This window comes from Pedobacter arcticus A12 (assembly GCF_000302595.1).
In the GTDB taxonomy this organism is placed as follows: Bacteria; Bacteroidota; Bacteroidia; order Sphingobacteriales; family Sphingobacteriaceae; genus Pseudopedobacter; species Pseudopedobacter arcticus.
The window spans coordinates 979,669-1,036,731 of record NZ_JH947125.1; the positions used below are offsets into that span (position 1 = coordinate 979,669).

General features: G+C 35.3%; 59 protein-coding genes and 4 tRNA genes (2 of these 63 cut by a window edge). 29 read left to right on the forward strand and 34 right to left on the reverse strand.

The features are described 5' to 3' along the window. The 5 genes from B176_RS0105580 to B176_RS0105600 form a co-directional block, all read left to right on the forward strand. Positions 1–511, forward strand: partial view of a GH3 auxin-responsive promoter family protein gene (locus B176_RS0105580; RefSeq protein WP_017257802.1) — the end only. 1,001 nt of this gene lie to the left of the window's left edge; only the last 511 of its 1,512 coding nucleotides appear in the window; its start codon lies off the left edge, out of view; the stop codon is at positions 509–511. 253 nt (positions 512–764) lie between these two features. Then, positions 765–1,928, forward strand: a complete 1,164-nt coding sequence (locus B176_RS0105585; protein ID WP_017257803.1) for a 1-deoxy-D-xylulose-5-phosphate reductoisomerase — start codon at positions 765–767, stop codon at positions 1,926–1,928. 57 nt (positions 1,929–1,985) lie between these two features. Continuing rightward, positions 1,986–3,311, forward strand: coding sequence for an RIP metalloprotease RseP (rseP, locus tag B176_RS0105590; RefSeq protein ID WP_017257804.1), 1,326 nt, complete (start codon positions 1,986–1,988; stop codon positions 3,309–3,311). A 108-nt stretch (positions 3,312–3,419) separates the two neighbouring features. Next, a complete protein-coding gene (gene hscB / locus B176_RS0105595) occupies positions 3,420–3,953 on the forward strand; it encodes a Fe-S protein assembly co-chaperone HscB (RefSeq protein ID WP_017257805.1) in 534 nt (177 codons plus the stop codon). Between the two features lie 21 nt (positions 3,954–3,974). Next, positions 3,975–4,054 (forward strand) — tRNA-Leu (locus B176_RS0105600). Between the two features lie 69 nt (positions 4,055–4,123). Here B176_RS0105600 and B176_RS0105605 read toward each other — a convergent pair. Continuing rightward, a complete protein-coding gene (locus B176_RS0105605) occupies positions 4,124–4,510 on the reverse strand; it encodes a hypothetical protein (protein ID WP_017257806.1) in 387 nt (128 codons plus the stop codon). Between the two features lie 362 nt (positions 4,511–4,872). On the opposite strand from B176_RS0105605, the gene B176_RS0105610 reads away from it, so the two are divergent. Beyond that, complete coding sequence (locus tag B176_RS0105610) at positions 4,873–5,226, forward strand: hypothetical protein (protein ID WP_017257807.1); 354 nt, start codon at positions 4,873–4,875, stop codon at positions 5,224–5,226. Positions 5,227–5,408: 182 nt separating this feature from the next. Then, positions 5,409–7,244 (forward strand): ABC transporter ATP-binding protein, encoded by a 1,836-nt coding sequence (locus B176_RS0105615; RefSeq protein WP_017257808.1) that lies wholly within the window; start codon positions 5,409–5,411, stop codon positions 7,242–7,244. Positions 7,245–7,469: 225 nt separating this feature from the next. Here the strand turns inward: B176_RS0105615 and B176_RS0105620 are convergent, their stop codons facing one another. Then, complete coding sequence (locus B176_RS0105620; RefSeq protein ID WP_017257809.1) at positions 7,470–8,969, reverse strand: acyl-CoA dehydrogenase family protein; 1,500 nt, start codon at positions 8,967–8,969, stop codon at positions 7,470–7,472. Positions 8,970–9,598: 629 nt separating this feature from the next. Here B176_RS0105620 and B176_RS0105630 point away from each other — a divergent pair. The 7 genes from B176_RS0105630 (at position 9,599) to B176_RS0105660 (ending at position 18,693) form a co-directional block, all read left to right on the forward strand. Continuing rightward, positions 9,599–11,317, forward strand: coding sequence for an FAD/NAD(P)-binding protein (locus tag B176_RS0105630; RefSeq protein WP_017257811.1), 1,719 nt, complete (start codon positions 9,599–9,601; stop codon positions 11,315–11,317). Between the two features lie 114 nt (positions 11,318–11,431). After that, positions 11,432–12,949, forward strand: a complete 1,518-nt coding sequence (locus B176_RS0105635; RefSeq protein ID WP_017257812.1) for a hypothetical protein — start codon at positions 11,432–11,434, stop codon at positions 12,947–12,949. Positions 12,950–13,313: 364 nt separating this feature from the next. Continuing rightward, positions 13,314–14,132: a hypothetical protein gene (locus tag B176_RS0105640; protein ID WP_017257813.1), complete on the forward strand. Its 819-nt coding sequence runs from the start codon at positions 13,314–13,316 to the stop codon at positions 14,130–14,132. 11 nt (positions 14,133–14,143) lie between these two features. Then, the gene (locus B176_RS0105645; RefSeq protein ID WP_017257814.1) at positions 14,144–14,902 is read left to right on the forward strand and encodes a methyltransferase domain-containing protein; all 759 of its coding nucleotides are present in this window, start codon (positions 14,144–14,146) and stop codon (positions 14,900–14,902) included. 2 nt (positions 14,903–14,904) lie between these two features. Further along, positions 14,905–17,043 (forward strand): sensor histidine kinase, encoded by a 2,139-nt coding sequence (locus tag B176_RS0105650; RefSeq protein WP_040539839.1) that lies wholly within the window; start codon positions 14,905–14,907, stop codon positions 17,041–17,043. Positions 17,044–17,094: 51 nt separating this feature from the next. Next, the gene (locus B176_RS0105655) at positions 17,095–18,180 is read left to right on the forward strand and encodes a hybrid sensor histidine kinase/response regulator (protein ID WP_017257816.1); all 1,086 of its coding nucleotides are present in this window, start codon (positions 17,095–17,097) and stop codon (positions 18,178–18,180) included. A gap of 108 nt (positions 18,181–18,288) precedes the next feature. Continuing rightward, the gene (locus B176_RS0105660; RefSeq protein WP_017257817.1) at positions 18,289–18,693 is read left to right on the forward strand and encodes a response regulator; all 405 of its coding nucleotides are present in this window, start codon (positions 18,289–18,291) and stop codon (positions 18,691–18,693) included. Here the strand turns inward: B176_RS0105660 and B176_RS0105665 are convergent. From B176_RS0105665 to B176_RS21210, 3 genes are all read right to left on the reverse strand, one after another. Beyond that, positions 18,682–19,146, reverse strand: coding sequence for a response regulator (locus tag B176_RS0105665; protein WP_017257818.1), 465 nt, complete (start codon positions 19,144–19,146; stop codon positions 18,682–18,684). The two genes, B176_RS0105660 and B176_RS0105665, sit on opposite strands and share 12 nt — an antisense overlap. A 188-nt stretch (positions 19,147–19,334) precedes the next feature. Further along, the gene (locus B176_RS21205; RefSeq protein ID WP_051129995.1) at positions 19,335–19,562 is read right to left on the reverse strand and encodes a YetF domain-containing protein; all 228 of its coding nucleotides are present in this window, start codon (positions 19,560–19,562) and stop codon (positions 19,335–19,337) included. 23 nt (positions 19,563–19,585) lie between these two features. Beyond that, positions 19,586–19,774, reverse strand: coding sequence for a DUF421 domain-containing protein (locus tag B176_RS21210; RefSeq protein WP_051129996.1), 189 nt, complete (start codon positions 19,772–19,774; stop codon positions 19,586–19,588). A 190-nt stretch (positions 19,775–19,964) separates the two neighbouring features. On the opposite strand from B176_RS21210, the gene B176_RS0105675 reads away from it, so the two are divergent. Continuing rightward, positions 19,965–22,454 (forward strand): M1 family metallopeptidase, encoded by a 2,490-nt coding sequence (locus tag B176_RS0105675; protein WP_161603011.1) that lies wholly within the window; start codon positions 19,965–19,967, stop codon positions 22,452–22,454. A 112-nt stretch (positions 22,455–22,566) separates the two neighbouring features. Here B176_RS0105675 and B176_RS0105680 read toward each other — a convergent pair whose 3' ends face one another. Then, positions 22,567–23,118, reverse strand: a complete 552-nt coding sequence (locus B176_RS0105680; RefSeq protein WP_017257820.1) for a fasciclin domain-containing protein — start codon at positions 23,116–23,118, stop codon at positions 22,567–22,569. A gap of 314 nt (positions 23,119–23,432) precedes the next feature. On the opposite strand from B176_RS0105680, the gene B176_RS0105685 reads away from it, so the two are divergent. Further along, a complete protein-coding gene (locus B176_RS0105685) occupies positions 23,433–24,485 on the forward strand; it encodes an endonuclease/exonuclease/phosphatase family protein (protein ID WP_017257821.1) in 1,053 nt (350 codons plus the stop codon). 207 nt (positions 24,486–24,692) lie between these two features. Here B176_RS0105685 and B176_RS0105690 read toward each other — a convergent pair. From B176_RS0105690 to B176_RS0105755, 11 genes are all read right to left on the reverse strand, one after another. After that, positions 24,693–25,765 (reverse strand): IS3 family transposase gene (locus B176_RS0105690; protein WP_085997931.1). Its coding sequence is split into 2 segments (ribosomal slippage): positions 24,693–25,504 and positions 25,504–25,765, totalling 1,074 coding nucleotides; the frame shifts between segments, so codons are not numbered across the junction. Positions 25,766–25,826: 61 nt separating this feature from the next. Further along, positions 25,827–26,480 carry a GNAT family N-acetyltransferase gene (locus B176_RS0105700; RefSeq protein ID WP_017257824.1) on the reverse strand — a complete coding sequence of 218 codons (654 nt, stop codon included), beginning with the start codon at positions 26,478–26,480 and terminating at the stop codon, positions 25,827–25,829. A 4-nt stretch (positions 26,481–26,484) separates the two neighbouring features. Further along, positions 26,485–27,582, reverse strand: a complete 1,098-nt coding sequence (locus B176_RS0105705; RefSeq protein ID WP_237739803.1) for a HEPN-associated N-terminal domain-containing protein — start codon at positions 27,580–27,582, stop codon at positions 26,485–26,487. Between the two features lie 32 nt (positions 27,583–27,614). Next, positions 27,615–28,307 carry an HNH endonuclease signature motif containing protein gene (locus B176_RS0105710; RefSeq protein WP_017257826.1) on the reverse strand — a complete coding sequence of 231 codons (693 nt, stop codon included), beginning with the start codon at positions 28,305–28,307 and terminating at the stop codon, positions 27,615–27,617. 39 nt (positions 28,308–28,346) lie between these two features. Further along, positions 28,347–29,339 (reverse strand): hypothetical protein, encoded by a 993-nt coding sequence (locus B176_RS0105715; RefSeq protein WP_017257827.1) that lies wholly within the window; start codon positions 29,337–29,339, stop codon positions 28,347–28,349. Between the two features lie 106 nt (positions 29,340–29,445). Further along, positions 29,446–30,120 carry a hypothetical protein gene (locus tag B176_RS20165; protein WP_017257828.1) on the reverse strand — a complete coding sequence of 225 codons (675 nt, stop codon included), beginning with the start codon at positions 30,118–30,120 and terminating at the stop codon, positions 29,446–29,448. Between the two features lie 31 nt (positions 30,121–30,151). Beyond that, positions 30,152–30,856, reverse strand: a complete 705-nt coding sequence (locus B176_RS0105730) for a DUF4339 domain-containing protein (protein ID WP_017257829.1) — start codon at positions 30,854–30,856, stop codon at positions 30,152–30,154. 948 nt (positions 30,857–31,804) lie between these two features. After that, positions 31,805–32,536, reverse strand: coding sequence for a hypothetical protein (locus B176_RS0105735; protein WP_017257830.1), 732 nt, complete (start codon positions 32,534–32,536; stop codon positions 31,805–31,807). A gap of 325 nt (positions 32,537–32,861) precedes the next feature. After that, positions 32,862–33,245 (reverse strand): hypothetical protein, encoded by a 384-nt coding sequence (locus B176_RS0105740; RefSeq protein ID WP_017257831.1) that lies wholly within the window; start codon positions 33,243–33,245, stop codon positions 32,862–32,864. A 62-nt stretch (positions 33,246–33,307) separates the two neighbouring features. Next, complete coding sequence (locus tag B176_RS0105745; protein WP_017257832.1) at positions 33,308–33,634, reverse strand: hypothetical protein; 327 nt, start codon at positions 33,632–33,634, stop codon at positions 33,308–33,310. 516 nt (positions 33,635–34,150) lie between these two features. Beyond that, entirely contained in the window at positions 34,151–36,001 is a 1,851-nt protein-coding gene (locus tag B176_RS0105755; RefSeq protein ID WP_017257834.1) for a DEAD/DEAH box helicase family protein, read from the reverse strand. A gap of 469 nt (positions 36,002–36,470) precedes the next feature. Here B176_RS0105755 and B176_RS0105760 point away from each other — a divergent pair, with 469 nt between their 5' ends. Next, a complete protein-coding gene (locus tag B176_RS0105760) occupies positions 36,471–36,953 on the forward strand; it encodes a hypothetical protein (protein WP_017257835.1) in 483 nt (160 codons plus the stop codon). A 350-nt stretch (positions 36,954–37,303) separates the two neighbouring features. Here B176_RS0105760 and B176_RS0105765 read toward each other — a convergent pair. After that, positions 37,304–37,376: transfer RNA gene (locus tag B176_RS0105765), tRNA-Phe, on the reverse strand. Between the two features lie 262 nt (positions 37,377–37,638). Between B176_RS0105765 and B176_RS0105770 the strand changes: the two genes are divergently transcribed. Together B176_RS0105770 and B176_RS0105775 are read left to right on the forward strand one after the other, a co-directional pair. After that, positions 37,639–38,940 (forward strand): (Fe-S)-binding protein, encoded by a 1,302-nt coding sequence (locus B176_RS0105770; RefSeq protein ID WP_017257836.1) that lies wholly within the window; start codon positions 37,639–37,641, stop codon positions 38,938–38,940. 179 nt (positions 38,941–39,119) lie between these two features. After that, entirely contained in the window at positions 39,120–39,911 is a 792-nt protein-coding gene (locus B176_RS0105775) for a (Fe-S)-binding protein (RefSeq protein WP_017257837.1), read from the forward strand. Between the two features lie 70 nt (positions 39,912–39,981). Here the strand turns inward: B176_RS0105775 and B176_RS0105780 are convergent, their stop codons facing one another. Together B176_RS0105780 and B176_RS20170 are read right to left on the reverse strand one after the other, a co-directional pair. Then, positions 39,982–40,230: a hypothetical protein gene (locus B176_RS0105780; RefSeq protein WP_017257838.1), complete on the reverse strand. Its 249-nt coding sequence runs from the start codon at positions 40,228–40,230 to the stop codon at positions 39,982–39,984. A 182-nt stretch (positions 40,231–40,412) separates the two neighbouring features. Beyond that, positions 40,413–40,874, reverse strand: a complete 462-nt coding sequence (locus tag B176_RS20170) for a hypothetical protein (protein WP_017257839.1) — start codon at positions 40,872–40,874, stop codon at positions 40,413–40,415. Between the two features lie 120 nt (positions 40,875–40,994). Between B176_RS20170 and B176_RS0105790 the strand changes: the two genes are divergently transcribed. Next, positions 40,995–41,465, forward strand: a complete 471-nt coding sequence (locus B176_RS0105790) for a hypothetical protein (protein ID WP_040539842.1) — start codon at positions 40,995–40,997, stop codon at positions 41,463–41,465. Positions 41,466–41,504: 39 nt separating this feature from the next. Here the strand turns inward: B176_RS0105790 and mtgA are convergent, their stop codons facing one another. From mtgA to B176_RS0105830, 8 genes are all read right to left on the reverse strand, one after another. Beyond that, complete coding sequence (mtgA, locus tag B176_RS0105795) at positions 41,505–42,221, reverse strand: monofunctional biosynthetic peptidoglycan transglycosylase (protein WP_040540088.1); 717 nt, start codon at positions 42,219–42,221, stop codon at positions 41,505–41,507. Between the two features lie 68 nt (positions 42,222–42,289). Continuing rightward, positions 42,290–42,733, reverse strand: coding sequence for a 50S ribosomal protein L9 (rplI, locus tag B176_RS0105800; protein WP_017257842.1), 444 nt, complete (start codon positions 42,731–42,733; stop codon positions 42,290–42,292). 9 nt (positions 42,734–42,742) lie between these two features. After that, positions 42,743–43,006, reverse strand: coding sequence for a 30S ribosomal protein S18 (gene rpsR, locus B176_RS0105805; RefSeq protein ID WP_017257843.1), 264 nt, complete (start codon positions 43,004–43,006; stop codon positions 42,743–42,745). After that, a complete protein-coding gene (rpsF, locus tag B176_RS0105810; protein WP_017257844.1) occupies positions 43,006–43,368 on the reverse strand; it encodes a 30S ribosomal protein S6 in 363 nt (120 codons plus the stop codon). The genes rpsR and rpsF overlap by 1 nt, the downstream gene beginning before the upstream one ends. Positions 43,369–43,811: 443 nt before the next feature. Next, positions 43,812–44,369, reverse strand: coding sequence for a fasciclin domain-containing protein (locus B176_RS0105815; protein WP_026063175.1), 558 nt, complete (start codon positions 44,367–44,369; stop codon positions 43,812–43,814). 234 nt (positions 44,370–44,603) lie between these two features. After that, positions 44,604–45,320: an FkbM family methyltransferase gene (locus tag B176_RS19080; RefSeq protein WP_017257846.1), complete on the reverse strand. Its 717-nt coding sequence runs from the start codon at positions 45,318–45,320 to the stop codon at positions 44,604–44,606. Between the two features lie 63 nt (positions 45,321–45,383). After that, a tRNA-Lys gene (locus B176_RS0105825) sits at positions 45,384–45,456 on the reverse strand. 58 nt (positions 45,457–45,514) lie between these two features. Next, positions 45,515–45,590: transfer RNA gene (locus B176_RS0105830), tRNA-Lys, on the reverse strand. A 230-nt stretch (positions 45,591–45,820) separates the two neighbouring features. On the opposite strand from B176_RS0105830, the gene B176_RS0105835 reads away from it, so the two are divergent. Both B176_RS0105835 and B176_RS0105840 read left to right on the forward strand, forming a co-directional pair. Continuing rightward, on the forward strand, positions 45,821–46,366 hold the full coding sequence (locus B176_RS0105835; RefSeq protein WP_017257847.1) for a hypothetical protein: 546 nt from the start codon (positions 45,821–45,823) through the stop codon (positions 46,364–46,366). A gap of 22 nt (positions 46,367–46,388) precedes the next feature. Further along, on the forward strand, positions 46,389–46,856 hold the full coding sequence (locus B176_RS0105840) for a hypothetical protein (RefSeq protein ID WP_017257848.1): 468 nt from the start codon (positions 46,389–46,391) through the stop codon (positions 46,854–46,856). Positions 46,857–46,873: 17 nt separating this feature from the next. Here B176_RS0105840 and B176_RS0105845 read toward each other — a convergent pair whose 3' ends face one another. After that, on the reverse strand, positions 46,874–47,125 hold the full coding sequence (locus B176_RS0105845; RefSeq protein WP_017257849.1) for a hypothetical protein: 252 nt from the start codon (positions 47,123–47,125) through the stop codon (positions 46,874–46,876). Between the two features lie 151 nt (positions 47,126–47,276). After that, positions 47,277–47,591: an HPF/RaiA family ribosome-associated protein gene (locus tag B176_RS0105850; protein WP_017257850.1), complete on the reverse strand. Its 315-nt coding sequence runs from the start codon at positions 47,589–47,591 to the stop codon at positions 47,277–47,279. Positions 47,592–47,767: 176 nt separating this feature from the next. On the opposite strand from B176_RS0105850, the gene B176_RS0105855 reads away from it, so the two are divergent. Then, on the forward strand, positions 47,768–49,231 hold the full coding sequence (locus tag B176_RS0105855; protein WP_040539845.1) for a L,D-transpeptidase family protein: 1,464 nt from the start codon (positions 47,768–47,770) through the stop codon (positions 49,229–49,231). Positions 49,232–49,291: 60 nt separating this feature from the next. Here B176_RS0105855 and B176_RS20580 read toward each other — a convergent pair whose 3' ends face one another. Genes B176_RS20580 through B176_RS0105870 form a run of 3 tightly spaced genes read right to left on the reverse strand, consistent with a single transcriptional unit; the run spans position 49,292 to position 51,302 of the window. Further along, positions 49,292–49,549, reverse strand: coding sequence for a SemiSWEET transporter (locus B176_RS20580; RefSeq protein WP_083852686.1), 258 nt, complete (start codon positions 49,547–49,549; stop codon positions 49,292–49,294). Next, positions 49,549–50,628: a putative type IX sorting system protein PorV2 gene (locus B176_RS0105865; RefSeq protein WP_017257853.1), complete on the reverse strand. Its 1,080-nt coding sequence runs from the start codon at positions 50,626–50,628 to the stop codon at positions 49,549–49,551. The genes B176_RS20580 and B176_RS0105865 overlap by 1 nt, the downstream gene beginning before the upstream one ends. Then, the gene (locus B176_RS0105870; protein WP_017257854.1) at positions 50,628–51,302 is read right to left on the reverse strand and encodes a hypothetical protein; all 675 of its coding nucleotides are present in this window, start codon (positions 51,300–51,302) and stop codon (positions 50,628–50,630) included. Before B176_RS0105870 ends, B176_RS0105865 begins: the two co-directional genes overlap by 1 nt. A gap of 214 nt (positions 51,303–51,516) precedes the next feature. On the opposite strand from B176_RS0105870, the gene tyrS reads away from it, so the two are divergent. Genes tyrS through B176_RS0105885 form a run of 3 tightly spaced genes read left to right on the forward strand, consistent with a single transcriptional unit; the run spans position 51,517 to position 53,789 of the window. Then, positions 51,517–52,800 carry a tyrosine--tRNA ligase gene (gene tyrS, locus B176_RS0105875; RefSeq protein ID WP_017257855.1) on the forward strand — a complete coding sequence of 428 codons (1,284 nt, stop codon included), beginning with the start codon at positions 51,517–51,519 and terminating at the stop codon, positions 52,798–52,800. 38 nt (positions 52,801–52,838) lie between these two features. Beyond that, entirely contained in the window at positions 52,839–53,339 is a 501-nt protein-coding gene (parS, locus tag B176_RS0105880) for a type II RES/Xre toxin-antitoxin system antitoxin (protein WP_017257856.1), read from the forward strand. Continuing rightward, complete coding sequence (locus B176_RS0105885) at positions 53,340–53,789, forward strand: RES family NAD+ phosphorylase (RefSeq protein ID WP_017257857.1); 450 nt, start codon at positions 53,340–53,342, stop codon at positions 53,787–53,789. Between the two features lie 6 nt (positions 53,790–53,795). Here B176_RS0105885 and B176_RS0105890 read toward each other — a convergent pair whose 3' ends face one another. Then, a complete protein-coding gene (locus B176_RS0105890; protein WP_017257858.1) occupies positions 53,796–54,764 on the reverse strand; it encodes a LuxE/PaaK family acyltransferase in 969 nt (322 codons plus the stop codon). A 104-nt stretch (positions 54,765–54,868) separates the two neighbouring features. Between B176_RS0105890 and B176_RS0105895 the strand changes: the two genes are divergently transcribed. The 3 genes in view from B176_RS0105895 to gldG are tightly spaced (at most 24 nt apart) and all read left to right on the forward strand, a layout consistent with a single transcriptional unit that may run on beyond the window. Next, positions 54,869–55,585: an ATP-binding cassette domain-containing protein gene (locus B176_RS0105895; RefSeq protein ID WP_026063178.1), complete on the forward strand. Its 717-nt coding sequence runs from the start codon at positions 54,869–54,871 to the stop codon at positions 55,583–55,585. A 24-nt stretch (positions 55,586–55,609) separates the two neighbouring features. Further along, a complete protein-coding gene (gene gldF, locus B176_RS0105900; RefSeq protein WP_017257860.1) occupies positions 55,610–56,338 on the forward strand; it encodes a gliding motility-associated ABC transporter permease subunit GldF in 729 nt (242 codons plus the stop codon). Continuing rightward, positions 56,332–57,063: the 5' portion of a gliding motility-associated ABC transporter substrate-binding protein GldG gene (gldG, locus tag B176_RS0105905; protein WP_017257861.1), read on the forward strand. It continues 963 nt past the right edge of the window; only the first 732 of its 1,695 coding nucleotides appear in the window; the start codon lies at positions 56,332–56,334; its stop codon lies beyond the right edge, outside the window. The genes gldF and gldG overlap by 7 nt, the downstream gene beginning before the upstream one ends.

Below are 57,063 nucleotides of genomic sequence, written 5' to 3' on the forward strand. Positions count from 1 at the left end.
TGCTGGCCTTTGGGCGTATTCTTTGGGCGATACCGTGAAGTTTGTTTCCAAAAATCCATATAAAATTTTGGTGACTGGCAGAATAAAGCACTATATTTCCGCTTTTGGCGAACATGTGATAGGCGAGGAGGTGGAGCAGGCTTTGTTGCTTATAGCAAAGGATGAAAATATAGAGATTACAGAATTTACCGTTGCGCCACAGGTAAATCCCGGTAAAGGAGAAATGCCTTACCATGAATGGTTTGTAGAATTTGTTAATCCTCCAAAAAATTTAAAAGAATTTGCAATAAAAGTTGATCAAGCTTTACAGCAAAAAAATATATATTACAAGGATTTAATAAGCGGAAAGGTATTGCAACCGTTAGTTTTACGGTCGTTAAAAACCAGTTCGTTTATTAATTTAATGCGGGCTGAAGGAAAATTGGGCGGACAAAATAAAGTCCCTCGTTTAGCAAACGACCGTTCATTAGCCGATAAATTAGTTCAGTACATTATAGACGGTAGTAAGTAATAAGTATCAAGTAATAAGTATCAAGTAATAAGTATCAAGTAATAAGTATCAAGTAATAAGTATCAAGTAATAAGTATCAAGTAATAAGTATCAAGTAATAAGTGTCAAGTAATAAGTATCAAGTAATAAGTGTCAAGTAATAAGTGTCAAGTAATAAGTGTCAAGTAATAAGTAATAAGTATCAAGTAATAAAGTTTAGCCTAAAACCTAACCAACTAACAACCTAATCAGCGAACAACCTAACCAACTCCATTTGCATCAATCAGTAAAAAATATAGCCATTTTAGGTTCAACAGGTAGCATTGGCACACAAGCATTAGACGTTATTGAAGCTAATCCTACTTTATTTTGCGTCCAGGTTTTAACGGCGCAAACCAATGTTGATTTGCTGATTGCTCAATCGCTTAAATTTAACCCTAGAGCAGTTGTTATTTGCGATGAAAGTAAGTATCAACAATTAAAAGACGCCTTAAAGCATACAGAAATTGAAGTTAAAGCTGGAGAAGAAGCACTTTGCGAAGTAGTGGTTTTGCCTGGGGTGACGATGGTTTTAACTGCCTTAGTTGGCTTTGCGGGTTTAAAACCAACCATGGCGGCCATAAAAGCCGGTAAACATATCGCCTTAGCCAATAAAGAAACTTTAGTAGTTGCCGGTGAATTGATCAATGCATTGGCAAAACAATATCAAGTTGATATTTTACCGGTAGATTCGGAACATTCTGCAATTTTTCAATGCTTAGTAGGCGAGAAAAGCCCAATTGAAAAAATTTATTTAACAGCATCGGGCGGACCATTCAGAGGGGAAAGTATCGAATTTCTATCCACCGCAACCAAAGACCAAGCTTTAAAACACCCTAACTGGGTTATGGGTGCAAAAATCACGATTGATTCTGCAACCTTGATGAACAAAGGTTTGGAAGTTATCGAGGCAAAATGGTTGTTTGATTTAACGACAGAACAGATTGATGTTATTGTTCACCCACAATCTATCGTTCATTCCATCGTTCAGTTTCAAGATGGGTCAATGAAAGCGCAAATGGGTGTGCCTGATATGAAACTGCCTATACAATATGCCATGGCGTATCCAAATCGGGTGAAAAATGATTTTAAGCGTTTTAATTTTTTAGACCACCCAACTTTAACTTTTGAACCCGCCAACACCAAAATATTTAGAAATTTAGCTTTGGCTTTTGAAGCTTTGCAAAAGGCTGGTAACATGCCTTGTATTATCAATGCGGCAAATGAGGTAGTAGTTGCCGAATTTTTAAAAGATGAAATCGGCTTTTTGCAGATGAGCGAAGTGATTGAAACCTGCATGGCAAAGGTCGCTTACATTAAAGAACCTACTTTGGCAGATTATTTTGAAACCGATAAGCAAACTCGCATTTTTGCGAAACATTTGGTAAAAAGTATATAGTATCAAGAATTTAGTAACAAGTAGCTAATAAAAGAATCAAACAATAAAAAATAAGAAATGGATGTAGTAGTGATGATTGCCCAACTAATTTTGGGTTTATCTATTTTAATTGTGTTGCATGAATTGGGACACTTTTTAACCGCAAGGTATTTTGGAATTAAAGTAGAGAAATTTTACCTATTTTTTGATGCTTGGGGATTTAAGTTGTTCAGTATAAATTACAAAGGTTGCGAGTACGGAATAGGCTGGTTGCCTTTGGGTGGGTATGTTAAAATTGCCGGGATGATTGACGAGTCGATGGATACCGAAGCCATGGCTCAACCTGTGCAGGATTATGAGTTTAGATCTAAGCCAGCTTGGCAACGTTTAATTGTGATGTTGGGTGGCGTAACTGTAAATATTTTTTTAGGTATTTTCATTTTTTGGATGTTGACTTTCAAATATGGCGAAACCTATATCCCAAATAGCGAACTTAAATACGGAATTGCACCCGGAATTGTGGGTCAACAAATTGGTTTACAGGCAGGTGATAAAGTAACTGAGATTAACGGGAAAGAGTTAGTGCGGTTTGGTGATTTAAGAAGTTCTGATGTGCTTTTGGGTAATTCTACGTTAACTGTACTAAGAAACGGCGAAAAGAAAGAGATTGCTATTCCTGCAAATATCTTAAATACAGTTTCTGACTATGGTATTGATGAGTTTGTGTCACCACGTATTATTTCCAAAGTGGGCGAAGTAGTTTCTAATGGGAATGCCGAAAAAGCTGGTTTAAAAACCAATGATCAAATTTTAGAGGTGAACGGTCAGGAAGCAGTTTATAGCGATCAGTTACGTACGCTATTGGCTGATCAAAAAAACAAGGAAGTTGAACTCATTGTTTTGCGGGCTACCGAAAAAGTAACTTTACCAGTTAAAGTAACCAGTGAGGGAACCATTGGTTTTGCATTTAATTTGGAAGGTATAAAAACCGAAACTCAGAATTTCACACTTTTACAAGCGTTACCAGCAGGTGCGTCAAAAGCTTGGGGTTCTTTAACGGATAACGCAAAAGGTTTAGGAAAAGTGGTAAAAGGTGAGGTAAAAGCAACAAAGGCTTTCTCTGGTCCAGTAGAAATTGCCCGTAAACTTTACGGAGGCACTTGGGACTGGATTAAGTTCTGGAGCATTACCGGTTTGCTTTCTATGGCGCTTGCGCTGATGAACTTATTACCTATTCCAGCTTTAGATGGTGGTCATGCAGTGTTTTTATTGATAGAAATGATCAAAGGAAAGCCTCTAAGCGATAAATTTATGGAAAGAGCCCAAATGGTAGGCTTTGTGATTTTAGCTACGCTGATGGTCTTTGTATTGGGAAATGATATTTTTAAAGTGTTCACGAAATAAGTTCAAAGTAAAAAGTTTCAAGTAAAAAGTAGACTTGCAATGTAAAGAACAAATTTTGCTACTTGGAAAGCTTTAAACTTTCTACTTTAAACTTTCAACTCACAAAAAATGGATTACTTCAAATTTTACGATATACCAGTTTCTTTTTCGCCAGACCAAACTTTGGTGAAAAAGAGATTTTATGCTTTAAGTAAAGAATACCATCCAGATTTTTTTGTGAATGAATCTGAGGAAAAACAACAGGAAATTTTAGAACTTTCTACACTCAACAACAAAGCATTTCAAACACTTTCAAATCCGGATAAGTTATTGCCTTATGTACTAACGCTAAAAAATGTTTTGATAGAAGGCGAAAAATATCAGCTTCCACAAGATTTTTTAATGGAGATGATGGAGGTGAACGAGGGTATTATGGAACTCGAATTTGATGCAGATGAAGTGAAATTGGCAGAAGTTAAAAAAAATGTTGACGATTTTGAAGGTGAGCTGAACGCCGAATTGAAAAGCTTAACCACTGATTTTGAAGTGGATGAAAAAGCTGATGCAGCAACTCCGCTTTTGAAAATTAAAGATATTTGGTACAGAAAGAAATATTTGTTGCGAATACGAGAATCAATCGATAAATTTGCGACCCGCTTGTAAAACAAACGTCTACAACGAAATGCCCAGCTGGCGGAACTGGTAGACGCGTCGGTCTCAAACACCGATAGGAAACTGTGCCGGTTCGATTCCGGCGCTGGGTACTAAAAAGCCTCTTTAATTAATTTTAAAGAGGTTTTTTTGGTTTTGAAAATGAAATTAGAGGACGATGTTTATGAACCAATGCTCAGCTTGCTTTTAGTTAGGTATTCACCGCTTTTGGTTTTTACTGTTGAACATAAAGTTCCTTCGTATGGGCATTTGCCTAAGAATGCACACGGCAAATATTTGATTTTAAGAACTTCGACTTTAATATCTGGAGTAAAATATGCTATAGATGCATTGCACTTTAAAAACTGTTTGATTTGTCCAATATAGTCGAAAATCATTGAGTTGGTTAGTAGCCTTCGTTTTTTATAGTCAATTGCTAAATCAATAGTACCCAGAATATAAGTGGGAAGCGCTTCAATAGGTTTCCACTCGCGTCCATGCACTGCGATGATATCCGCTTCTACTGCAATAAACTCTGTTTCGACTCCTAGTAGGTTTGCGAAACTCATAAGTTAAATAATTGTGTATGCACTTGTACTATCATACCTTCAGAAAATTTTATAACATTCAATTCGCTGTCTCATTTAGTAACTTTCAATACTAAATTCCATCATTTTTATAGCATTTTAAGACATGCTTTTTGTTCTTTAATAGGTTTTTATTCTTGGCCAAAAATCAACGAGTAAATATGAGAAGATTTTCCAGTAATAACTTTTAGTGGGATTAAGTCATTTTTCAGACTTAAAATTACTTAATATGATAAATATACTTATCACAATTGCAAGTATATGAAAATAAATGATAAATAATGAAATGTATAGATAAGTATTTTGATAAGTACTTTAATCAATAATGATAAGACCTTTGTACGATGAAAATCGAGGTAGGAGATTTTGTTAGAAATGCCGTCTACAGGCAGAATGCTAAAACAATTACTCAGTTAGGTAAAGAAATAGGGGTTTCGAGAATCACGGTAAACTCTTTGCTGAAAAAAGACGAGATGGAGCTGAAATATATTTTAGCTTTCGAAAAATCTTTGGGCTTACCATTACTTTCAGAACTCAAAAAAAGCCGGAAATCATTAGTAAATATAGTAGCCGAACCAGTTGCGGTATATGAAACCTGTAAGGAAGTTAGAGACAAGTATGAGTTGTTATTGCGAGAACATGAAGATTTGAAAGATAGGTATATAGAGCTAATGGAGAATTACATTAAAAAGAAATAAAAAAGCATTTCTAAATTATTTCTATTTTTAAGAATATAGTGAGAAACGGGATAAGAAATTGTTCCGTTCCTATTTTAAACAGATTGGCCATAGCTACAGGTTAAGCTGTTCACATAATATTACAAAAACCAACTAAATCCTCATTACAATAATTCTAAATTTGCCTTCTCCTAAATTAGCAAATGGCAAAAAGCAGAAACCCCATCCCAATTGAAAATATATCGCTTAAAGATCGCCTTTCGGCATTAAAAAATTTACCCAATTTCTTTAAACTGGTTTGGCAAAGTAGTCCAAGCAAAACCCTCATCAGTTTTACATTAAGAATTTTGCGTTCGGCGATGCCTGTAGCGCTGTTGTACGTTGGTAAATTAATTATCGATCAGGTGGTGGCGTTAAACACCAATGCGCCATCGGGTAATTTGCAGGAACTTTGGGAATTGGTGGCGCTGGAGTTTGCTTTAGCTTTGCTTACTGATGGATTAAATAGGATGATCAACCTAACAGACAGTTTGTTGGGTGATTTATTTGCTAATCATACTTCCATGCGGATTATGAAGCATGCTGCAACGCTTGATTTAGATCAGTTTGAAGATTCTGTTTTTTACGATAAATTAGAGCGGGCTCGTCAGCAGACTGTTGGCCGTACGGTTCTGCTTTCGCAGGTGATGAGCCAAGTACAGGATTTTATTTCCATGGCTTTTCTGCTCACCGCATTAATTGCCTTTAATCCCTGGTTAATTTTACTTTTACTGTTGGCTATTATTCCTTCTTTTTTAGGCGAATCTTACTTCAATAGTAAGAACTATGCGCTTTCGCGAAGTCAGACGCCGGAACGTAGAGAATTGGATTATCTTCGGTATTTGGGCGCTAGTGATGAGACCGCAAAGGAAGTTAAGATATTCGGGCTGTCAGATTTTATAATCGCCAGATTTAAAACACTTTCTGATAAATTTTATAGCGATAACAGCAAACTTGCTACCCGACGTTCACTTTGGGGCACTTTCTTTTCTGTTTTGGGTACAATGGGCTATTATGCCGCTTACGGATTTATCATATATGAAACCGTAATTGGCAAATCAACGGTCGGTAGTTTGACGTTTTTGGCAGGCTCATTTAGGCAACTAAGTAGCTTAATGGAAACCATGCTTTCCCGCTTCACCAATGTTTCGCAGGGTGCTATTTACCTTAACGATTTTATCGATTTTTTTGAGATTAAACCAAAAATCACTCAAAAGCAGCATGCTTTGCCATTTCCAAATCCAATACAAACAGGATTCGTATTTGAGAATGTAGGCTTCCAGTATCATAATACAGATGCATGGGCAAACAGAAATTTAAGCTTTGAACTTAAACCGGGAGAAAAACTGGCCTTAGTGGGTGAGAATGGTGCAGGGAAAACAACATTGGTGAAACTTTTAGCTAGGTTATACGACCCAACCGAAGGGCGTATTTTGTTGGACGGTAAAGATTTAAAAGAATATGATTTGGATGATTTAAGGCATAACCTTGGTATTATTTTTCAGGATTATATCCGTTATCAAATGACTTTTTACCAAAACATAGCCGTAGGGAATATCAAAGAGATGGAAAATGAAGAACTGGTTAAAAGAGCTGCACAAGAAAGTTTGGCAGATCAATTGGCCTTAAAATTCCCTAGTGCTTACCAACAATGGCTTGGTAGAAAATTCAACGACGGTGTTGAGCTTTCGGGTGGAGAGTGGCAAAAAGTAGCTTTAGCAAGAGCATATATGAAAGATGCGCAGGTTTTAATATTGGATGAACCGACTGCAGCATTGGATGCTAGGGCAGAGTACGAGGTTTTTCAGCGTTTTGCTGAGCTCACCAAAGGAAAGTCTGCAGTGTTGATTTCGCATCGTTTTTCTACTGCCCGCTTGGCCGACCGTATTTTGGTGCTAGAACATGGAACGCTACTGGAATCAGGTACGCACCAGCAACTTTTACAGGCTGATGGTAGATATGCCGAGCTTTTCAACTTACAGGCAATGGGTTATCAGTAGTAAACATTATGATAATTATCTACGTTCGGAAATCTATTACAAACTGTTTGTAAACAAATACGGCGGATAAGTACTGAAACAGACTATCCACCATACTAAACGTTTCAACCGCTCTCGCTAAAATCCAAATGGTGTCTCACTTGACATAACTATAGCACCACTGTAACGATTTAACTTTGTTGATAAATTAAAAAGTAAATATCAACACAACCAAATTAGCGTAGCTTAAGCAAAATCCATCCACAAACTATTTGAGTTGTAATCCTCAATCACATTTACTGTGTTCTCAAAATGGAAAGCAGACATTAAGCCGGCAACTTCTTGCTGTACCATTACGATACAGTTATTTACTAAATCTTTGCGGAAACCGTTTTGTTCAAGTTCTATTACGTAACCAACACAAACAATTCGAGCAATAATTTTTCCTAAATCCACCAGTTTACGCTGAGATAAGCTGCCATTAATAGAAAAACTCAGGTCTTTTTTGAAATGTGTTGAGCTTTCAGCAGTAAGCCCGAAATCCTTAAGGAAGTCAAAAAATGAAGTCTGCTTTTGTTTTTTCATCATCCGCAAAACCATATCGGCAATTTGAGCGTAAAGCATCTCATTAGAGCCTTCAAATATTTGAAAAGGGCGACTATCCATAATTCCACGACCACCTATGTGCGTAGTTTTATAACCACTAGCGCCTGATAATTGCACTAGTAATTGCGCAGATTCTTGCATCAAATCGGTAACAACCGCTTTCATGGTATTTGCTTGTATCCCTTCGGTAGCTAAATCATAAGCAATACCACTAATTTTACTGCTTTTAGCACACATAGCAGAAGCAATAGTGAAGGCTGTCTGTATGCGGGCAAGTTGAAATTGCACTCCGTCTAATGCAAGTAGGTTACTGGTGCCAACAATTCTGTTTGTACACTGTTTAATAGCCTCGTCTAACATCCTTTTAATAAAGCCCATGCCCATTCCTGGGAATTGTAGGCGGCTTCTGTGGAGGATGTCCAGCATCATTTTAATTCCAGTACTTTCCGGTTGTAGCCTGTAGTTTTTTGGGACTTCAATATCAACAGTATTTAAACCATAGGGGATAAGGTAAAGACCAGGATTATCAAACAGTTCTTCAACAACAATTTTTTGTTTGTCTTTAGAAATATCGCAGATAAAAAAGTCAATATCTCTCGCTAATTCTCCATTTGCCAGTTCTTTTCGCGAAGCAATTAGCCAATAATCTGCCATGCCAGTTAGTCCTTGCCAATGTTTTTGCCCTTTAATCTGGTAGCCGTTTTCAGTCTCGCGGTTAGCCGTTTTCATGTTGAGCGCATCACTGCCGTAATTGGGCTCGGTAATCATTAAACCTCCCATGTTTGCCTCTTTCAAAAAGCGATCGAAGATTTCTTTTTTTACCGCTTCATCTGCATATTTAGAAACAGGTTCTAAAAAGAGCGCAATATTAATCCCGAAGGTTAGGGAAAGTGAAAGCGACTCGTAAGATGCTGCAGATAAAATTCCTAAACATTCTTTAACAATACTTCCTCGTCCGCCAAAATCAGATGGGATAGCCACCGACAGCGGATTCTTTGCCATTATTCCACTTAAAATATCGGCTGGTAAGCCACGCACCAAGCTTAACTTATTAATGTCAGCATGGTCATGGAACAAGTGCGCTAAAGTTTTTTCGAAGTCTTTTAAAAATTCTGGAAAAGGTTTTTGTGACAAGGTCATAAATTTGCGTTATATTTTTTGGTATGCCGTTTTTAACAGCATGTTATATTATTTTAAAATATTGAATTTGCAGATACTATCCTTCTTTATTCTTAATCTGATGTGTTCCCCACCTACGCTACGTTTAAACTGCTAATCTAAAAAAAACCATGTAGGATAAATAAAAGATTTTAACGCTATTTCTGCAAGCTATTGAATTCTTTAGTATTAATTTTGGTTTCACACCGATATCATCTGGCGCTATCGACGTAAAATATGTAAATTTATTGACCGAATTCTATTTTCCAACCAGAATCTAAAATAATGCAAGCATCAAGGAAATCTAAAACCTTAAATTAGTGAAGCTCGCGGCCTTTAACCAGTAAGGTTTTACACTGTGATAAAAGCATTAAAAGTTAGTTTTCCTTTCTGGCCAATAAAAAAATAAATCTAATGATGTAAGATGTTTTGCATCAACGCTCCTTTTGTTTAACATAAGACTAAGCACTTTGTGTTTGTTTTTTTTGTAAAAACCGAAAAAATCACAGTACTGTGGCATTGGTTTTGTCTTCGGGAAATTAATTCCAGATACAAAATAATGCTAACCATATTGTTTAAAACAAATACCGTTTATATAAGTAGAAACGAATATGCCTGAGACAAAAAAACTTCGTATTGCGATTATTGGTGGCGGACCAAGTGCATTGTTTATATACAAGCGATTGGTAGAAAGCGAAAAGAAAAATTTTGATATTCATGTTTTCGAAAGAAAGAATAGGCTAGGAGCCGGAATGCCCTACAGCGAAGATGGGGCTTGTGCCGAACACATAACCAACGTGTCGGATAATGAGATCCCCACGATTGTTAATACGATAGAAGATTGGGTAAAAAGTGAACCTGCCATTGCTTTAAATTTTAAGGTTACTCCAGCTAATTTTAACGAGTTTAAAGTGCTTCCAAGGTTGCTGTTTGGCGATTACCTGAGCGCACAGTTTCAGTTGTTGTTGGAGAGAGCAAAACAACAGCTGATTGATACCACGCTACATTTATCTGTTAAAGTGAAGGATTTAATCCATGAAAAAGAGCGTAATAAAGTTTGGGTTATTACCGAGAACAGAAAGTTGGAGTTTGACCTAGTGGTGATTTCTATCGGGCATTCTTGGCCAATAAAACTGGAAGGGAAAGTTCCTGGAATCTACGATTCGCCTTACCCACCGTGTAAACTCAATCTGAAACTTAATCATGTTGTGGCTATTAAAGGTTCGTCGTTAACTGCGATTGATGCGATAAGAACTTTGTCCAGAAATAATGGATATTTTGAGAAAAAGGCGAACGGAAAATACACTTACAAACTCGACGTAGGGAGTGAGCAGTTTAAATTAACCATGCATTCCAGAAGCGGACTTTTACCTGCCGTGAGGTTCCATTTGGAAGATTCGCATTTAAGAAACGATGCATTGTTGACCAAACAGGAAATAGATGAGCACAGGAAAAAAAACGATGGTTTTGTATCATTGGATTTTATTTTCGAGCAAGATTTCAAAAATCTCTTTATAGAAAAACAACCTGAATTTTATCAGGCTATAAAAGACCTGTCCATGGAAGAATTTGTGGATTATGTAATGGATTTGAGAGAAAAAGTGGATGCTTTTACTTTGCTTAAAGCGGAGTTTGTAGAAGCAGAAAAATCGATAGAAAGCAAAGAATCTATTTATTGGAAAGAACTTTTGGGTGTTCTCAGTTTTGCGATGAACCAACCTGCCAAGCATTTTTCGGCAGAAGATATGTTGCGTTTGAAAAAGACTTTGATGCCTTTAATTTCTTTGGTGATTGCCTATGTTCCGCAAAGTTCTTGCGAAGATTTAATGGCCTTACATGATGCTGGAGTTTTGAATATTGTTTCCGTGGGCGATGATAGTGAAGTTATTCCGCAAGAGGATGGAGGTGTAATTTACCAATACAAAGATGAGAACGGTAAAACACTAGATGTTAAATATGAAACATTTATTGATTGTGTTGGTCAGGTTGCACTTTCTTATGAAGATTTTCCGTTTAAAAGCTTTTCAGAAAATAAAACAGTTAGTCAGGCAACGATAGAATTCCAATCACCTGCTGAGGGTTTAAAGTATTTTGATAAAAATCCTGATAAAGTAATCCGTATCAATAATGATTATTATTTAAAGGTTTCTGGAATCAAAATCAATGATAACTTTCAAATTATAGACGAAGAAGGAAAGAGCAATAATGAAGTTTACATGATGGCCGTTCCATATATCAGTGGTTATAATCCGGATTATTCGGGACTTGATTTTTGCGAATCAGCTAGTCAGAAAATTGTTGACTGTATTTTGAAGAGGATAGCGCAATAGCCGTTTAAAGAGGAGAACATGCGAGATAATATTAAAGGCAACGAATCAAACTACAGCTCGGAGTAAATTGGAGTTTAGAGATTTTTGTTTAATTTCCTTTTTTAATTTGTTAAGATGACCAAGTATTTAAGTAGGATTTTTCTGTTTTTAACAGCAGCAGTATTTACATTGTCGTTCATAAACGCTGATTGGCAATCCAAGTTGCTAAAACTAAATAAGGATGGTACTTTAATTTATTTTCCGGATGAAAATGGAAATATAATCCCAGATTTTAGTAGCGTTGGCTATCAACAGGGAGACCAACCCTTACCAAATGTTAAAGTTGTTAAAACAGTTGAAGCTTTACCTAACGCCGATAGTGGAGAACTTATACAGCAAGCGATAAATGAGGTGTCTGGTTTAAAGGCAGATGAAAACGGACATAGAGGAGCCATCCTGTTAAAAAAGGGAACTTATAAAATTGCAGGTGTTATTAAAATCAAAAAAAGCGGTGTTGTTTTGCGTGGAGAAACAGGAACGCTTTTAATTGCGACAGGGACTACAAAAAGAAATTTAATAGAGATTTCTGGTGAAGGGAATGCCAAAGAAGTGAAAGGGAGTAGAGTTAAAATGGAGGAGAGCTACGTACCTGTTGGTGCTAAATCTTTTAAAGTGGAATCGGTAAAAGGATACCAGATTGGCGATGAAATTATTGTTTATAGACCCGCAAGCCAGCAATGGATTGAAGATCTAAAAATGGATAAAATTGTTGAAGGTGTGGATACAAAGCAATGGGACCCTAAATATTATACTTTCCCCTTTGAGCGAAGAATCACAAAAATTAATGGAAATACAATTTCTATAGATAACCCTATTGTAATGGCTATGGAAACCAAGTATGGCGGTGGCGAAGTTTACAAATACAAATTTGAAGGTAGGATAAGTGAGGTTGGCATCGAAAACTTAAAGATAGAATCTGAATATGTAAGCCCTACAGACGAACAGCATGGATGGATAGCCGTACGATTTGATAAAGCGGAAAACTGTTGGGTCAAAAACATTGAAACAAAATACTTTGGCTATGCGGCTGTAAGTCTTGAAGACGGAACGAAAAAAATAACAGTTTTAGATTCTAAATGTTTAGATGCAAAGTCTCAAATTACAGGCGGAAGACGGTACTCGTTCAATAATAATGGACAGCAGAATTTATTCATGAATTTAGAAGCAACGGAAGGAAGACATGATTATGTGACCGGAGCAAAAACCTTGGGACCGAATGTGTTCTATAACTGCAAAGCTTCAAATGCGCATTCAGATATTGGTCCGCACCACCGTTGGAGTATGGGTACACTTTATGATAACATCACAACCGACGGAGAAATTAATGTGAGAGACAGGGGCAATTTTGGTACTGGACATGGATGGGCAGGAGTGAACCAGGTTTTATGGAATTGCAAAGCCAGATCCATTATTCTTCAGAATCCTTACGTAAGCGGTAAAAACTATGCTATCGGTGGTAATGCAAGAAAAAAAATTGACACCAGATTTGGTAACCGACCAGATGGCGTATGGGAAGGTTTAAGTAAAGAAGAGCTTAATCCACCGTCTTTATATTTGGCACAGCTTAGAGCCAAAAATTTAGGAAGAAAATAGTGGTGGATTTAATTTGAAGGTGGAAACAGTGATACGAAAAGCTGCTTAAAGTTTTTTATCAAGCCGTTTTTAACATTTTTAAGCCGAAAGGTAGTTCTAATGCCAGTGGTGGGCAAAAAAAGAAGACTGTGGAAATTTGTTTTTGTTGATGTGCTAGTATTAGCTATAAACTAACATTAACTTTGCTAGCGTTTGAGGAACTACAATGATATTTGCCTAAAGTTATGGGTAGGTGTTTTTACTTTCTTTGATCTAAAATATGTACAGTATTATTGCGATAAAAAACTAATAGTTCGCTATCAGTATAAAATTGTTTATTTTATCACTTATATTGTGTGCTTAAAAATACACACACGAGATTTTAATGGATTCTAGTTTAAATAAAGACAAACCTGTAGTAAGGCTAAGGGCTTTTAGGGCAATAGACGACCCTGAAACCTGTAATCTTTTTATTGAGGGCCATACACAGGTACTAACAAATATTGGGGTAACAAAAGTTACATCTTCAAGAAACGAATGGATGTATAACCCAGCTGCTTTTGTGCTTATTGTCGAATCTTTAGACAGAAAAAAAGTATATGGTGGGGTAAGGATTCATGTTGCGGGTGGTAGTCAACCTCTTCCGATTGAAGAGGCAACAGGTTCTTTAGATCCGGCTATTTATGGTCTTGTATACAATTATGCGCAGCAGGGAACAGGTGAGTTTTGTGGTCTTTGGAATTCCAGAGAAATTGCTGGGTATGGTGTGGGCAGTATTTTCTTATCAAGAGCATGCGTTGCTATTTCTACCCAAATAGGTTTAAAGTCGATTTTCGCTCTTTGTGCTCCATATACAGTAAAAATGGGTTTAAACTCTGGATATGAAATAGAAACCAGCATAGGGAATAATGGGACGTTTTATTACCCGAAATTGGATTTAATTGCTACTACGATGCTCCTAAAAGACCCTAATACGTTGGTGAAAGCGGTTGATGAGGAGCGAGATGCTATATTTAGACTAAGAGAATATTTAAATATTGTTCGCGTTGAGGAGTTAAGAAGGAAACAAATTGAAATTCATTACGAAATTGAAATTGAAGGGCTTGAAAATTGGGATATGGAAGCTACTATTGCTAATACTTATCTTAGTGAAAAAAACGTTCGCAATTCAAGTATAGAAGAGAATGATTTAAATATACTCTAATCAAAAAAAATATGTCCGAAAAACATTACAATATCAACTATTTAGAAAATACTGGATTATTTTTGAAAAATCTTAAACAACATTCATATCATCCATTTGAAAAAAAAAGAGGGCCTATTCTGGATTTGGGATGCGGAACAGGGTTAGATGTGATTAAGATGTCTGAACTTTTTCATTCATCTAAGATTATTGGGATAGACCATGACCCAGTCATGCTTGAGAAAGGTATAGCTGAGAGCAAAGGCAATCAGAATATTGAATTTATTCAATCAGAATCTGATAATATACCATACAATGATGGTTTTTTTGCAGGAATTAGGGCAGAAAGACTAATGCAGCACCTCAAAAATCCTGAAAAAACGATTAGAGAAGTTTATAGGGCGCTTATGCCAGAACATCCTTTTGCTATTATTGAAACAGATTGGGCAGGGCTAGTGATTTATAATGAAAATAACGGCATCTCTAATAAAATAAATAAATTTCTTACTGAAGAAAAAATAAATAATGGATATGCATCTAGAAAGTTAAGATTCTATCTTAAAGGAGCGGACTTTAAAGATATTAATATTGAAGTTTTTCCTTTTGTATTGAAAAGTTTAAAAGAAGCGAATGAATATTTATGGTTAGAAATCATCATAAATGAGGCTTCAGAAAAAGGATATCTAACGAAATTGGAAAAAGACTTATTTATTGAATCTTTAAGAGATGCAGATTCTGAAAATTATTTCGCATGTAGCATTAATATGGTCATAGTTACTAGTGTAAAATAGAGATGATATTTAAACGGATATTGGTCTTATTGTTTTTCATAACCTTTTTTGTTTCAGCAAAATCCGAAATAATTATTTATCCACAAACAACAAGAGTTTTAATCGGAAAAAACTTAAAGATATCAAATTCTAAAGAAGAAGATCCTCTTAGAGTAATTTTTAATAAAGAAACATCGAGTCAGGATGTTCCCAATTTGGGTCTTGTTAGAGAAAATGTATGGATTAAGTTCACTGTTTTTAATAAGAGTGATGAGTCTAAACTTTTATTGGAGCTTGCTTATCCTTTATTGGATGTTGTAACCTTATATGAAATAACCGAAAAATTTATCATTAGAAATTCTTTAAGTGAGAGAAATAATTTTGGAGAAAGAAAATATAACTACCCCACTTACATCTTTGATTTAAATATTCCTAAAGGAACAGAAAAGACATATTACCTCCAAATTAAAAGCTCTGAGCAAATTATTATTCCAATATATATAAATAAGCCCGATAGCTTATGGTCTCATTTAAGTTCAGAAAGTGCGCTAAATGGAATTTACTTAGGGATTGTGCTTATCATGTTCCTATATAATCTATTCGTTTATTTTTCTGTAAAGGATAGGAGCTATCTCTACTATGTTATTTATCTCATCTTTGTTGGTTTAACACAACTATCTATCAAAGGTTATACTTTTCAATACTTATGGCCTAATCAGCCAGCATTTACCTCTATAAGCTCTATCGTTTTTGCATCTTTAAGTGGCATAGGTGCTATTCTTGTAACTAAGAGCTTTCTTCAAACAAAAATTAATACACCTAAATTTGATGTTTTTTTAAAGTTACAGATTTTGGTTTTTGTTATTTCTCTTATTAGCTGTCTAATTGACACTCGTACAGGATTTCAAATCATGCAGGTAGGTACCAGTATTACAACTCTTTCAATCCTTGTGATTTCTTGCATGTTGATGATTCAAGGATATACACCTGCAATTTTCTTTTTCTCCGCATGGTCAATATTAGTTGCTGGAGCTGTAGTTTTTTTGTTGAAAGACTATAATTTAGTGCAGTATAACATTTTTACAAGTTATTCGATGCAGGCCGCATCTGCGATAGAGATGGCTTTACTATCGTTCGGTTTAGCAGATAGAATCAACATCCTTAAAAAAGAAAAAGAAGCCTCTCAGGCAGAAGCGCTTGCATCAGCACAAGAAAACGAACGCATCATCAAAGAGCAAAACGTTATCCTCGAGCAAAAAGTAACAGAGCGGACACACGAGTTAATTGAAACAAATGAAGAATTGAGCGACACGCTGGAGAATCTTAAACAAACCCAAACCCAACTAGTGGCCGCGGAAAAAATGGCGTCTTTGGGGCAGTTAACAGCAGGGATTGCACATGAGATTAATAACCCTATCAATTTTGTAACCTCTAATGTTTCTCCACTCACCAGAGACGTTAATTTATTGCTAGAAGCTATAGACAATATTGAAAGCATTGGTTTGTCCGAGAAGTCTAAATCTGATAAGCAACAGGAGATTGAAGATTACAAAGAAGATTTGGATTTTGATTATTTGAAGATAGAGATCAATCACCTGCTTAAAGGTATACATGACGGAGCCTCCAGAACGGCAGAAATTGTTAAAGGTCTAAGAGTTTTTTCTCGCTTAGATGAAGATGATTTAAAAAAGGCGGATATCAATGAGGGCTTAGATTCTACTTTAATTATCATGAATAACGCATTGAGTAGCGGTAAAATCAAGGTTATTAAAGAATATGGCAACATTCCTACTGCCGAGTGTTATCCGGGAAAACTTAATCAGGTATTTCTAAATATAATTTCCAACGCTATCCATGCCGTTACTAAAGTGCATGGTGAAAGTGGGGAAGGTGAGCTTAAAATCTCTACAGAAAGTAGAGAAGAAAATATCTACGTTACCATTAAAGACAATGGTTCGGGAATGGATGACGTAACTAAAGGTAAAATATTTGATCCGTTTTTTACTACTAAAGATGTTGGAGAAGGTACAGGATTGGGGATGTCTATTGCCTATAACACCATTAAAAACCATCATGGTGAAATTTTGATCAACAGCGAAATTGGGAAAGGCACCGAAATGATCATTCAAATTCCAATAATCTATAAAATAATTTTAGTATAAAATAAATTGTTGCACATTTATTGTAACATTTTTTAAAATAGCCCATTCGGCATGTCAGAAAAGATCAAGATATTATATTTAGATGATGAACTCAATAACTTAATTGGGTTTAAAGCCTCTTTAAGGTTGGATTATATCATTTATACCGCACAAAATTCTACCGAAGCCTTAGCCTACCTTGATAAAAACCCCGATATAAGGGTTATCTTTTGCGATCAACGGATGCCCGAAAAAACTGGAGTAGAATTTTTTGAAGAAGTGAGAAGTATTCACCCGCATCCGATAAGAATTCTTTTAACAGCTTACGCCGATATAGAATCTGTTATAGATGCCATCAACAGAGGTAACGTTTTTAGGTATGTAAAAAAACCTTGGTTAGACACAGATATTATTTCTGCCATAGAAGAGTCCAATAAGTTCTATTTGGCAAATTCTATGTTGAGCATGAAAAACGAAGAACTACGAAAGGCTTATTTAGAGCTGGATAAATTTGCCTACAGCGTGAGCCATGATATTAGAGGACCCCTTGTAGGAATTTCGGGAGGAGTTGACCTTGCACTGCAAAGCAATAACATTGATGAAATAAAGGAGATTTTATTGTTGATGGAAAAGTCTGTGACCAAATTAGATACCTTTATTTTAAGTATGCATGATTATTACAGTTTGGAAAGGGGCGAATTAAAGATAACAGCAATTGATTTTAATGAAGTTGTAAAAGAAACCGAGGCCATATTTGCCATTTATGCCAAAACAGCGCAGATAGATTTTAAAATTAATGTTAGGCAAAATGAACCGTTCTGGAGTGATGTAATATCTATTAATCTAATTATTAATAACCTGCTAACAAATGCTTTTAAATATCAAAGAAAGGGTGCAGATAACAAAAAAGTAACCTTAGATATTGAAGTGTTTAGAGGGTCTGTTACCATAGCTGTTGGTGATAACGGGACCGGAATAGAGGGAAAATACATAGATGAGATTTTTAACCTATTCTTTAGGGCCAGTATTCAGGAGTCGGGTTCTGGCTTAGGATTGTTTAACGTTAAGAGTTCGGTGTTAAAATTGAATGGTACAATAGATGTAAATTCTGTTTTAGATGAAGGAACTACATTTACAGTTGTTATACCCCATAAATAAACCATATGAAACCGACATGATTAAAATAATCGTTAAGCACACAGGGCAATGATTATTTTAATCATCAAAGGTTCCATCTGACAAATAAAAATCAATAAAAATAAACAGATGAAATTGTCATTTATAATTATAGACGATAGGGAGCTAGACTGTTATATAGCAGAAAAAATTATCCAGAAAACAGGATTAAGTACAGACAATAAGATATTTTATGATGCTTTTTCTGGTCTAAATTTTATTAAAAACACTCCTGTAACAGACAGTATTATAATTGTTCTTTTAGATATTATGATGCCCGTTATGAATGGCTTCCAATTTATGGAAGCGTTTGAGAAACTACCTGAAGAAATTAAAAATAATTATAGAATTGTAGCAATAACAACTTCTTTAAATAAAAATGATATCAGCGAAATTTCCAGCTACAAATCGGTTATTGGTGTTCTAAAAAAGCCTTACCCCTCCGAAGCATTGGTTAAGGTTTTGCAAATAATAACCGGAGACTTAGGACAGTAACTTTTGGCGTAATAAAAACTCTAACTGGTCATTAGAAGTAGCAAGTTTTCCGTTCATACTTTCTAGCTCTCTTTTTTCTAGAAGAACCTCATACGCTCTATTGATACTGATATCCAATTCTTCTTCATTCCAAGGCTTGGTTAGGTAATGAAATATTTTACCTTTGTTTACAGCATCAACTACGGCGCCCATATCTGCATATCCTGTCAATAAAATACGCATAGGATCAGGATGCGTTTCTAAAACTTTTTCCAAAAATTGCACTCCGGTCATCTGAGGCATTCTTTGGTCTGTAATAATAATATCTACAGCGCTTTTCTCTAATATTTTCAAAGCCTCATCACCACTTATTGCAATAAAAACCTTGTATTTTAGTCTAAAATTAGCTTTGAATGATATAAGATTGTTCTCTTCATCATCAACGTAAAGTATAGCGATTTTTTTGTCTACCATGTTTAAAAATATTAAGCCGTTCTGATACCAAGTACTAAGTAAGTATACAAAAACCAGAAATGCAAAGATAAATTAAAACGAAAGCAATAACCTAAAAAAATAATTTCATTTATAGGATAATTCTTATGCTAACGAATGATTTGGAAGAAGTTTAATCTTTGGCGCAAGCTTTTTCTTCACAGGCTTGTTCAGTACATCATTTTCCGAAATGATGCTGATACATCTAATTTCACTTCTTTAAATTTTTCTACACCATAATCTCGCATCGCTTCTCTTAACTCATCATCAGAAATATCCAGATCGCTCGCTTTTTTGAAATCTAGTTTTCCGTTATGAACAAGTATTTCGAGCTTTTTGTTGATTAAGGCTTTAAATCTTGGACTTTTAAAAAGTAATTTGTTGAATATAAAATTCATTAAAAACAGCACACTCGCAGCAATTATCCCGCCCAATAACTTGTATCAGCGCCAACCATAGCATTTTGGACAGAATTACTGATCAATAAAATAAGTACAATATCAAAAGTGTTTAGTTGCGAAAGTTGCTTTTTACCTGTAATTCTTATCGCAACCAATATAAAAACGTAAACAGATACGCTTCTTACAATGGTCTCAAAATCTCCTGACATATAAATGTAATAACAGCATCTAAATTAAAGTTTTAAAAGGAGATTGATTGATATTTTTTCGCATCAAAGCAATTAGCTAATAGGTTTTTAGCTTAAAAATGCAACTATATATTTATCTTGTGCGCTTAATATCAAAACCATCTTTCAACAAGAAAAACAACAGAAATCAATGCTTAAAACAAAATTATCATTGCTCGTAACAATCCTATTATTTGCGACAGCGTTTACCCAAGCTCAACAACAAAATCCAGACAGCGTACAAACAGCTTTATCTATTTATCGGGCAACACCAGAAAAAATCAACGATTTGGTAAACACAAAGCTGGATGTAAAGTTTGATTATAAAAAAGCTTACCTCTTGGGAAAAGCCTGGATAACTTTAAAGCCACATTTTTATCCAACAGATTCTTTGAACCTCGATGCTAAAGGCATGGAGATTAAAAATGTGTCTATCGTAAATGGGAATATCAGTAGTCCGCTCAAATACAAATATGATGGCTTGGAGCTGAAAATTGATTTAGGTAAAACCTACAAATCATCAGAAAATTATACGGTTTATATTGCTTACACTGCAAAACCTAACGAGTTTAAGGTAAAGGGAAGCGCTGCGATAACGGATGCTAAAGGCTTATATTTTATTAACCCCGATAGTAGTGTAAAAGGTAAGCCGGTGCAAATCTGGACACAGGGAGAAACAGAAGGTTCCTCAGTTTGGTTTCCAACTATTGATAAAACCAATCAGAAAACTACGCAGGAAATCAGCATGACGGTGCTTGATAAATATGTGACACTTTCAAACGGTGCTTTAGTTGCACAAAAGAAAAATGCAGACGGTACCCGTACCGACACTTGGAAAATGGATCAGCCACACGCCCCATATCTTTTTATGATGGCGGTTGGCGATTTTAAGGTTTATCACGATAAGTATAAAAACATTCCTGTTGATTATTATCTGGAGCCAGCTTATGCACCTTACGCAAAAGATATTTTTGGCAAAACGCCTGCAATGATGGATTTTTTCGCAAAAAAGTTGGGCGTAGAATATCCTTGGAATAAATACGCACAGATTGTGGTGCGTGATTATGTAAGTGGAGCTATGGAAAATACCACTGCAACTTTACATGGGGCTTATGTACAACAAACTAAAAGAGAATTATTAGATGGAAGTAACGGCGAAGAAACCATTGCTCACGAGCTTTTTCACCAATGGTTTGGCGATTATGTAACTGCAGAAAGCTGGAGCAATCTGTCTGTTAATGAATCCTTTGCCGATTTTAGCGAAACACTTTGGGCAGAACACTCCAAAAGTCAGGATGCTGGAGATGCACATAATTACGAGTCTATGCAGGCTTATTTATTGTCTCCAGAGGCTAAAAACAAACATTTGGTTCGTTTTCATTATGTAGATAAAGAAGATATGTTTGATGTGGTTACCTATCAAAAAGGTGGTCGCATTTTGAATATGTTGCGTAATTATTTAGGCGAAGAAGCTTTCTTCAAAGGCTTAAATCTTTATCTAAAAACAAATGCACTGGGTAACGGAGAAGCGCACCAGTTACGTTTAGCCTTGGAACAGGTGAGCGGTCGAGATTTGAACTGGTTTTTTAATCAGTGGTATTTTGGATCCGGTCATCCGGAGTTAAATATCAGTTATAAATGGGATGCAGTTACCAAAACACAGACTGTTTATTTAGCACAAACGCAAAAAGAAAATGTTTTTACCCTTCCAATGAAAATTGATGTTTATGAAGGAGGAAAAAAAGTTCGTCATAATTACTGGATGACCACCCGTACCGATTCCATCAGCTTTAAGCTAAACAGTAAACCAAATTTGGTGAATGTGGACGCTGATAAAATTCTTTTGGTCGCTAAAAAGGACGAAAAAAGTTTGGAAGAGTTTGCTTTCCAATACAAAAATGCGCCTTTATACGTAGATCGGTTAGAAGCAATAGCAGCGGCAACAGAAAGAATAAATGAAAAAACAGCTCAAGAGGTATTGGTTGCGGCTTTGAACGATCCATATTTTGGATTAAGAACAGAAGCAATCAATAATTTGAAGTTACAAAACGAAGAAATCAAAAAAGCGGTTTTATCAAAAATCGTTGCCATGGCAAGCACAGACAATAGCACTTTGGTGAGGGCAGCTGCAATTGAGTCGTTGGCAAACTTGCAGGACAAAATTTATAAGCCTTTGTTTATAGAATCGTTGAAAAACCCATCGTATGCGGTTGAAGCTGCTGCTTTAAATGCAGTTGCTGCAATTGACATTTCGCAAGCAAAAGTTTTGGCAAATGGTTTGCAAAAGGATAGTAAAGGTCCATTGGTAGCTTCCATTGTTAATATTTACGGTGTGGAAGGCGGAGATGCCGAGTTCCCTTACGTTTATAATTCTTTTATGGAGGCAGGTACCCAAAGTCAATTTGATATGATCCCAGGTTTGGCAAGTATTTTAATGAATGTGAAGAATATTACTAATTTACAGCAAGGTTTAGATGAACTGCAGATCATGTCGGAGAAGTTTAGCAAATACGGAATACATAAATATGTGAATGTAATGCTGAATAATATTTTAATGGCGAAAAAAGACGATAGAGATAAAGCGCCATTAGCAGATAAAGCCGGTTTTGAAGCACAGATAGCTGCTGTTCAAAAAGCGATTACGGAGCTTGAAAAGCTGTAAAGTATTTTAAGCAACAAAGCCGATTTTCTTTTGAAAATCGGCTTTGTTATAAGAAGTAGTTTTTTAATAGCTTTTACAAGCCTAATGAGCTTCTACACTATTAACTTAAAAACTATTTTGGCATTAAAACCGTGTCTATTACGTGGATAATGCCATTTTTTTGGTTAACATCAGCAATAGTTACATAAGAAGCACCACCTTTTGCATCCCATAATTTTACTTTTTTACCATCCATAGAAGCGTAAAGTTTTTCGCCTTGTACAGTAGTAAAAGTTGCTTTACCTTTTCCTTTTTTAATAGCAGCCATAATATCAGCAGCACTGTATTTACCTGCTAAAACGTGGTAAGTTAAAATTTTGGTTAACGTTGCTTTGTTTTCTGGTTTTACCAAAGTAGCAACCGTACCTGCTGGCAATTTATCAAACGCCTCGTTAGTTGGTGCAAACACCGTGAACGGACCAGCACTTTTTAAAGTTTCAACCAAACCTGCTGCTTTTACTGCGGCAACTAAGGTGGTGTGATCTTTTGAATTTACTGCATTGTCAACAATATCTTTTGTGTTGTACATTGCTGCACCGCCAACCATTGGGTTTTTTTGTGCGAAAGCTTGAGGTGCAAATGCGATAGCTACTAAGGCAAATGCTACTAGAAATAATTTTTTCATATCTGTTTATCTTTATTTGGGATGATTAACGGAGAAAAATCAAAGACGGATTTCAGGAGATGGAAAATAATTATAAACGAAAGAAACTTGGGCATCCGGGCGGGCTTTTCGCTATATCTTTTGCCAAAAAAAGGCAAAAGGATGTCGCTTCAATCCCTGATGCGAACTGCTTAATAGTCAGCACTTTTAGTCGGTAATCTTCAGAAAGCAGCTGAACGAAAGTATTGTTTTGATAAAATTATTTGATTTCGTTTTTTTATTTGTGATACATTGCAACCTTACTGTCGGAAAAATCAAAAGAAGAAGATAAAAATATGGATTTAGCTTTAAGCGTAGTCTCTTACCTGTGTGTTGCTTTTGTAGTGTTGCCAATGGTAAAAAGCGATTTTTGGATATTTAGATCCTTAGAGTATTCAAGGTTTCAAAACTTTTTGCTTTGTGTGGTTTTAGTAGTTCTTTGGCTTATTGATGGGTTGATATTTAGCGGAGAAATAAACTGGTTACCTGCTGTTTTAAACTTTGTATGTATGGTTTATTTGGCTGTAAAGATTTCGCCATATACCACCATCCGAAAAAAAGAGGTATTGGATATTAAAAATAGAAATACGGACAGAGAGTTGAAATTAGTCAATGCTAATGTATTGCAAACTAACAAAGCCTATTCTAATTTGATTGGTCAAATCCAAGAGACCAATCCCGATTTGGTACTTCTTTTAGAAACTGATCGTGATTGGCAACAAGCCACTCAAGTTTTAAAACAAGATTATCCTCATACAGTAGAAGTTCCGCAAAGCAATACTTACGGAATGTTGCTCTACAGTAAACTTGAATTAGAAGAAGCCAAGATTGAATTTTTAGTAAAGAATGATATCCCTTCAATTACTGCTAAAATTGTTTTACCATCAGGCGAAAAAGTGAAGCTTTGGTGTTTACACCCAGAACCACCCGTACCCGGTGAAAGCTTAACATCCACTGCTAAAGATAAGGAACTCTCCATCGTAGCTTTAAAAGTTAAGGAGAGTGAATTACCGGTTATTGTAATGGGAGATTTAAATGATGTTGCTTGGAGCGATACCACATCTCTTTTTACAAAAACCAGCAAACTGCTTGATGTAAGGAAGGGGCGAGGGTTTTACAGTACGTTTTCTGCGCATCATTGGTTTATCCGGTTTCCGCTCGATTATATTTTCTGCTCGTCCAATTTTGGTTTTGTAGCGATGAAACGATTGAAAAAAAACGGTTCGGATCATTTTCCTATTTTCACACATCTAATGCTGGATGAATCGCTTAAACCAGTCCAGCAGAAAGCGCATCCGGATGCAGACGTTATTGACGAAGCAAAAGAAAAAGCATCACAGGCAGTATAAGCTTCCAACCCTAAAAACAAGAATTGAGTGAAATTGCCCGACTGTATAAAATCGTTTGTTCATGGGTAGTCAGTTGATATAGCTGAGTTAATGACAGATAAGTCTTTATAAATGTCTTTTAGAAATTGGCATTGCTTGTGCTTTAAAGTTGTAAATCCAGGTGTAAGCTTCCCCGTTTTTCAGACCACTCAAAAGTAGAATTTCCAATCAACATTCCTGCAACAAATCCGCAGGTGATCTAAAGTTGAGTGCCTGATGTGGGCGGTGATAATTATAGTCTGTCATCCATTCTTCTGTTTTTTCTCTTACCTCACTTAGTGAGTTAAAAATGTAAGCATTCAACAATTCTCTGCGGATGCTCCCATTACATCTTTCGATATAAGCATTCTGTGTAGGCTCTCCGGGTTGAATAAAAAGCAGTTCTACGCCATGTTCCTTTGCCCATTCATCCAGTTTATGCGAGATAAACTCGGGTCCGTTGTCCATCCTTATTTTCAGAGGCAGTCCTCTACACTCTCTGAGCATATCAAGTGTTCTGGTTACTCTTGACGCTGGAAGAGAGGTGTCAGCCTCCATGGCAAGCATCTCACGGTTATAATCGTCAACAACATTCAATAACCTGAACTTCCTTCCGTCCCAAAGGCTGTCGCTCATAAAATCTATAGACCATACCTGATTGATTCCATCGGGTACCGTTAAGGGTTTTTTCACTCTTGCAGGTAGTCTTTTCTTAGCTCTACGACGAATATTGAGTTTCATTGCTGTATATATCCTGTAAACTTTCTTATGGTTCCATTTAAATCCCCTTCGCCGTAATCGATGGTAACATTGCCAAAATCCGATGGAAACATGCTTCTGGGTAAGCAGAATAAGCTCGTGGATTATCTCTCCGTCATCCTCTCTCTTTAACTCGTAGAAACAGCTACTTCTATTCAGTCCAACACATTTACACGCCTGACGATGGCTCACTTTCTTTACCATCTCTTCCACCAACATCTCTTTATCGGCAGGCGTTAAAGCTTTTTTTCTACCGCCTCCTTAAACACTTCGTGTACCAGACTGAGGTTGGCGTACATCTTTTTCAGTCTTGAATTCTCTTCTTCCAGCGCCTTCAATCTGGAAAGCTCTTTCACCTCCATTCCTCCGTAACGCTGTCGCCACTTGTAAAACGATGCGGTGCTGATACCAAGTTCCCGACAGAGATCATGTGCATTTCTGCCACTCTCATGTTCTTTGATTGCCTTGACAATCTGTGTCTCCGTAAATTTGATCCTTTTCATATCCCAATTAAATTTAAAGTTATTAAAATAGCCTCGCTAAGCTCGGGCTAGAATTCTACTTTTAATTGGTCTGAATTTCGGGAAGCTTACAATCTTTAATTATTTTCCCTTTAATTACCCAACGAAGTCTCCAATCATAATGTGCGGGATGAATAATTGGCTTTGTTAACTTCTTAGTTCCTTCGATAAATTCAATATTCCAAAGGTAAGTCGCCTGTGTATTTTCATCTATTGTATGTGGCTCTTCATTCCAAAGTTCAATTGTTTCATCAGCTAGCGTAATATCACTTATTTGACAATGATCCCTCAGAATTGTATAAAGCTTTTTGCTTTGAAGTGAGTCAAAATTGTAATTCTTTGGTGGATCTGGAAATTCTATAAATCCTAAACTCTTCCAGATAGGCTCTGAGGTTTTTGGTGAACATCGTAATTCAACAACATTAATACCTTTGCTTTTTAAGAACTTCAACAACGCAGTTAACAGGTTTTTTCCGAAACCTTTCTTTCTATAAGTTGGTTTTACTTCTGCAATTTCAATTCTAGCAGTCTTATCAGTCAATAAACTCCAGGTTATAAATCCAATGGTTTTATTTTTATAAGTAATTATCACTAATTCATTTTTGTTATATGAGGACTTTATAACATTCCAGTTGCAATAAAAACCCTCTCCTGTTTTATCCCTTTCCTCAATCAACCAATCCTCTATTTCATCCATTTGCTCATTTGAGGGTGTAAGCTTCCCGAAATTCGGTCACAACTTGAGTTGGAACATATTCAGTATGTTCCTTTCCATCTTTTTTTATTTCATTTGTAATATCTCTAACAAAAGAATAAAGGAATAATTTGAGATAATAATTTTTTTTATTTTTTACCCTAAAAATACTAGGGCGTTTAGGGATAAGACTAAAATCAACGATATTTTGGTCTTCTAAAGTTTCAAACTCTGCAATTGTTATATGTTTTATAACCTTATTCTCTCTACTTATTGTTTCCAAAATTGCTGTCTCTGTTTCAAAAGCTGAATAAAACATAGAAATTCCTGAAGGACTAAATCTATTTGGATAGATTGCATTTTTATTTGATGGGGAACATATTTCATTAAAGCTACTTATTTTTGTTTTAGCATCATGCTGTCTACAACGGAACAACTTAGTGCCTTTTGGAATGACCTTTATAATATTTGAGTTTGAAACGATTTTCCCAGCTTCTTTAAGTATGCCATATGCTTTGGACTGGTCGCCATAACCTGAGGAGAATAAATAGCGTGACTTATGTTTTATTATTTCCTTAAAATATTCCCATTGATAGGTTAGTTCATCATTTATATTATCATAGTGTAGATCGGGTTGAGCCCACGCGATATCATCAATTGAATTAACGATATCTTCAATGATTTCAAAAGGTTCCACATTTAGTCCTATCTCATCTTGTATGAGTTCATCGGGAGTATAAATTTCCCCAAGATAACCTCCTTCTTTTGAATCATATCCCATGAAATTGCCTGCATCTTCATAAAAATTTGAAATTTTACCCATTAAGAATTCCATTAAATTTTCGAGAGCTACGACTTTCATGCGTTTTTCACAATAATCACAATATCCAGACTCATAATTTCTTATTATATGGTTGGTTATACTTTTATCTTTAAAATGCTTCGCAAAAATATGCTTATCTGGAATTGAAGATAAATTTCGGGCTTCTAACTCCATCCACTTTTTTTTTGCTCCTCCCATAATGTTGTTTAATTTCGATCTTCGATTACTAGCAAAATTCCTTTCTAATATTTTTGCAAGAAGTTTGAAAATTGGTTCAAACAATTTTAATCTGAATTCTGGAAAGCATTTAATTGCTATCCGTACTCTTTGGAATATTCGTCGAACGTAGAATAATTTTTATGCCCATGACCTTTGATTTTCGCAAGCTTTGTTGAATTAATTCTCAAATGTATGTAATCCACTAGCTCTCCAAATCTTTCAATGGGTAAATTATATAATGTTCTTGTAGGAGCTAATTTAAATTGTTTTTTTAAATGAGCCGAAAATACAGCATATTTTACATTTCCTTTTCCAACTTCATATTCTTTATATTCATTGAAACGCTTTACTAAATGTCCAATGTAATTAGCTTTTGTAGTTTCAAATCCGACACAACCTTGTGGATATTTTGGTTTTGCAGGTTTAGCCTGATTAATGGAAACATTATTATAATCCCCAACAATTGCATTTTTGATTTTGGAGTTAAAATTCACAACTTTTTGTCCTGCAGATTTTGAAACTATAGGACTTTTCATAAGTTCAATCTTTTTTTTGAGCGTTTCAAGTTGACTAATATCTCCTTTTGTAATTTTGGAATGGCAAGTAGAGCAAAGTAGCAACAGGTTTCCAGTGTCATTATTTGACGGATTTTCGTCAATATGATGAATCTCAAAATGCCCAACTTCTTCATTGTCGCAAAAGGGACAAACAGAACCAATTTCCTTTTGAAGTTCAGCCCTTACTTTGTTCTCTTTTGGGACTTTTATCCTTATTTTCTTTTCTGTCATTTTACTTGAAATTTTCTATTGGTACCGGGCTTTTACTTGTCATCGTTTAAGCCTCTTATCTGCAAGTGAAAGATATTTCAAACCACTTTGGTCGAATATATTTTCTGCTCGCTCAATTTGCAATGCAGAATACACTGCATTAGCGAAACCTGGAAGTGCTCCAATAACTGCAACTGTAGTTGAAGCGGATGAAAGACCTTGATATGCTCCAATTAAACCACAAACTGTTCCGAAGAGAATACTTTTAAAATTACCTTCATTCATCTTAACAGTTAATTCTTTTTTTCTTTGAAGCAACTCTGTCAGGTGTGTATCAAACAGATGGGTTCCTTCAATTATATTTGGATTAAGTGCAATTAATTCGACTCTTGTTCGAAAAGCTTCTAGTAATCCCGAATGTTTTTCTTTAAAGCGTCGAAGTTTGGTTAAATCAATATCTTCCGGAAATGGAATTAAACCTGTTAGTACTGTTTCTCTTTTCCTTTGTTGATTTGCAAATGGTTGTCTATAATAAAAAGGTCTTAAAAAATCAGTAGTTGGAAGTCTGTCTGTTTTGGCACTAATAATCGTTGCTAAATAATTCATTAAACTATTAGCTGTTCTTTTTTCGACTGAATACCAATGTCTATCCCCTCTTTCTGCAAGCCCTAGTTTTTGTAACTCTTGAAACACGTTTTCATGAAACTTGTCTGAGTGAATTTGAGTAGTCATAAATTTGGCTTCGTGAATCAGCCCTCGGTTGCCACTCCTAAAGTTATTTTGAGCATTCTGTAATTTGGTTTGATTTTTTTCAATTAAATGAAGAAAAGGTTGCATTACTTCCCAGGGCCTTTCTAATACTTCAATTGTATTTATCGGTGTCACTAATTCACTTCTTACTAATTCAAGCATAAATTCATCATAGTTTCTTTCCGGAGCATGAAAGTATTCTTGAGGAACGATTGATCCGATATTGTCATAGTATAGCAAAGTTCTTAATGTCCAGTCCGTCCTTGGAAGATTAATATATGGATAGTATAATATTTTGCTCATTTTATTATTCTGTAAAACTTGACAACAACGATTCGCTAATTTCTATTGGATTAAAGCATTTTTTTGCTCACGCACTAGGTAGAGGGAGTTTTTTATTTGAAAAAAATTATATCAATTTAACTTGATAAGCTTGTTTTGATTCATATGTTGTTAAACCATAAAACTTGTCAAATTCAGATTTATCATTCATTAATATTCCTCTTGGTTCATTGTTTAACCATTTATTCAAGTTAGCCTCGGTTTTTCCGCTTTCCCTTAAATTAAGGTCTTTACAAATTATTTCAGTATTCTCTTGGAATATCTTTAACATTTTATAGTTTTTATAATGTGTATAATAACTTATATTATGTTCCCAATCTCTAACTGACCTAATTCCTGTAGCAAATCCATTGGTGGCAAGCTCTATATTAAGTCCTGTGTTATTACGAAAATTTATAAGTTTTGGGAAGGTCTCAATTATATGCCTACCAAGGATCAAACTTTTAGGTATTCCGCAAAATTCGAAATATTCTTTCTGGCACCAAGCATTGTACAAAAAGTCTTTCATATCGGGTATTTCGCTAATAGAGTGAATTTCCGCATAAAAACAGTTACTAAAATGGTCTCTAATAAGAAAATTTACTAAATGGCTTTTTCCAGTTTTTTCATAATTTTTCCAGTTAACATCAAATTTTTTCGCTTGATATTTAATTTCCCCACTTTTTAACAAATAATAGTTTTGTGAAATAGAAAAATTTAGTTGATGGACTTGATTTGGATGATCCGTTTTATAACTATGCATATTTTTAATTATGGTTTGTCTTGCAATTCAGTTATTGCACATTTGCTTTTAATACTTCCCATCCAATTGTAGCTACATCTTTAAAGTTATCTATTTTTAATTCAAACTTAACCTCAGAATGAGGAGGGAAAGTTTCATAAATTCTATATTCTTTGCTACCCAATTCAGATTTTGTTTTAGTGTAATATGTGATTTTCACTAATGCATCCTTATATGTTGCTACTGTTGCATTGTTCTTAATAACGCCATGTACCTTTATCTTATCGCCCCAGAAATTTTTATTATAATTTCCATCAGCAGTTAAGAAGTTTAAAGGTTGAGAACGCTCAATCTCTTCTACAGTCATTACTTTCTCTTGGTATGTCTGAGGTGTTTCATAAGTTGAACCTGAACTTTTACTTCCAAAATAATTTATAGAAAATAAGATGATAATTAAACAGACAGCAACACCTCCAATAGATTGAAGAACGATACCAAAATTATTTTTCTTTTCAGGTAATTGTTCAGTGTAATCCATTGGTTGCACAGGAGGTGGATATGATTTATTGTTTTCAAATGGAGGAGGAATAGGACTATTAAATAAGTCTCTTAGTTCGTCAACTTCGCTTATTTTTATCCAATTTTCTAACCCTTCGTACCATATTGGAGTACTTTTATTAATATCTTTTGTTCTTAATTCTTCGATATTGAATGGCCCTTGTGTGTCTTTGCCATCGTTTAAATAAAATTTTTTCATTTGCTATGTTTAGGTTTTCGAATATATTCAAAATATGAATTATGTTTAGGCTATTAGAAAATTAATTTCCAAAAAAAATTCTAGTTCTTAATAACAAGTAGACTTTCCGCGAGTCTTCTTGCGAGTTGAAAAAAAGTTCTTGTTGTAGGAGTTCGCAGAACGAGCAACAAGATATGTATTTCACACAAGGATTTTGGCGGGTGTTATTGCTCCAATAACCCTGACAAAGTCCGAAGCTTTTTTGATGGCGCAAGGCTCGCTGAACTAAATATGCGTTTAGATTTGTTGGTTATAAGCTGAAATGAGTATTTCACGAATGAAAGCTGATGTTCAACAAATATAAAGGAAGCATATATGAGCAAACCGGAGAACTTGGCATATAGAATGACAAATTGCGTAACGTAGTGGAGTAGTGAAGTTGATGTGTCTGAAAGACTAATCAACGCAACGAATTTGGCGTTGTATGTGCGTTCGTAGCCTTTGCGAATGCCTTATTACCTAATGTACTGGCACTGTCTCAACCTATGGAACACAGAACCAAAAACTTTAAGCACTAACCTTTATAAAAACAGAAGAACCTTTCTTCAACCACTTAAGAACGAACAAATCTTACCTTTTCCGTCGGTATGCACCAATGAGGGAGAGGTAAGATTTGCGAGAGTTTTTATATCAATTGCTTGAATTAGCTCTGATACTTTTATTGTTCCGGATCTTCTACAGAAATTATTTCCATATAGCCTTTTGCTCCACAGTTTATGCAATTATCAGAATCGTGAAATCTTTGGGCGGTATTTTTTACAGTAGCTGGATTTTCGTCAGTTAAGCTATTGCATGACCAAGAAGTATTACACCTTTTGCATAAAACATCATAAATTATTTCTCTTATCATAGTTATTGATATTAGAGGCAGACTTTTAAGCCTGCCTTTTAAAATTGATTTTTTATAAATTAATCGCAAGAATAATTTATTGAAGAATAATAAGTCGATTGTCCTTGGTTAATTTTAATTACTTGGGAAACTCTACCCTTATCATTTTTTGTATATTGAAAAGCAGTTTCGTAACCTCCTCCACCTCCGGTCGTTCCTTTTAAAAGATTTCTTGATGGTTTACCGAAAAAAGTATATAGTTCGCTGTTGTTGAAAGTGTAGCCACCAGCTAAAAGATAAGTTTGCGGTGCAACATCATCAAAGTATAGATATGAAATCTTTCTTTGTGAGACATCATTGATGAACTGCTCCTTCTCTACCATATTTCCATTTTGCCACTTGAATGTTGTCTTTTCAACTCCTTCGTTCATTTCCGTTAAATATCCTTGGGTATCATAAGTATAAGTGACATCGTCATTTGTTCCTTCAACTTTCTTTACGATCTGATTTTTATCGTTGATGGTGTAAGTGGTCACATCCACAGAGCCACTTTCATTATATTCTTCTTTTATAGATGTCGCGGTGTATGTATAATTTGTAGAAGGACCATCGGATTCAGCTATTTTAGATATTCTGTCTTGACTATCGTAAGTTACGTTCCAAGTAACGGATTCTGTGTTCTGTGGATCTTCATAAAGGTCTGTGTAAGATGAAACTTTGGTGCAAGTTTCGTCTTTGGAAGTTTCATCACTTTTTTTGCATGCGCCTAGCATAACTGAGGCAGTAAATGCCAACAATAGGATTTTTTTCATAAAATATTAATTTGTTTTTTTACTGGTGCAGACCTAACACCAATGTTTATAAAGCACAATAAGCGCAGGACTTAGCTCATTTGCGTCTAAGAGGTTCGGCAAAAACCTGACAACAACAAACAAGCCAGCCCCGCACTTATTGCGCAGGGTTGAACTTATCCGTTCTTGTTGTCTATTTAATTTTGCCGATTTCTTAGACAAGAACAAATTAAAGCTAACGCTTATATTTTATTTAGATACTCTATCTCTTCTTTAATCTCATTTTTTGATTAAAGCGAAGTTAAAACAAATCTTCATTGTGAAGATAAATTATTTCACTCTTGACTCAATTGCTCATTTCGTTAAGCTCTTGCTCTGAAATTGTAAAAGATACTTTACCCTTTATTCTTACTTCAACAGTTTTTATCTGTGCTATCCTGACTAGCAGAGAAGTATGGAGCATTTGTAAATGACCGTATTTAACCCTCTCTATATAACCTTCAAGCATCATTTGATGGGTGGCGATTGTAGAGCTATCAAATTTATTAGGGCTGTTGATAACCTTTTCGTATTCCTCCAGAGGTGGGATAAACAAAGCATCTTTATGGTCTATTATAAAGATATCCTGAGAGTAAGATATTTCAACCGTACTCAGCTTTGATGCAAAGAAATCTTCTATAAATTCTTTTAAATACTCAGACGCTAGGCTTTCATCTGTTAGATTTTCCATAATGATATAATTAATAAGTAAAGCCTTATCAATGGGAGAACATCAATAAAGCATAATTTGGGTTAAACACTGTCCTGTAATTCGTTATAAGAACATATTCCAATATGGTAGTTGAGCCATTTTACTTTCCACCACATTCCTAAACTGGTGCAGACTGTAAAATCATCACTCATAAAATCCATTCTGTGGAAATGCAGACCTTTCTTGGCAACCAAATCAACAAAGTTGTTGACTTCTTCAAGGCTTAAGAACCTGACAGATGCAAGCTGTCCATCATCTGTATAAGTGTTGTTTGGAACATCCTTAATAAAGTATCTGAGCTTACCAGGATACTTTTCATCCAACGTTTTAATTGGAACAATGAAATTGTAAAATTCAAAATGAATCATAGTTTAAAAATTTAAATTGTTTATAAATGAAAAAGCCCTGGTTGATGAACCAAGGCTTTGAAATGTTTTAGAAAATTGATAATTACACGTGGGTCAATGAATTTATGGTTCGATTCACACGTTATTCGTGTTAAAAATTCATTATTTTTTGAGATTTGCCGGTTTGGATTTTTAAAAATTCAAATTGTAGGCATTAGGTGTGTAATAATGAGTGTGCGGAAGCAATTTCCCCACAATGAGACGACAGGGGTTTCAGGTAATAGAGTCTATGTGCGGAGAGCACAGAGGGGTATGTTTATTTTTTGACTTTTTAAAAAAAAATAAAAATTTTGAAATTGAAAAACCTCGATGTTTTAAGTCGAGGTTTCCTATTTATTTTAAGTTTTCACACTTTCACTATAAGTAAGGGTTTTGTAGGTTTTTTGGTAATTTTCAGGTATAGGATCAAATTCTGCAAAAACGGCACTTTAGCAGAAAAAAGTGTAAAACCTCCGTTTTGAAAATTATAAACTAAGCCTAAGCCACCATTTTTAAGTCAAATTGCGCTCTTAAAATTATAAAGCAATTGATTAGGTTTCCTTTAGAATCTTTCATTTTGCTCTCTTTTATTTCGAATCTGCCAGGTTCTCCCAACTGTTCCGCTGTTGCTGTTCTTTTAATTCCGACTTTATCATAAATGTTCTGAAGTTTTGTCTTGCAGTCTTTTTTAGAATATTTAGCATAGGTCTGGAATTCGTTTGGTAAATATTTCAAAACTTTAACTTCTGCATGGAGTGACTGTTTTTCAATCATTGCTCCCTTCATTGAACGCACATTAAATTTTAATTTTTCACATTCTTCAAATCCCAAAGTGCTGTAAAAATTAAAGGCTTCTTCATTTTCATTTTTTAAAGTTTGGATTGTTGAATCCGTCAAACTGAATAAAAACTCATCTTTGATGTCATCAAGGGATTTGAGTTTCCTTATCAGTCCTTCCAGTTTTTTTGCTTTAGAAATCGTTTTTTCTCCAGTTTTAGAAATTTCTCTTTTGTCTGGATTATCACGTTTTAGACTTAGCGTGAATAATTCATCCTCCCATGCTTTTTTTATAAAATCAATATGATTAAATTGTTCATCGCAGAACTGTTTGTTTACCATTTGATCAATTTTATAAGTAGCAATTTTGGCGACTTTAGTTTCTGTATCAAGATCAGCATATTGTTTTATAAAATCCAGTTCGTCCTGATTCGGCTGTATCGAAATTTCACGATAAAGGGCTAATCTTTTATTATAGTGTTCTAGGTTTAATTCTGCTCTTAGATAATATTCTTTTTCTAAATCTTTTTGGGTCTTCATTTGGTTAATGTTTCTGTGGTTGGTTAAATGTATCAGCTTTGAATTTTTAGTTCTTTCCCTCCCAAATGCCTGAACTCCCTTGTTTGAAAGTCCTACTTTGGTATGAGGTAAATAAACATCCGTAACCAGAATGAGCATTCCATTTATATCTTTTAAATCCCATCCCTCTGTATATTTTGCTGTATAAAAATTAATTTTGGCAAACTCATTATTGGGTTTAGGTTTAAAATAAATTGATTCCTCTCCCATGGTCTCAAAGTTTTTTTCATTCTCACTACAAAAAATATTGCAGTCAGTGATTTTAGAATTCTTTATAGCCTCAGTTATCTGAGTTACGGAATTAAAAAAAACATGTAAGTTTTCTTTTCTATTTTCCTGACTCTGTAGAAACAACTGAAGTGTCTGTTGTGGCTGTTTTGTTTCAATAAGTAGCATATTCCCCAACTTCGCTTCTTTAGGGAAATTAATTTTATGATAGCTAAGCCTGCTCATATTCGGGTCACTAAAAATATATGGAGTGGCGGATATGAAGGATTTTTTATCAAATTCCCATAAATATTTTAACGGCGATAAAATTTTCTTCCTAAAGTCTTCTGTTACTAATGAGTGCGATTCATCAATCAAAAGGAAATAATTTTTATATAATTTATCCAATATTCCAAGTTTTTCCGAAGCCTTGATTATTTTTTCAAAACTATCTGGAGTGACGATTATTTTTCTCGCCTTTTTAGGCGTTTTAAGGTAATCTTTTACGTGTTCAGTAGTTACTCCGGATTTAATCGGGAAGATGCTTTGTTTCAGTTCTATGGTCTCTTGGTCGTCTTCATTTTCGATGACTGTTTTATCGTCTATAATTCCTGTAGTAGGCACAACTATTATAGAATGCCTGGTTTTATCTTTTAGTTCAAGTGTTGTCCCGCCAATTCCGCATCTTCCTTTGTCTATAAATGCGTTTGCTGGGATCTGTTTAAATGCTGTATCGATATAGTCATCGATATTTAAGGTATAAGATACCTCATTGTTAAATTTCATTATTGATTTTTGGATATTAAATATTAAAAATCTCGAAGTTGAATTATCTGAACTTTTAGGAACTGGCTAATATTTTAGGAATTATTAGCTATTAAAAAACAAACTCACTCGCGAAGTAAAGTTTGTCTGTATTTAATATCCTTTTGAAAAATCTTGTGTTTTCTTTAATAGAATTAACATAAAGATACGAAATTTCGAGGAATTTTTAAAAAATAATGAGCTTTAAATCAGGCAAATATCAATTATAACGGGAGGATTAGGATAGATTCATTGCAAGACTATTTGAATTTTCATAAATTTGTATTATTATCTAGAAACATAGATAATGTAAGTTATTTGACGTATTGTAAGTAAAAACCAGCCATATAGGGCTGACGATTGTCCTCTTAAGCATAGGAATAAATGCTTTGTCTCAGTCCACTTAGAATTCAGCTATAGTTAGTGGACTTTTAAAAAAAAAATAATTATAATGAAACATAATAACACGGCTATAGCTGATAGCCAAAAATTAGAAATGAATATTGACGTATTAAATTACGCTCAAAAACAAAGGTATTATTACCTTTTTCCAATATATAACGACCATTCGGTTGTTGTTAACTTGGTACTAAATATTCAAGGTCGAGGAAGAAATTCTTGGACAAATATTAACAAAAAAATCTCTCTTTTGAATGATTCAGAACGTGATATTCAACAATACCACGATGCAATTTATGATAATTTCGAAATAGATGAAGTCTATTCTCCTGCGGAAACAATAGGAATAGTAGCAGATGTTAGGAGAGACTTAGGTCTTCCTCCTTATATTAACAGACTAAAAAAGTTTTGCGAAGAAGATTTTTTCAATTTGTTTATTGTTGACGATGTTTTTGAAGACATCATCGTTGGCCAAGAGGTTCAAAAAAAGTTTATTGGTTATAAACCAGTAGTTAGATTGAAACCAGAAGATTAGTCTTCAATTATTAAAAAAACTTACTTACGATATTTAAATAACAAGAGAAGCCCACTTATTTTTAGGTGGGCTTTTTTAGTTTTAAAAAGCGGGATGCTCTAAATTCTTAATATTGAGTCAATCTTAAACTTACTACGGTTTCTAAGTATTTTATGATTTCTGCGCCATCATGCGCCAAGATATGCGCCAAATAAATCCATTTGTTTTAGTTATTTTCTATCTTTGATTAATTAACTTATTATTTAACAGTTGACTTGCCAATAAGATAGAATTGGTTAAATATCGCTTTAAACCCCATTTAAACGCATAAAAAAAGCCTCACATTTCTGTGAAGCTTTCTGTTTTGGGTGTGGTGCCTGCTGGGATCGAACCAGCGACACAAGGATTTTCAGTCCTTTGCTCTACCGACTGAGCTAAGGCACCCGCCGTTCCCGTTTGAAATATTTCGTTCGTTTCGGGATTGCAAATGTAGGTTCTTTTTACTTAAAACCAAATGTTTTGTAAAAAAAAACATGGAAGACTCTTCGGTTTTTCCATAATTATCTCAACTTCAATTGATTATTTTTTAAAATTTTAGACATATATAAGTTCCTTAATTTAAATCACTCTAAATAATAAATAATATGCAAGCATAGTAATTTTTTCAAAGGCTATTCATTAACTTAGCTTTATAAACGCTAAATAAATGATTGCACAACTAATTTTTATGCTTGCTTTTGGGTTAGCGGTGGTTTTCTTTACCATTCAGGTTAAAAAAATCATCAGAAACATCAATCTAGGCAAAGACCTCCATCGCAAAGATCAACCTGCTAAACGGTGGGCAGTTATGGCTAAAGTAGCGCTAGGTCAAAGTAAAATGGTGGTCCGTCCTGTGGCGGGCATCATGCACATTTTCGTTTATGTCGGTTTTGTTATTATCAACCTTGAGGTGTTAGAAATTATTATCGACGGTATTTTCGGTACCCACCGTATATTTTCATTTTTAGGGGGTTTTTATAGTTTCTTGATTGCCTCGTTTGAAATATTAGCACTATTGGTATTAGTTGGCGTATTCGTTTTTCTAGCTCGTCGTTTAGTTTTAGGGCTGAAGAGATTTTCGGGTGTAGAGATGACCAATTGGCCTAAATCAGATGCCATTTATATCCTAATTATTGAAGTGCTTTTAATGTCGGCTTTTTTAACCATGAACGCAGCCGATTATAAATTGCAACTATTAGGCTATGGTCATTATGTTTTAGCAGGTAGTTTCCCCGTATCCCAGTTTTTAGTCAATCTTTTGCCGGCAGATGCTAGCAATTTGGTCATGATAGAGCGTAGCTGTTGGTGGTTTCATATCATCGGGATTCTAGCTTTTCTTAATTACCTGCCAATTTCAAAACATTTTCATATCATATTGGCTTTTCCAAATACTTGGTTCAGCAACTTAAATCCGAAAGGACAATTTAACAATATGGAATCCGTAAACAACGAAGTGAAAGCAATGTTGGATCCATCTTTTCTACCTCCACCTGCAGATACAAATTCGAAGTTTGGAGCAAAAGACGTTAAGGATTTAAATTGGGTACAGCTAATGAACGCTTACACTTGTACAGAATGTGGTCGATGTACATCCGTTTGTCCGGCAAATATTACGGGAAAATTGCTTTCGCCACGTAAAATTATGATGGACACCCGCGATAGACTTGATGAATATGGTAAAGGAGTAGCTAAACAAGGAAAAGATTTTGATGATGGGAAATCGCTGTTGGATAATTACGTTAGTCGCGAAGAAATATGGGCCTGCACCAGCTGTAATGCGTGTGTAGAAGCTTGTCCGATAGCTATTGATCCACTTTCCATTATAATGGATTTGCGTCGTTATGCAGTAATGGAAGAGTCGAACGTAACGGCTAGTTTAAACGCCATGTTCTCCAATGTAGAAAATAACGGAGCGCCATGGAAATACTCGCCTGCCGATAGGTTGAATTGGGCGAAAGAAGATAGTTGAGACAAAAGACCCAAGAATCAAGATTTGAAGATCGTTTAAACAAAATTTTCTTTATATCAGATTTTACCAAAATACGATTTAGAAGTATAACAAACAAACCAACCCTATTATAAACAAGTCCCTCTCCTTTGGAGAGGGATTTAGGGTGAGGCACCTAACCACCTAACCACCTACAAAAAATGATAGAAAATATAAAAGTACCAACGATGGCAGAAATGGTTGCCCAGGGAGAGAAGCCAGAGATTCTGTTTTGGGTTGGCTGTGCCGGAAGTTATGACGAAAGAGCACAACGCATTACCAAGGCATTTGCTAAAATATTAAACCACGTAGCCATTAAGTTTGCCGTATTGGGGACAGAAGAAAGTTGCACCGGTGATCCTGCTAAAAGAGCCGGTAATGAGTTTTTGTTTCAGATGCAGGCCATGACTAATATTCAGGTTTTGGATGGTTATGAAATAAAGAAGATTGTTACCGCTTGTCCGCATTGTTTCAATACCATTAAAAATGAATACCCGGGTTTGGGTGGTAACTACGAAGTAATCCACCATACCCAATTGATTCAAGATCTAATAAATGAGGGAAAGCTTAAAGCGGAAGGAGGAGAGTTTAAAGGTAAAAAAATAACTTTTCACGACCCTTGTTATCTAGGTAGGGGTAATGATGTTTATGAAGCTCCACGAAGAGCTTTAGAAGTATTAGATGCAGATTTGGTGGAAATGAAGCGTTGCAAGTCTAACGGCCTGTGTTGTGGTGCGGGTGGCGCTCAAATGTTTAAAGAACCAGAAAAAGGTAAAAAAGACATAAATGTAGAGCGCATGGAAGATGTTTTAGAAGCTAAAGCTGAAATTGTGGCTACGGGTTGTCCGTTCTGTATGACAATGATTAACGATGGTGTTAAACATTTTGAAAAGGAGCAAGAAATTCAAGTTCTGGATATTGCAGAGATTACAGCAAAAGTAAACGGACTTTAAGCAAGCTGATGCAATTATTGCAGACAAGTTTATTAAAACATTGAAGAGCTTTTTTAAAAGGTGGAGTGAATTATTTTAGATTTGAGTTGAATATTTTTGTTAGAACTACAGGTTGATGTGTAGTAACAGAATCTTTATGGTGCGAATAACTAGTTTTTAATACGTGTAATTGATTTGCTTCCTCTTCCTGTGCTTCGCTTTTAATGCTTGCTTTCCGCTGAACGGTTTCCTCATTAGATAGCCATGTACTTAATAGCAAAGTGTGCGCTATCAGTACTGCTAACATGATTAAAAGATGGTGACTTTTTTTACTCTTCATTAACTCTTGAGGTTGATCAATAGGTTTTTAAATCTGCGCTAAGTTAAAAAAAACTGAGCGGTAAACAAATACCAGATTATGGGTATCTTAACGCAAAATACTTCTTAGAGGTTTCATTAAAATTCACGAATGGCTTGATTTTGCTTCTTCGTATCGCTATTTAATAGCTATTAGGCACAAAACTAAAGCTTAAAATCAAATTGTTTTAAGGTATTGATTGCACTACATAAGCTATTGATATCATCTACGTTTATGTTTTTTAGCGGTATACTTATTTCTGCCAGCATTTCATCTACATTTCCTGCTTTGTCGTTATAGGTCTGGTAAATCACAGCTTCGGCGGTAAACTTCAGCAACAGCCAACCAGCCTTTTCATCGCCTAAATAACAAGCATCTTTTAACTCGCTTAGTTTTACGCTATAATATTCAGATCTATTGTTGCTGTCTGTTTTTCGGTACCTGATAAAGCCGTTTTCTGATATTTCTAGATTTGTGGTTTTGATGCCCAAATCCTTTTCTGCATTATGCAGTTTGTATTGGTTAACTATTTGATCCTTAGCTTCATTAAAAGTTAAGTCAGCTTGTTTTGGTATAAAACACGACAATGTTAGCAATAGTATTTTTGAACCCAGTACAAAAGACATGGTTAAAAATATTTCAAAAAAACGGTAGCGGCAGAAATATTTATCAACTTATTAACGTCGGCGATCAAAAATATGACAAATACTTGCCCGCTAATTTTTGAAATATCATTATTTTTGAAAATGATGAATCCTGAAGCTCGGGTATGGATATACCAGTCAAATAACACGTTGAACCCAAATCAGTTGGTAGAAATTAAAGCTGTTCTTAGTGATTTTGTAAACTCCTGGACAGCCCATAATCAGGAGCTCAAAGCAAGTTTCGAGATAAAATACGACAGATTTATTGTTTTGATGGTAGATGAAAGCCAAGCCGGAGCGAGTGGATGTTCAATAGATAAATCGGTTCATTTAATGAAAGGTTTAGAGCAAAAGTTTCAAATCAACTTATTAGATAGGTTTAATATAGCTTATAAAGATGGTGATGCGGTCAAATCTGTAGATAGGAACGGTTTCGAAGAGCTCATAAAAAAGGGCTTAGTAAGCTCAGATACGAAAGTGTTTAATAATATGGTGAGTAATTATCATGACTATCAGAATAAGTGGGAAACTGTGATGGCAGATAGTTGGCATAATAATGTTTTTTCTGTTTAGAGCGCAATCTCGGGATGTTGGAGGCGCTAAATAGCGTTTCTAAAATTCTAATTTCCCCAGGTTTCTCATGTTTCTGAGAATTAGAAATTGTCGTCGGTAAATATAATTAGTGGGGCTAGCTGGCGACCATTTTCTTGGGTTTGGTAATACAGCGATCAATAAAGCTGCTTCTCCTTTGGATAAGCCCGTAGCAGATTTGTTGAAATAAGTTTTGCAGGCACTCTCTGCACCGTAAATCCCATCGCCCATTTCAATTACATTTAGGTAAACCTCTAAAATCCGGTTTTTGCTCCAAAGCAGCTCGATTAAAAAAGTGAAATAGGCTTCAAATCCCTTGCGTATGTATGAACGGCCGGGCCATAAAAATACGTTTTTAGCAGTTTGTTGGCTAATGGTGCTACCGCCTCTAAGCTTTTTGCCGTTCTGGTTTTTTTCAAATGCTTTTTGTATGGCTTCAAAGTCAAAGCCGTGGTGATGTAGAAAATTAGCGTCTTCTCCGGCAATGGCCGCTTTCCTTAAATTAAAAGAGAGCTCATCAAAATCTTTCCATTCTTTGTCAATTTTCCAGCTCTTGCCGTCGGCTTTTCTTTCAAAAGCCCGTTGTACCATTAAATAAGTAACAGGTGGATTGATGAACTTATAAAGCAAAACCAAAAAAACACTTATCGCAAAAAAGTAAAGAACGAGTTTTAAGGTCCATTTGCATGCCGTTTGTAGGCTAAAGGTGGGCTTTTTAGATTTTGCTTTTCTAGGCATAATAGCTCTAAAATAGAAAATGCTTCCTGAATAAACAGAAAGCATTTTAAATAATGTTTGAATTTAGCTTATTCGGCTACAACAGTAAATGGAACTTGTACTTTTACTTCTTTGTGTAGATTCAAGTTTGCGATATAATCACCAACAAATTTCACATCAGTTTCAAAAGTAATTCTTCTTCTGTCAACCTCAAAACCTAATTTCTTCAATGCATCAGACACTTGGATTGTGTTTACTGCACCAAATATTTTACCGCTTTCGCCAGCTTTAGCACCAATAGAAAGTGTAACACCCTCTAATTTAGTTGCTGTAGCGTCAGCATCTTTCTTAATTTTATCTTGTTTAAACTGAGCTTGTTTAATGTTCTCAGCCAAAACTTTCCTTGCCGACTCGGTAGCTAAAATAGCTTGACCTTGAGGAATTAAATAATTACGGCCAAAACCAGGTTTTACAGAAACGATATCGTCCTTCTCTCCCAATTTCTTTACATCTTGTTTTAATATTACTTCCATGTTAGCCTCCTATTTTAAACCGTCAGTTACAAATGGCAAAATACCTATGTGGCGAGCTCTTTTTACTGCCTGAGCTACTTTACGTTGATATTTCAAAGAAGTACCAGTTAATCTACGAGGTAAAATTTTACCTTGGTCGTTGATGAACTTTAACAAAAAGTTAGCGTCTTTGTAATCAATGTATTTAATTCCGTTCTTTTTGAAACGGCAATACTTTTTTCTGTTGTCCTCCACCTTGGGAGCAGTCACATACTGGATTTTGTCTTGTGCCATTAGTTTGCTACCTCAGCTTTGTCTTTTTTCTTGTTGAAAGCACCGCCACGTTTTTTGTCATTGTACGCAACTGCATGCTTATTTAAACTAATTGTTAAAAATCTCATTACACGTTCGTCACGCTTTAATTCGATTTCTAATTTGCCGATAACCTCACCTGAACATTTAAATTCGGTCAAGTGATAGTACGCTGTTGATTTTTTCTCAATCAGGTACGCCAGTTTTTTCAAACCCCAATTGTCTTCCATAACAATTTCGGCTCCGTTATCAGTAAGAATCTTAGAGAATTTTGCAATTACCTCTTTAGCGATTTCTTCTGACAACAACGGGGTAAGAATGATAGTGGTTTCGTATTGATTCATTTCTTACAATATTATTTTTAATCCCCACTTTTTTGTGGGACTGCAAAAGTAGATATTATTAAATTGAAAAACAATAGTTTAAAACTTCTTTTATCCTTTTATTTAAGAGGTTTATGGCGAGTATTTTCTCGTAAATAATGTGTGCGGATAATATTAGTTAATTAACGAAGGTGTTCGTTTTGTCAAGTCACTAAGCTATCAGGTAATCCGCTTCGGTGATCTTATCTCCAGAAAATTTTAGAAGAAACGATTTTTAACTTGATACGATTCTGAGTTTTTATTTTTAAAGGAAGCGCCGACTTAGTTTCATTTCTCTTAATAGGTTAAATGATTTTAGTTTTTGGGGAAGGTGATTTATAATGTGGTAAAAGAACCAAATAGCTTAATTTTTTGAAGAGGCTATTTGGTTCTGATTAATGATTTTAGAAATGGATAATTCCTAATTATTTAGCCGGAGGCAAAATAACGTTGTCAACCACATAAATAACGCCATTAGCAGCAGGTACGGTTGCTATGATGTTTGCATTTCCATTAATTACAGGTTTGCCATCTTTCATAATAATGGTGATGTTTTCACCGTTTACCTGTCCAATAGTTTGTCCATCTGTAAAGTTTTCTAATTTCAATACACCTAAAGAAACATGGTACTGTAATAAATCCGCTAGATCGTCTTTGTTTTCTGGTTTTAAAAGATTCTCTACGGTACCAGCAGGTAATTTATCAAATGCTGCATTGGTTGGTGCAAAAACGGTGAAGGGACCGGCGTTCGTCAAGGCGTCTACTAAACCGGCTGCTTTTACCGCAGCAACTAGCGTAGTGTGGTCTGGGCTGCCCATTGCAACTTGTACCACATTTTTCTGGGAATCGTCATCTTGTACAGACGATTGTCCGCCACCCACAACTTCTTGATTTGGTTCTGTAGCATCTGATGCTGACTCGGAATTATTGCAACTTGCAAAAACCACCATGCAAATCATTGACAGTAATAAGATTTTTCTCATAATTTTTTAGTTTTTTACCCTAGCAATGTGCTGACAATAAATTGACAAGTCTATGACCTTCGTCAAAATAAAACACGTTGTTTCTCACATTTTAGAAATGAGGAAGTCAATTATGTGTTTTGCGCCTTGTTATCTCGGGGCTTAAAAGAAAACTAGGTATTTAGCTGAAAAAAGGGGGGCTTTGCCAGTAAAGTGTAAAGAAATCGGATGTTGGTGTATGTGCAAAACTACCGACTAGGAAGCGATAAAATAATATTCGTTCCCTAGTTCAAAGTGGTTTATAAATTCATTTCCACTTACTGGCTTGCCAACTTTTAAAAATGATTCTAGCGTATAAATTTGCAAACCAATATCGTTATGCAAGTAATTGTACAAATCTAAAGGGCTTGTGCCGTAGAAATCGCTGGCGCCTTTTCCGCATTCAAACAATACCATTGGCTTATTCTGCTTCAGCAGATTTTTGGCGCCTTTAATTACGTCAAATTCACCACCTTCCACATCAATTTTTATAAAATGAATTATTTGATTTGGGCCAATAACATCGTCGAGCGCTCTTTTGGCAACCGTTATTTCCGCAATGTCAGGATTGTGGATTGCGTATTTTCGTTTTTTGATACCGCTATAAGCTTCATCGTTTCTTACAAATTGAAATGTCGTTTCTCCATTGCTATACGATAGCGCATATGGGAATATATGCGCTCTGTGTGTGTATTTCGTTTTTAGTGACTCGAATAAATGGGGTAGTGGTTCAAAAGCAAAATGGGTTCCTTTGGGTGCAAAGCTCAGCATCAAATCTAAAATCTCACCTTTATGGCAACCTACATCTATACAATTATCACTTGCTGATAAAAATTTTTTCAATATAGCTCTTGTAAGTCTATCGTATTTGATGTTTTTCGAAAGATCTAAATGCAGAAATATTAAAAATTCTTTAAGGATATTTTTAAACATAGGGTGGTGTAATTTAGATTAGCCCTTAAACAAAGAAAACCATCCTTTCGGACGGTTTTTCTGTGATCCCGCTGGGATTCGAACCCAGGACCACTACATTAAAAGTGTAATGCTCTACCAGCTGAGCTACGGAATCGATTGTTTTTAAGAAGATTTGATAAAAAAAGCCTCAATCGCTGAGGCTTTTGTAATACTGGTGATCCCGCTGGGATTCGAACCCAGGACCACTACATTAAAAGTGTAATGCTCTACCAGCTGAGCTACGGAATCATACTTTATAAAACTTATAATGGTTTTGTAAAGTTGTGCAAAGATAGATATTCTGCTGTAGTGTGCAAATGAATTAATATTTTTTTTTAATAGATATTGCTAACCTGCTAAATATCAATTATAATCATTTATCCATGCGCCCTAATTGTAGTATTGAGCGTATAGTAACATCGTAACAATTATAGTTTATCTAAAAATTTTAAATTTATGGCGCTATATTCAAAACCGATATGGATCTGATACAGATAGAACGAGCACTGCAAAATCGTTTAGGATTTAATGATATGCTGATTTTCGCAAAGCTTACAGCGAGCAGTAAAATAAATTGCAGAGATATGATGAGTTTATGTATCCATAAAAATCCACAGATAGCCTTCAGAGCCTCGTGGGTTTTAGATACTGTAACTGTTTTGGATCTGGATGTTTTTTTAGTAAACCTATCTGTTTTTTTAGAATTATACCCAACAATTACCAATTCCAGCGTACAGCGTTGTTTTACCAAAATAATGATGTTGCTGACTGCAAGTAAGTTGATAAACACAGTAGGGAATGAGCCAGACAGGTTTGAAGAATGTTTAAGCGCTACATTTGACTGGCTTCTTAATCCAAAAACTCCTGTTGCGGTACAAAGCAATGCTTTGGAAGTTGTTTTTCAGTTATCGCCATACTATGATTGGGTTTTAGAAGAATTAACTGTTATGCTCGAAGAAAAATTAGTTTCGTCGTCGCCAGCGTTAATTTCTAGAGCTAAACGGCTTTTAAAGAAAATTAATTGATTTTATTGTACATTTTTGGGCTATGGATAATTTGAGTGATCAGGCGTTAAAAGTGCAGGTTTTTAATATTTGTTTCGAAGCTTTAAACACAAGATTGACTGATCTTAGAGCAGAGGTTGTACAGCTGAGATTAAGCATAGCTAACGATTCTAAAAGCAGCATGGGTGATAAGTACGAAACTAGTCGGGAGATGATGCAACAAGAGATTAATAGGTTAGAACAGCAGATTGCGTTAACTGGTCAGCAACTGTTCAATTTAAAAGCAATCAATTTAGATAAATCATATGCTCAAATAGAAAAAGGTAGCTTAGTACGAACCAGTATGGGTTTGTTTTTTATTGCTGTGAGCTATGGCGAGGTTAAAATAGCTGCGCAATCCTGTTTTGTGATTTCTGAGATTGCTCCATTAGCCAAGCTTTTGTTCAACACAAAATTAGGCGGTAGCTTCGAGCTTAATAAGAAGTTAGTCGAAGTATTGGCAGTCTGTTGATTTAGATAATGTTTTTGCTAAGCAACGTGTTGAGAACTGCTTATACGGAAACGCAGTGCTAGTGCTTTTGCTACAGCATCAATTAGTGTTTGGTCAATATCGTCGGAATCATTAGTGCCAGTTAGCGTCCAACTATTTCCTGTTTTAATAAAATTATAGGTGTTGCCCCCCATAAAAACTTCTAATTCTGATTGTGTTGATGGTTTTTCGGTTAGTACCTGAAAAATAACATCTGCTTTTTCGTGATTGATTCTTAATAATACTGGCATAATTTCGGAGCGAATATATTCAAGCCTTGTTTCTAATGTTACTAATTGTTATCAACACCTGTTAACTCACTGAAAGCTAAGCTTTGATTAGTAGGTTTACATGAAAAAGTTGATGAAATTGAAAAGGAGGCGAACCTCCTTTTACTATTAATTAGTTTTTTACTTTGTCTAGCTGATGTTCAATTCCGCGTTTGATTTTTTGTAAACAATCATGAATTGCTTTTGATATATCATCAGATTGTGAGCTGGCGAATATTGGCTCTAGGTTTTCAAGTCTAGCTTCTATGTTGCACTTTTTGTCGTCAGCACCTCCTTTTTCACCTCCGTTTTCATCGCTTAAATGAACTTCTACTCGGGTTAAATAACTGTCAAATCGTTGCAGTTTCTCATTAAAAAGGTTGGTAATGTAAGTGTTAAGTTCTTCTTTACCTTCAATGTGGTTGTCTGTATTTATTTGGATTATCATAATAAAAAGTTTAATAAATTATGGCAAATTGCGTACCTAATATTAGGTTAAAGTGGTTTAAATAGCAATTGTTTTTGAAACTTTCTTAGCAGATTTTTGAAATAGCAAATAATCAACCTTTTATGGTTTTATATAAGGGCATCAAAGTTGTTTAATACCCCAAAAAGAATTTAAATATGAGAATTAAAGAAATACTATTGCTGTTTATTGTGTGTTCGTTTATGGTAGTGTCCTGTTCTAAGGGCAGGCATGAAGAGTTTGGGCGTGACTTGGCCAAGGCGTTTAAAAGTAAGAAATACAAAGATTTTGACACTACCTCTTACAATGAAGTTTTTAAAGCCGAGTTTAAAAAAATAAAGCCACAACTTCATGATCCAATTTGGATCAGTAAGATTTATAAGGAAGAGGATAAGGGTTTGACCCTGTTGGGAGATTTTTTGGTTGATGGCAGATTGGATACCTTGAACCAATATTTGCTGAATTCAAGATTTCATGGGCTTAACCCTGATTACTTCCACGCAAAGATTATTGCCGATCTATTAACTCAGGTGAAGACCAAAAAATTTAAATCGGTAGAAGAGAGCTATCCTGTACTTGCACAGTTGGAGCTTTACTGTGCTGATGGTTTGATCAATTACGCTGGTATACTAAAGTATGGAGCAGTAAATCCAAGAACAGTGTTGAAGCGATATTATGTGGATGTAAAACGTCCGCAAATTATTGAAGCACAACAGGCATTAGATCAAATAGACATTGCAAAGTTTTTAGCAGACATTCAGCCAAAAAATGGTTACTATCAGCGTTTAATGAATTTGTTGATTAACGATGGTAAAACCGACGCCAAAAGATTAACCACAGAAGACAAAGAGAAAATATATTTGTCTATGGAACGTTTGCGCTGGCCAGTGAAAGAATATAAGGGGAAATATCTGTTGGTAAATATCCCAGAGTTTCAGTTGAGATTAATCGAAAACAACACAACTAGTTTAAAAATGAAGGTTTGTGTTGGTGAAGCTGGAGGGCATGAAACCCCTATTCTAAGTGGTATGATTGATAGAATGCAGGTAAACCCAGTTTGGAATATACCAAAAAGCATTGCCAGCACCGAGATTTTAAGCAGTTTAAAGCGAGATCCATACTATCTGGAAGCAAAAAACATGGTTGCGTATAGAAATGGGGAATTAATTAACTCTCCAGAGATCGATTGGAAAAACGTAGACATTTCACAGTATTCATTTAAGCAAAACCCAGGGGAAGATAATTCATTAGGTCAAATCAAATTTATTTTTCAAAATCCTTACGCCATTTATTTACACGATACGCCAGCCCAAGCCATGTTTGGTCAAGATATGCGAGCTGTAAGTCATGGTTGCGTGAGGGTACAAAAGCCCATAGATTTAGCAAAGTTTTTGTTGAACGATGAATCTAAATTGAATAAAGTAGAAAAAGAAATTCAGGCTTCTTCAAATGGACAAAAAGTTGAGGCGAGGTGGCAGATGGTTAAAGATCCAATTCCTGTTTTTATATCTTACTACACCGCCTGGACAAATGATGATGGTACCTTAGTGAGCTCTAAAGACGTTTATGGGTATGATAAGATGCTATTACCGAAACTTAAGCCTTACATGGCCAATTTGTAAAATATCTTAACAACCGAGGGTGTAAAAGCTCTCGGTTTTTTTATGGACAATAGGTAATGATTAAGGATATTTTAATTTGAAGTACAAAATGCTTCCCGCAAAAATTAAAGTTATGCCATTGGCTATTGTAACAGGTAGGTCATTAACCCATATCCCATATATTAGCCAGAGTGTAACCCCTAAAACAAATAGAAGATACATGGAAAGCGAGATGCTTTTGGTGTTTTTAGTTCTGATGATTTTTAACGCTTGCGGAACAAAAGAAACAGTAGTGCAAAATGCTGCAGCTAACCCAATTACGGTACTTAGGTTTTTCATTAATTCTTTTTATCGAAATCTAATCTAACAGAGAATACATTGCTGTATAAGCCATCGCTTTGGTTTCCGATATTTGTTAAAGCATAATCGATGGAGAAATTTTTGATCTTTACGCCCAAACCCAAATTAGGTTGAAACTGGTATTGTTGAGCTCTATCAAAGTCTGTTGTTTTCTGGATGTTACCAACCCCGGTTCGTAAAAAGATGGTTTTTTTATAGTTAGCTTCTAAACCGATAGTAGGGTCAATACTTACAGGTTTAGCAGCAATCAATACGTTACGTTTACCATCTGTTGTGAAATTTAGATCGGCTTCGGCAAGTATTCCTATTTTTTCTGTGATTTGGGTTTCGTACGCAGTTCCTAAAATTATACGTGGAAGTGTTGTTTCTGTCGAATTTTTTGGGATGTCATTTCCGGTAGCGGTATAAATACTCGAAAATTTATCAGGATTGTAGCTCCAAGCATTAAATGTGGTGGTGATATCTCGGCCAACTGCCGCAAAGGTGAATTTCTTAAATTTGTATTGCGCAGCAACATCAATCCCAAAACCCCATGATTTTCCGTACTCGCCAACTTTACGATGTATGATTTTAACATTTGCACCATAACTCAGTCCGTTTTCTCCTGCTTTCTTCTGCCTTCTGGCGTAACTAAACAGAAAAGCATAATCTGCTGCCGAAAAAGATTTCACTCTATTATAGTTGATGTTTCCATCCGCATCAATCAATTCTGAAGTATCTGGAATATCATCCACACCGAAACGGATTAACGATGCGCCAACAACCGCAGTATTATCTGCAACAAATGTGGAAAAACCTGCATAATCATATTTTGCAATCCCAGAAAAATACTCTGAGTGCATTAAACTAGCTTGTGATTGGCTTTTCATGTTCATCAACGCCGCCGGGTTCCAATAGCCCGCTGTAACGTCTGATGACGACGCAACTACAGAGCCTGCCATCCCAAACGCTCTTGAACCTACTCCAATCTGTAAAAATTCATTAGAATACTTTCTCGTTTGTGCGTTTACAAATAGGGGTAAGCTTAATAGAAAATAAAAAAAAAGGCGTTTTATCATCAATTTATTTGTGCAGAGATTTGGTCAAAGATAATTATAAAATCTTCACGTAATTTTATTTTGTATTTTATTAAACGATCAGTTATCGCTGTTTCCTGTTCTTCGCTAAAAGGATTTTCCCATAGGCGCATACAGATTCTTTTTAGCGCATAGGTGATTTTTTTATCATCAGCATAACTATATAGGTATTGCTCCTTTATAAACCGATCGAAAAAAGCCAGAAATTTATCTTCGTTAGCAATCTTGTTCAATTGCAAAAATATCCTGATTTCACTTTCCTTTACCAGAGCTAACTGGCTGTAGAGTTTTTCGATGGATAGCAGTTTTTCTGCGATAAGAATACTATCTAAAAGTAATTCTAAACTTATATGCCCTAAGAAAAAAGGTTTTACTGGCGAGTTTAGCAGTTCTTCTCGAAGAACTAGTTTGATTTGATGCTGATGATGTAAAAAAAATGAAGAGCTGTGGAATATTCGGTCTACTTCTAAATGTCTTTTCCAGCCTTTTAAAATAGCTTCTTGATTAGTGTTTGTTAGAAACTTACCACTATGTTTTTCGGGATGGATAGTCCAATTTTTGTCAGCGTTTTTTATCAAATCGGGCAAAAGCATGCCAAACACTTTATAAGGGTTGTTCTTGTTTCTATCAAAATAATAATGCGACAAAAAATTCATAAAAACAAGGTAAAGGGTTTGGGCTAAGCTTTAATCATGCAAAATGCATATTCAAAATGAGATCTTAAACATTGTGCGTAAATAACACCCGCAATTTTAAAGCTAAAATAAATCAAATAAAACTAAAACATACTTATACTTTTCTGTTCTCTTCGCTGGTAAATCATATATTTGCGCTTTTCTAAGATAATAACAAATTTTAAATAAATAGAAGATGAATTTTGTTGAAGAGTTGCGTTGGAGAGGTTTGATCCAAGATATTACACCCGGCACAGAGGAAGAGCTTTCAAAAGGAATGACTGGTGGGTATATTGGCTTTGATCCAACTGCAGATTCATTGCATGTGGGTGGTTTGTTGCAGATTTTTACCTTAATGAGATTTCAAAGAGCAGGGCATAAGCCTTTCGCTTTGGTTGGTGGTGCAACAGGTATGGTTGGTGATCCATCTGGAAAATCTCAAGAGCGAAATTTATTGTACGAGGATACTTTGGCTATCAACGTAAAGGGAATAAAAGGGCAGTTAGAGCGTTTTTTAGATTTCGATTGCGGTGCAAATAGTGCCGAGATTGTAAACAACTTCGATTGGTTTAAAAACTATAGCTTCTTAGATTTTATTAGAGATGCCGGTAAGCATATTACGGTAAACTATATGATGTCTAAAGATTCGGTAAAGAAACGTTTAGAAAGTGAAGTTGGGATGTCGTTCACCGAATTTTCTTACCAACTAATCCAAGGCTATGATTTTTACTATTTGTGGAAACATAAGAACTGTAAGCTACAAATGGGCGGGTCTGACCAGTGGGGGAATATTGTTACCGGAACAGAGTTTATTAGAAGAAAAGACGGCGGACATGCTTTTGCTTTAACATCTCCGTTAATCAAAAAAGCCGACGGAACTAAATTTGGTAAAACAGAAGGCGGTAATATCTGGTTAGATGCCAAAAGAACCAGTCCTTACCAGTTCTATCAATTTTGGTTAAATTCAACCGACAGCGATGCTGAAAACTACATCAAGATATTTACTTTCTTTAACAAAGAAGAGATTGATGCTTTAATTGAAGAACATACAAAGGCGCCACATTTAAGAACATTGCAAAAAGCCCTGGCAAAGGATGTTACAGAAAGGGTACATGGTTCAGAAGCTTTACAAACAGCTTTAAGTACCACAGATTTTCTTTTTGGGAATGGCTCTTTGGATTTTTTAAACGCAATGGACGAGTCGCAGGTTTTGGATGTTTTTGAAGGCATTGCGCAGTTTGAAGTCTTTAAATCCGAGTTTGAGGAAGGGGTAGATATGCCTACTTTATTAGCTGAAAAAACAAGTATTTTCCCATCAAAAGGAGAGGCTAAGAAAATGATTGCCGGCGGAGGTGTTTCTATTAATAGAGAGAAGCTAAGTGCTGTAGAATTATCATCAAAAGATTTGCAAGCTATTAATAATCAGTTTTTAGTGGTGCAAAAGGGCAAGAAAAACTATTTTTTAATTAATTTGAAATAAGTTTAAATATCAGACATATATGTGATATATTTGTATATATGTCTGATTATAATAAAAATATTGTTGAAGATCCCTTAGCTGTTTATAGCACCCATTTCTACGATGTAGGTCAGCAAATGATACTGCTCTTTGGCGGTATTGGCGCTTTAAAGCTACAGTCAAATGTGGTTTCTGATTTTGATTTATTAGAGCTAACCCGTCGGGGCATTCCAAAAAAAGCAATTTTAGGTTTAATCAAAAAGATCTCTTTAACTATTCAAGAGTTAGCGGGGGTTATGCATATTAACGAAAGGACTTTTCAACGTTTTAACGATACAGATTTTGTGAAATCAGAATACTCTGAAAAAGCAATTGAACTGGCCCGCTTATATGCCCGTGGCGAAGAAGTTTTTGGTTCTTTAGATAAATTTAAGCTTTGGATGAAAACCCCTTCTATTGTGTTTAAAAATAATACACCTTTTGCTTTATTAGATTCTTCAATTGGTTTTGGTTTGGTTTTTACTGAGCTTGGCCGTATCGAACACGGTATATTTTCTTAAATGCAGCTATACAGGTTAGGTGTTTGCCATTATGCGGATAGCTTAAGTGGAGAAGGTGCTAAAATATATGGCGGTAGGTGGAATTCTGAAGGTGTGCCTGCTGTTTATTTTGCAAGTTCGAGAGCGTTAGCGGTTTTAGAGGTTTTGGTGCACTTGCCAACTGGTTTACTTCCCAAAAATTACTGTATGGCAATTTTTGAATTTGATGCTGAGTTTGCGGAATTCAATCCAGAAGATTTACCTGAGAAATGGCAGGTTTATCCTTTTTTAAAACGGACGCAGACTTTAGGGAATCAATTTTTTAAGCAAAATGAATTTCCAGTTCTAAAAGTTCCTTCGGCAATAGTTAGTGGCGATTTTAATTATGTTGCCAATCCATTACATCCCTATATCAAGAAAATTAAATTTATAGAAAAAGTGAGTTTCTCTTTTGACGACCGCTTGCTGTAACACTTATTAAAGCACCATGAGATTACAGCCTCTGATGTCACTATCATCAAATCTTCCTAAAACTTCAAATGTTCCGTTTAGATAGGTTTTGCCTAAATCTTGCGTAGCAATAAACGAACAAGAGTGCATATTTGCTAAATCGATCACATTTATTCCTCCAGATTTTTCAACATTCAATAAGCTCAACGGATCGTTTGTATCGCGTATAAGCACTTTCATCCAAGGCGGACAATCGAAAACTCCATCTCCTTTAGAGTAAGCTTGAGAAAGCAATTCCGTCATCCCGTACTCGGAGTGTATTTTAGAAATACCAAAGCCTTTGGTTAAAACGTGGTGCAATTCTTCGCGTACCATTTCTTTGCGTTGTCCTTTCATGCCTCCAGTTTCCATTACTATCAAATTCGGGAAATGGATTTTAAAAGTTTCTGTAAAATCTAAAAGCGCATAAGTAACACCTATTAAAATGGTTTTTTGACCAGATTCTTTTAGGGTGTTTAAGGTGTCAAACAACTCTGCGTGGTTGTGCAAGAAAAAGCCACTTTTTTGATGGTTTGATTTTTTAATTAAATCGTTAACCATGTAAATCAACGAAGAGCCTTCGCGTTCTAAGTAATTCGGTAATAAGGCTAAAATGCAAGTATTCTCAATGTCGCCGTAAAACAATTCAAACGCTTTTAAATAACTCTGTTGGTACAGGTTTACATCTTGTACGTAATGTTTGCTGGTTAAAATACCTGTTGTGCCCGAGCTAGAGAACACCACATCGGCGAAAGCTTGGTCTTCTATAATTTGGTGGGTTTTAAAAAAAGAAATCGGTAAAAAAGGGATTTCTTTATAATACCTAAGGCTATCCGGTTTTAGTTTAAGCGCATCAACAAAGTCTTTATAAACCGAAATGGTTTGATATTGCAACTTAAAAACATCCAAACAGGTGTGGTTAAACTCGGTTTCGTTTTGGATGTTAAAAATATTCATATTCAAATATAGTAAAACGCCGTTTCATTAATTTTAAAAATATAAATGTGGGCGGTCTTTTAATCAAAATGTATAGCTTTGGTTTTAAATTTAATAAGCAAGTTTTGAGTATCAGTGTTAAGGCATTAAGCAAAAATTACGGCTCACAAAAAGCAGTTGATGAAATTTCATTTGAAGCCAAGCCTGGAAAAATCTTAGGTTTTTTAGGTCCAAATGGTGCGGGGAAATCTACAACAATGAAAATGCTAACTTCCTTTATCCCAAAAACAGCTGGTTCGGCACAAGTTTGTGGTTTTGATATTACAGAAGAATCTCTAGAAGTACGCAGAAACATCGGCTATTTGCCCGAAAATAATCCGCTTTATACAGACATGTACGTTAAGGAGTTTCTGTATTTTATTGGTGATGTTTACCATCTAAGAAATCTAAAATCTCGTGTTGAAGAGGTTATTAAGTTAACCGGATTAGAAAAGGAACAACATAAAAAGATTGGAGCGCTATCAAAAGGTTACAAGCAGAGGGTAGGTTTGGCACAAGCCATTATCCATGATCCAAAAGTATTGATTTTGGACGAGCCAACATCGGGCTTAGACCCAAATCAACTGATAGAAATTAGGGCATTAATTAAAGAGCTGGGTAAAACTAAAACCGTGGTGCTATCAACGCATATTATGCAAGAAGTAGAGGCCATTTGCGATGAAATTGTGATTATTAACAAAGGTAAAATAGTAGCGAGTGACACCTTATCCGGACTTTTGGAGAAACATCAAGAAAGTACTTTGGAGCCTATTTTTGTGAAGCTTACGAAGGAACCCAACTAACCAGAAAAAACATATCAACATCAAATGTTAACCATTTTTAAAAAAGAACTTTTCGCTTACCTCAATTCTTTGGTGGCTTACATTACCATCGGTGTTTTTCTGTTGGTTTTAAGCTTATTTCTTTGGGTTTTTCCCGATACCAGTCTGTTAGATTATGGTTACGCAAGTTTAGATAGCTTATTTAGTACGGTTCCGTATTTATTTATGTTCCTAATTCCTGCAATTACCATGCGAACCTTTGCAGAAGAAAAAAAGGAAGGCACTTTTGAACTGCTAGCCACTCGCCCATTAACCGACTGGCAAATTGTTTTGGGTAAGTATTTTGCATCTTTAACGCTGGTTTTATTTGCACTGTTGCCAACCTTGGTTTATTACATTTCAGTATATCAGTTAGGCGCAATAAAAGGGAATATTGATTCTGGTGCCGTAATAGGATCGTATATCGGTTTGTTTTTATTGGGTGCAACGTTTGTTGCCATTGGTGTTTTTTCATCATCGCTAACTAAAAATCAGATTATCGCTTTTACGATAGCTGTTTTTTTAAGTTTCTTCGCTTTCAGCGGATTTGATTCCATGAGCCAGATTTTATCACTCCAAAAATTTGATAGCGTATTGATTAATCTGGGGATAAACGAACATTACCAATCTATAAGTAGAGGGTTGTTGGATTCCAGAGATCTAATTTATTTTTTGAGTGTGATTGCTTTATTTTTACTGGTTACAAAAACAGTTTTGGGAGGTAGAAAATGGTAAATCAGCAACGCAAAAAGGATATACTGCAATTGGTGATTGCTTTGGTTGCTATTGTTGTTTTAAATATTGTTTCTCAATACGCATTTACGCGGATTGATTTTACCAAAGAAAAGCGCTACACCATTTCGCCAATTAGCATCCAAATTTTAGAAAACTTAAAAGCGCCGGTTAAAATTACTGTCTTTTTAGAAGGTGAGTTTCCATCGGGATTTAAGCGTTTAAGAAGTGCAACCAAAGATTTATTGATTGATTATAAAGCATACGCAGGAGAAAATATTCAATTTGAGTTTGTAAATCCGTTGGAAGGTAAAAATCAGCAACAGCAAGAAGAAATTTACCAAGAATTAGCACAAAAAGGAATTGAACCCACTAACCTAAGCGTTAAAACAGAATCAGGCTTAAGCCAGAAAGTGATTTTTCCCGCTGCAATGGTGAATTCTGGTAGCCAGAGTATACCTGTGAGTTTATTGCAGAATAGAATTGGGATAAGTCCAGAAGAGGTGTTGAACAACTCTATTCAGAACCTAGAATATGCTTTTTCATCTGCCATAAAAAAGGCGGTTTCGGGCGGTAAGCCAAGAGTGGGCTTTACAGAAGGCAACGGAGAGTTGGATGATTTGCAACTGCAGGATGCCATGAAATCACTTGCAGACGGTTATGAAGCTGGACGAATTAATTTAACTGATATTACCAATGAAGGTTTAAAGAAGTTAAAGGTAATGGTG

What these genes read in the sequence shown, in the direction of transcription:
- rseP (WP_017257804.1), top strand. Translation starts at nt 1,986, where the DNA reads ATGGATGTAGTAGTGATGATTGCCCAACTAATTTTGGGTTTATCTATT.
- hscB (WP_017257805.1), top strand. Translation starts at nt 3,420, where the DNA reads ATGGATTACTTCAAATTTTACGATATACCAGTTTCTTTTTCGCCAGAC.
- B176_RS0105605 (WP_017257806.1), bottom strand. Translation starts at nt 4,510, where the DNA reads ATGAGTTTCGCAAACCTACTAGGAGTCGAAACAGAGTTTATTGCAGTA.
- B176_RS0105610 (WP_017257807.1), top strand. Translation starts at nt 4,873, where the DNA reads ATGAAAATCGAGGTAGGAGATTTTGTTAGAAATGCCGTCTACAGGCAG.
- B176_RS0105615 (WP_017257808.1), top strand. Translation starts at nt 5,409, where the DNA reads ATGGCAAAAAGCAGAAACCCCATCCCAATTGAAAATATATCGCTTAAA.
- B176_RS0105620 (WP_017257809.1), bottom strand. Translation starts at nt 8,969, where the DNA reads ATGACCTTGTCACAAAAACCTTTTCCAGAATTTTTAAAAGACTTCGAA.
- B176_RS0105630 (WP_017257811.1), top strand. Translation starts at nt 9,599, where the DNA reads ATGCCTGAGACAAAAAAACTTCGTATTGCGATTATTGGTGGCGGACCA.
- B176_RS0105635 (WP_017257812.1), top strand. Translation starts at nt 11,432, where the DNA reads ATGACCAAGTATTTAAGTAGGATTTTTCTGTTTTTAACAGCAGCAGTA.
- B176_RS0105640 (WP_017257813.1), top strand. Translation starts at nt 13,314, where the DNA reads ATGGATTCTAGTTTAAATAAAGACAAACCTGTAGTAAGGCTAAGGGCT.
- B176_RS0105645 (WP_017257814.1), top strand. Translation starts at nt 14,144, where the DNA reads ATGTCCGAAAAACATTACAATATCAACTATTTAGAAAATACTGGATTA.
- B176_RS0105650 (WP_040539839.1), top strand. Translation starts at nt 14,905, where the DNA reads ATGATATTTAAACGGATATTGGTCTTATTGTTTTTCATAACCTTTTTT.
- B176_RS0105655 (WP_017257816.1), top strand. Translation starts at nt 17,095, where the DNA reads ATGTCAGAAAAGATCAAGATATTATATTTAGATGATGAACTCAATAAC.
- B176_RS0105660 (WP_017257817.1), top strand. Translation starts at nt 18,289, where the DNA reads ATGAAATTGTCATTTATAATTATAGACGATAGGGAGCTAGACTGTTAT.
- B176_RS0105665 (WP_017257818.1), bottom strand. Translation starts at nt 19,146, where the DNA reads ATGGTAGACAAAAAAATCGCTATACTTTACGTTGATGATGAAGAGAAC.
- B176_RS21205 (WP_051129995.1), bottom strand. Translation starts at nt 19,562, where the DNA reads ATGAATTTTATATTCAACAAATTACTTTTTAAAAGTCCAAGATTTAAA.
- B176_RS21210 (WP_051129996.1), bottom strand. Translation starts at nt 19,774, where the DNA reads ATGTCAGGAGATTTTGAGACCATTGTAAGAAGCGTATCTGTTTACGTT.
- B176_RS0105680 (WP_017257820.1), bottom strand. Translation starts at nt 23,118, where the DNA reads ATGAAAAAATTATTTCTAGTAGCATTTGCCTTAGTAGCTATCGCATTT.
- B176_RS0105685 (WP_017257821.1), top strand. Translation starts at nt 23,433, where the DNA reads ATGGATTTAGCTTTAAGCGTAGTCTCTTACCTGTGTGTTGCTTTTGTA.
- B176_RS0105700 (WP_017257824.1), bottom strand. Translation starts at nt 26,480, where the DNA reads ATGGATGAAATAGAGGATTGGTTGATTGAGGAAAGGGATAAAACAGGA.
- B176_RS0105710 (WP_017257826.1), bottom strand. Translation starts at nt 28,307, where the DNA reads ATGACAGAAAAGAAAATAAGGATAAAAGTCCCAAAAGAGAACAAAGTA.
- B176_RS0105715 (WP_017257827.1), bottom strand. Translation starts at nt 29,339, where the DNA reads ATGAGCAAAATATTATACTATCCATATATTAATCTTCCAAGGACGGAC.
- B176_RS20165 (WP_017257828.1), bottom strand. Translation starts at nt 30,120, where the DNA reads ATGCATAGTTATAAAACGGATCATCCAAATCAAGTCCATCAACTAAAT.
- B176_RS0105730 (WP_017257829.1), bottom strand. Translation starts at nt 30,856, where the DNA reads ATGAAAAAATTTTATTTAAACGATGGCAAAGACACACAAGGGCCATTC.
- B176_RS0105735 (WP_017257830.1), bottom strand. Translation starts at nt 32,536, where the DNA reads ATGAAAAAAATCCTATTGTTGGCATTTACTGCCTCAGTTATGCTAGGC.
- B176_RS0105740 (WP_017257831.1), bottom strand. Translation starts at nt 33,245, where the DNA reads ATGGAAAATCTAACAGATGAAAGCCTAGCGTCTGAGTATTTAAAAGAA.
- B176_RS0105745 (WP_017257832.1), bottom strand. Translation starts at nt 33,634, where the DNA reads ATGATTCATTTTGAATTTTACAATTTCATTGTTCCAATTAAAACGTTG.
- B176_RS0105755 (WP_017257834.1), bottom strand. Translation starts at nt 36,001, where the DNA reads ATGAAATTTAACAATGAGGTATCTTATACCTTAAATATCGATGACTAT.
- B176_RS0105760 (WP_017257835.1), top strand. Translation starts at nt 36,471, where the DNA reads ATGAAACATAATAACACGGCTATAGCTGATAGCCAAAAATTAGAAATG.
- B176_RS0105770 (WP_017257836.1), top strand. Translation starts at nt 37,639, where the DNA reads ATGATTGCACAACTAATTTTTATGCTTGCTTTTGGGTTAGCGGTGGTT.
- B176_RS0105775 (WP_017257837.1), top strand. Translation starts at nt 39,120, where the DNA reads ATGATAGAAAATATAAAAGTACCAACGATGGCAGAAATGGTTGCCCAG.
- B176_RS0105780 (WP_017257838.1), bottom strand. Translation starts at nt 40,230, where the DNA reads ATGAAGAGTAAAAAAAGTCACCATCTTTTAATCATGTTAGCAGTACTG.
- B176_RS20170 (WP_017257839.1), bottom strand. Translation starts at nt 40,874, where the DNA reads ATGTCTTTTGTACTGGGTTCAAAAATACTATTGCTAACATTGTCGTGT.
- B176_RS0105790 (WP_040539842.1), top strand. Translation starts at nt 40,995, where the DNA reads ATGATGAATCCTGAAGCTCGGGTATGGATATACCAGTCAAATAACACG.
- mtgA (WP_040540088.1), bottom strand. Translation starts at nt 42,221, where the DNA reads ATGCCTAGAAAAGCAAAATCTAAAAAGCCCACCTTTAGCCTACAAACG.
- rplI (WP_017257842.1), bottom strand. Translation starts at nt 42,733, where the DNA reads ATGGAAGTAATATTAAAACAAGATGTAAAGAAATTGGGAGAGAAGGAC.
- rpsR (WP_017257843.1), bottom strand. Translation starts at nt 43,006, where the DNA reads ATGGCACAAGACAAAATCCAGTATGTGACTGCTCCCAAGGTGGAGGAC.
- rpsF (WP_017257844.1), bottom strand. Translation starts at nt 43,368, where the DNA reads ATGAATCAATACGAAACCACTATCATTCTTACCCCGTTGTTGTCAGAA.
- B176_RS0105815 (WP_026063175.1), bottom strand. Translation starts at nt 44,369, where the DNA reads ATGAGAAAAATCTTATTACTGTCAATGATTTGCATGGTGGTTTTTGCA.
- B176_RS19080 (WP_017257846.1), bottom strand. Translation starts at nt 45,320, where the DNA reads ATGTTTAAAAATATCCTTAAAGAATTTTTAATATTTCTGCATTTAGAT.
- B176_RS0105835 (WP_017257847.1), top strand. Translation starts at nt 45,821, where the DNA reads ATGGATCTGATACAGATAGAACGAGCACTGCAAAATCGTTTAGGATTT.
- B176_RS0105840 (WP_017257848.1), top strand. Translation starts at nt 46,389, where the DNA reads ATGGATAATTTGAGTGATCAGGCGTTAAAAGTGCAGGTTTTTAATATT.
- B176_RS0105845 (WP_017257849.1), bottom strand. Translation starts at nt 47,125, where the DNA reads ATGCCAGTATTATTAAGAATCAATCACGAAAAAGCAGATGTTATTTTT.
- B176_RS0105850 (WP_017257850.1), bottom strand. Translation starts at nt 47,591, where the DNA reads ATGATAATCCAAATAAATACAGACAACCACATTGAAGGTAAAGAAGAA.
- B176_RS0105855 (WP_040539845.1), top strand. Translation starts at nt 47,768, where the DNA reads ATGAGAATTAAAGAAATACTATTGCTGTTTATTGTGTGTTCGTTTATG.
- B176_RS20580 (WP_083852686.1), bottom strand. Translation starts at nt 49,549, where the DNA reads ATGAAAAACCTAAGTACCGTAATTGGGTTAGCTGCAGCATTTTGCACT.
- B176_RS0105865 (WP_017257853.1), bottom strand. Translation starts at nt 50,628, where the DNA reads ATGATAAAACGCCTTTTTTTTTATTTTCTATTAAGCTTACCCCTATTT.
- B176_RS0105870 (WP_017257854.1), bottom strand. Translation starts at nt 51,302, where the DNA reads ATGAATTTTTTGTCGCATTATTATTTTGATAGAAACAAGAACAACCCT.
- tyrS (WP_017257855.1), top strand. Translation starts at nt 51,517, where the DNA reads ATGAATTTTGTTGAAGAGTTGCGTTGGAGAGGTTTGATCCAAGATATT.
- parS (WP_017257856.1), top strand. Translation starts at nt 52,839, where the DNA reads ATGTCTGATTATAATAAAAATATTGTTGAAGATCCCTTAGCTGTTTAT.
- B176_RS0105885 (WP_017257857.1), top strand. Translation starts at nt 53,340, where the DNA reads ATGCAGCTATACAGGTTAGGTGTTTGCCATTATGCGGATAGCTTAAGT.
- B176_RS0105890 (WP_017257858.1), bottom strand. Translation starts at nt 54,764, where the DNA reads ATGAATATTTTTAACATCCAAAACGAAACCGAGTTTAACCACACCTGT.
- gldF (WP_017257860.1), top strand. Translation starts at nt 55,610, where the DNA reads ATGTTAACCATTTTTAAAAAAGAACTTTTCGCTTACCTCAATTCTTTG.